The following is a 56563-nucleotide window of genomic DNA, read 5'->3' as shown; positions in this document are numbered from 1 at the left end:
TCCACCGAGGGGATGAACTCCCGGGGGATGCGGCCACCGGTGACGGCGTTCGCGAACTCGTAGGTCGGCGAGTCGTTGTCCAGCGGCAGCGGCTCCAGGCTGATGATGACCCGAGCGTACTGGCCGGAACCACCGGTCTGCTTCTTGTGGGTGTACTCGACCTTCTCCACCGCGCGGCGGATGGTCTCGCGGTAGGCCACCTGCGGCTTACCGATGTTGGCCTCGACGTTGAACTCGCGGCGCATCCGGTCGACCAGGATGTCCAGGTGCAGCTCACCCATGCCGGAGATGACCGTCTGACCGGTCTCCTCGTCCAGCTTGACGCGGAAGGTCGGGTCCTCCTCGGCCAGCCGCTGGATGGCGGTGCTGAGCTTCTCCTGGTCAGCCTTGGTCTTCGGCTCGATGGCGACCTCGATGACCGGCTCCGGGAAGGTCATCGACTCGAGGATGACCGGGTTCGCCGGGTCGCACAGGGTGTCACCGGTGGTGGTCTGCTTCAGACCCTGGACCGCGATAATGTCGCCAGCCTTGGCGGAGCTGCGCTCCTCCCGCTTGTTGGCGTGCATCTGGTAGATCTTGCCGATCCGCTCCTTGCGGTCCTTCGTGGAGTTGACCACCTGAGCGCCGGACTCGACCACACCGGAGTACACCCGGACGTAGGTCAGCTTGCCGAGGTGCTTGTCGGTCTGGATCTTGAACGCCAGCGCGGAGAACGGCTCCGAGGTGGAGGGCTTCCGCTGCATCGGGGTCTCACCGTCGGTCGCGGTGCCCTCGATCGCCGGAACGTCCAGCGGCGACGGCAGGTAGTCGACCACGGCGTCCAGCATCGGCTGGATGCCCTTGTTCTTGAACGCCGAGCCGCAGAGCACCGGGTTGGCCTTGCCGGCGATGGTGGCCCGCCGGATGGCGGCCTTGATCTCCTCGACGGAGATCTCCTCGCCCTCCAGGTACCGCTCCATCACCGCGTCGTCGACGTCGGCCAGGGTCTCCATCAGCTTCTCGCGCCACTCGGCCGCGGCGTCGGCCAGCTCGGCCGGGATCTCCTCGACCGCGTAGTCCTCGCCCTTCTTGGTCTCCCCGCGCCAGGTGAGGGCGCGCATGCCGATCAGGTCGACGACGCCGATGTGCTCGGCCTCGGTCCCGATCGGAATCTGGAGCACCAGCGGGGTGGCGTTCAGCCGGTCGATCATCATCTGCACGCAGCGGAAGAAGTCGGCACCGGTCCGGTCGAGCTTGTTGACGAAGCACATCCGCGGGACGTTGTACTTGTCCGCCTGACGCCAGACGTTCTCCGTCTGCGGCTCCACGCCGGCGACGCCGTCGTACACGGCGACCGCACCGTCCAGCACCCGCAGCGACCGCTCCACCTCGACCGTGAAGTCGACGTGGCCGGGCGTGTCGATGATCTGGATCGTGTGGCCCTTCCACTCCGCCTTGGTGGCGGCGGAAGTGATGGTGATACCGCGCTCCTGCTCCTGCTCCATCCAGTCCATGACGGCAGCGCCCTCGTGGACCTCACCGATCTTGTACGTGATACCGGTGTAGAACAGGATCCGCTCGGTGGTAGTGGTCTTACCGGCATCGATGTGCGCCATGATGCCGATGTTGCGTACGTTGGCGAGCGCGTCTGCGGCGGCCACTTCAATCCCTACTTATCGTCGTCTCGACTCAACTGGTGGCGGTTCCGGCGCCTGGTGGGCGCCGGAACCAGGGTGTTACCAGCGGTAGTGCGCGAAGGCCTTGTTGGACTCGGCCATCTTGTGCGTGTCCTCGCGCCGCTTGACGGCGGCACCGAGGCCGTTGCTCGCGTCCAGCAGCTCGTTCATCAGCCGCTCGACCATGGTCTTCTCACGACGGGCGCGCGAGTAGGTCACCAGCCAGCGCAGACCGAGGGTGGTCGCACGGGCGGGCCGGACCTCGACCGGAACCTGGTAGGTCGCGCCACCGACACGGCGGCTGCGTACCTCGAGGGTCGGCTTCACGTTGTCCATCGCCCGCTTGAGGGTCACGACGGGGTCGGTGCCGGACTTCTCGCGGCAGCCCTCCAGGGCCGCGTACACGATGCTCTCGGCGAGCTGACGCTTACCGCGCAGCAGAATCTTGTTCACCAGCTGGGTGACCAGCGGCGAGTTGTACACCGGGTCAGCGACCAGCGGCCGCCGCGGAGCGGGTCCCTTACGCGGCATGTCAGCTCTTCTCCTTCTTCGCGCCGTAGCGGCTGCGCGCCTGCTTACGGTTACGAACGCCCTGGGTGTCCAGCGAGCCGCGGACGATCTTGTAACGCACGCCCGGCAGGTCCTTCACACGACCGCCACGGACGAGCACGATCGAGTGCTCCTGGAGGTTGTGCCCGACGCCCGGGATGTAGGCGGTCACCTCGATCTGGCTGCTGAGCTTGACACGAGCGACCTTGCGCAGCGCCGAGTTCGGCTTCTTCGGGGTGGTGGTGTACACGCGGGTGCACACGCCGCGCCGCTGGGGGGACCCCTTCAGCGCAGGGGTCTTCGTCTTGGTCGTCTTGGCCTGGCGGCCCTTTCGGACCAACTGCTGAATGGTGGGCACCGGGTTTCTCCGCTCCCTTCGGCCGCTGCGAAGCGACCGCGCCGTCTGCTCGTTAGCCGGCCTGATGGACGGCTCTCCTACCTTCCAACCGGGGCCACCTGGCGGGGTCCCAGCACCCGCGGTCGGGCGTGTCGCCCGGGTCGCGGTCCCGGCGTCCGGCGCTCGCGCGCTACCGGGTCTGTCACCGGCACGCGGGTCGCCCCGAACCGGCTCTTTGGCTTGTTCCGTGCCATCGCTCGATTTCCGGAACACCGGCTCCAGCGCACGCACGAGTTGCCCGGGCTGGCCCGGGCACAAGAGGAAAGGGTACCTACCACAGCCGCCCAGGTCAAAACGGAGTGGTCCGCCGAACCACGCCACCGCGGCCGTCGGGGTCCGTCCCGCCTGCGCACCCCTGATGGGCACCTAACGAACACAAGTGTACCGGCTTCCCAGGCGTACGGCCCGCCAGCCCCGTGAGCCCGCCACCACCCCACGTTCACCGCTCATCCCGAGCCGGACACCGATGCCACTCGCAGCACGATCAGAACATTCGATCGACTTCCCCCGCCGGTCGCCCCGGTGCCGGCGCACGTCCGTCCGGCTCGGAACGGCGCGAGCGGTGACGGGGGTCACCCGTGGCACGCGGCGAGAAGTGTGCCTCGGGTGGGGGTCCGAATCCGCCGCCCTTACCGGCGCCGTTCCCGGCCCCGGCGAGGACCCGAATTCTCGCCGGCGGTCAGCTCAGCGAGAGCAGCAGCGCCAGCCCCAGCCCGATCAGGGAGAGCACCAGTCCGGCCCCGCCACAGCTGATCCCGGACACGGCCAGCCCCCGGCCGGTGAACCGTACGGCCGGCGGCGGCAGCGGCCGGCGGATCTGCCGCAGCGCCAGCATCCCGGCGGCGAAAGCACCGGCCCCGGTGAGTACGCCGAGCAGGGCGAACGCACCGGCCGCCCAGACGCCCGTCCAGCTGCTCCCGGTCACGCCGAAGCAGATGACCAGGACCGACACGAGGATCGAGGCGATGCCCGCCACCAGCGCACCGACCGCCAGCCCGGAGGTGACCGGCGGTACGTCCAGGTGCACCACCCCGAACGGGGTGCCGGCCACCGGCTCCACCCGCTTCGGAGCCAGCGGCTGGGCGTCGGTGGGCGGCGGCACGCGCGGAACCGGCGGAGCACCCCAGCTCGGCGCTCCCGGCGCGGCCCCGCTCGGTCCTCCCGGCGCACCCCACGGGCCGGGCCCGGCATGTGTCGGCGCACCCCAAGCGGCGGGACCGGGCGGGACACCCGGGCCGGGCGAAACCGGCGCACCCCATTGGGGCAGCCCTTGACCGGGCGTCCCCGGAGAACCCCAACCGGGCGCAGGCGCACCCCAACCGGGCGGCCCGGAGGGCCCACCCTGACCTGCCGACGCCGGCGCACCCCAGCCAGGCTGCGCGGGCTGACCTGCCGACGCCGGCGCACCCCAGCCAGGCTGCGCGGGCTGACCTGCCGACGCCGGCGCACCCCAGCCGGGCTGCGCGGCGGGCGGGTCCGAAGCCCAGGGATTCTGCGGCGAGTCGGCCGACGGTGCCCCGGATCCGGCGTGCCCGGACGCATCGGCGTCGTCCGGGAGGTCGGACGACCGCGGATGGTCATCCGACGGGGGCCGCGCCGGTTCCGTCACGAGTGCCTCCTCCTGGACTTCGGCCGCCACCGACGCGACGGACAGGAGCCAGGCTACCGCCGGGGCCGGTGCCGTCCGCGCCCGAGCGCGGACCCCTCCCCCGGATCAGTCGACGTTCGGCGGGTAGTCGTGCCCGATCGGCGCGTGGGCCAGCCGGACCACCGCGATAACCGCCAGTGCCACCACGGCGAACGCTGCGAGCAGCAGCCCGGTCCAGGCCAACCGCTCCCCCCGCCGTAGCCACATGGCGCCGGTGAGGAACCCACCCGAGGCGTACGCCTCACGACGCGCCTGCCGGGAGAGTTGCAGCGCCACGGTGGCCGGCACGATCCCGCCGATGAAGAGGCCGGTCAGCGCGGCGATCAGTCCGAGCGCGAACACCGCCCGGGTCTTCGTGGCGCGGACCGGCTCAGGGTCGAGCGGATGGCGCGGCCCCTGCTGGGCGACGGGCACCCGGTCCGGCGCGGTGGTCATGGTCCCCATCATGCCCCGGTCGGCGCGGCACCGTGACCTCAGCCGCCGGCCCGGTAGTTCCGACCGGCCCGGCCGACGCTCGGTTCCCACCGGCGGGAGCCGCCACCGGGGGCACGGTCAGCCGGTCGGCGCGGACCAGCAGCAGCGCGGCCAGGACCACCACCACCGCCTCGGTGAGCAGCAGCACCCGGTACAGCAACATCACCGCGCAGATCAGCCAGACCTGGTCCGGGCTCCGCACGGCGAGTAGCGGCAACAGGACGACCGCCCCGGCGAGGTTCGTCGCCACCAGCAGCCGACCCCGGCGCAGCCGGTCGGCGAGCAGACCGGCCAGCGGCGCGAGCAGTGCGGGCAGGGCCAGGAACAGGAAGGTCAGGCCGGCCGCCCCGTCGCTGCCGGTCAGATCCTTCACCCAGATGCCGCAGGCCAGCAGCATCGCGCTGTCACCGATAAGGGAGAGGGTCTGCGCGGCCAGGTAGCGCCGGGCCCGCCGGTCAGCGAGGAGTCGTCGGGTCGACATCGGACGCCTCCGGCGGCTGGACGGGGTAGCCGAAGAAGAGCAGTTCCACCGGAAGCGCGTCGGCCGGGCGGCTGCCCGGGTCGGTGCGCCGCGTGTCGAAGCGGGCGGTGAGGTCGGCGACGAGATTTCGGTACGCGGTGACGAACTCGGTCAGTTCCGCCGCGGTGAGATGGAAGAGGTGCTGCTGGCCGGTGCCCGCCGAATACCACTGGGGTGGGTAGGTGGAGGCGTCGTCGACGAATCGACGCAGCCGCTGGAAGTACCTGTCGAGCAGTACCCGGTCGAGCGCCTGGGAGGCCCGGGTCCAGTCCGGGTCCTCCGGCCGGGCGGGGGCGGACCAACCACGCCGGGTCAGCCGCCAGGGCCGGGCCCGGCCGCGCCCCCCACCGGCCTCCTCCACGAAGCCGTAGCGGGCGAGCTGGCGCAGGTGGAAGGAACAGGTCGTCGAGCTCTCCCCGATCAGCTCGCCGGCTTGGGTGGCGGTCAGGGGGCCGGCGTCGAGAGAGTCTTCTTCACATGGTGCACCACCAGAAACGACGAGGCCCCCGGCGGATGCCGGGGGCCTCGTCGTGCGTGCTGTTTAGCGGTACGACCCGAAGTCGAAGTCGTCCAGCGGCACTGCCTGCCCGCTGGCCGGCCCGAAACCGTAGTCGGTCTCCGGGTAGCCGGTCATCGAGTAGACCTTGGCCTTCGCCTCCTCGGTCGGCTCGACCCGGACGTTGCGGTACTTGCTGATGCCCGTACCGGCCGGGATGAGCTTACCGATGATCACGTTCTCCTTGAGGCCGATCAGCGAGTCGCTGCGGGCGTGGATCGCCGCGTCCGTCAGCACCCGGGTGGTCTCCTGGAAGGAGGCCGCCGACAGCCAGGAGTCAGTGGCCAGCGAGGCCTTGGTGATACCCATCAGCACCGGACGACCCGCCGCGGGCTCGCCGCCCTCGGAGACGAGTCGGCGGTTCTCCGACTCGAAGAGCGCCCGGTCGACCAGCACACCCGGCAGGAACTCGGTCGAGCCGGAGTCGATGACCGTCACCCGCTTGAGCATCTGGCGGATGATGATCTCGATGTGCTTGTCGTGGATGAGCACACCCTGCGAGCGGTAGACCTCCTGGACCTCCTGGGTCAGGTGGACCTGGACCGCGCGCGGGCCGAGGATGCGCAGCAGCTCGTGCGGGTCGATGGTGCCCTCGGTCAGCTTCTCGCCGACCTCGACGTGGTCACCGTCGTGGGCCCGCAGCTTCACCCGCTTCGAGATCTTGTCGTAGACGATCTCGTCGCTGCCGTCGTCCGGGATCACGATGATCTTCCGCGACCGCTCGCCGTCCTCGATCCGGATCCGGCCCGGGGTGTCGGCGATGGGCGCCTTACCCTTCGGGACCCGAGCCTCGAAGATCTCCTGGACACGGGGCAGACCCTGGGTGATGTCCTCACCCGCGACACCACCGGTGTGGAAGGTACGCATCGTCAGCTGCGTACCCGGCTCACCGATGGACTGGGCGGCGATGATGCCGACGGCCTCACCGATGTCGACCGACTTGCCGGTCGGCAGCGAACGGCCGTAGCAGGCCGCGCAGACGCCCAGCTTCGACTCGCAGGTGAGCACGCTGCGCACCCGGACGGTCTCCACCCCGGCCGCGACGATCTTGTCGACGCCGATCGAGTTGATGTCCTGACCCCGCTCGGCGACGACGGTGCCGTCCGGCCCCTTGATGTCGTCGGCGAGGGTCCGGGCGTGCACGCTGGTCTCGGCGTGCGTGTGCACGACCAGCTTGCCGTCGATCCGCTCGCCGATCTGCATCGGGATGGCCCGGTCGGTGCCGCAGTCCTCCTCGCGGATGATGACGTCCTGCGACACGTCCACCAGACGACGGGTCAGGTAACCCGAGTCGGCGGTACGCAGCGCGGTGTCGGCGAGACCCTTACGGGCACCGTGCGTGGAGATGAAGTACTCCAGCACGGAGAGACCCTCCCGGTACGACGCCTTGATGGGTCGCGGGATGATCTCACCCTTCGGGTTGGCCACCAGACCACGGATCGCCGCGATCTGCCGGAGCTGGAGCAGGTTACCGCGAGCACCCGAGTTGATCATCTTCCACAGCGGGTTCTCCTGCGGCAGCGCGGTGTCCATCTCCTTGGCGACCTCGTTGGTCGCCTTGGTCCAGATCTCGATGAGCTCGCCGCGACGCTCCTCGGCGGTCATCAGACCACGCTGGTACTGCTTGTCGATCCGGTCGGCTTCCTTCTCGTACCGCTCCAGGATCTCCGCCTTGCGCGGCGGAGCGATGACGTCCTCCATGCCGATCGTCACGCCGGACCAGGTCGCCCAGTGGAAACCGGCCTCCTTGAGCCCGTCGAGGGTGGCCGCGAGGGCCACCTTCGGGAAGCGCTCGGCGAGGTCGTTGACGATCGCGGAGAGCTGGCCCTTGCGGATCTCGTAGTTCACGAAGCGGTAGCCCGGGGGCAGCGTCTCGTTGAACAGGACCCGGCCGAGGGTGGTCTCCACGGTCACGGTCTCGCCCTCGGACCAGCCCTCGGGCGCGACCCACGGCTCGGCGCCGGCGCCGTTGTCGACCCCGACGATGCCCCGCAGCCGGATCTTCACCGGAGCCTGCAGGTGCAGCTCGCCGTTGTCGTACGCCATCCGCGCCTCGGCGTCCGAGCTGAACGCCCGGCCCGCACCCTTCTCATCGGTGGTGAGGTGGGTGAGGTGGTAGAGACCGATGACCATGTCCTGGGTGGGCATGGTGACCGGCTTGCCGTCGGCCGGCTTGAGGATGTTGTTCGACGACAGCATGAGGATCCGCGCCTCGGCCTGGGCCTCGGCGGACAGCGGCACGTGGACCGCCATCTGGTCACCGTCGAAGTCCGCGTTGAACGCGGTGCAGACCAACGGGTGGATCTGGATGGCCTTACCCTCGACCAGCTGCGGCTCGAAGGCCTGGATGCCCAGCCGGTGCAGGGTGGGCGCCCGGTTGAGCAGCACCGGGTGCTCGCCGATGACCTCTTCCAGCACGTCCCACACGACCGGGCGCTGCCGCTCGACCATCCGCTTGGCGGACTTGATGTTCTGCGCGTGGTTGAGGTCCACCAGCCGCTTCATCACGAACGGCTTGAACAGCTCCAGGGCCATCTGCTTGGGCAGACCGCACTGGTGCAGCTTGAGCTTCGGGCCGACCACGATCACCGAACGGCCGGAGTAGTCGACGCGCTTGCCCAGCAGGTTCTGGCGGAACCGGCCCTGCTTGCCCTTGAGCATGTCGGACAGCGACTTCAGCGGACGGTTACCCGGGCCGGTGACCGGCCGGCCGCGGCGACCGTTGTCGAACAGCGCGTCGACGGCCTCCTGCAGCATCCGCTTCTCGTTGTTGACGATGATCTCGGGCGCGCCGAGGTCGATCAGCCGCTTGAGGCGGTTGTTCCGGTTGATCACCCGGCGGTACAGGTCGTTCAGGTCGGAGGTCGCGAAGCGGCCACCGTCCAGCTGCACCATCGGACGCAGGTCCGGCGGGATGACCGGCACGCAGTCCAGCACCATGCCGAGCGGCGAGTTGCGGGTGTTCAGGAACGCCGAAACGACCTTGAGTCGCTTGAGCGCCCGGATCTTCCGCTGGCCCTTGCCGGTACGGATGGTCTCGCGGAGGCTCTCCGCCTCGGCGTCGAGATCCATGTTCTGCACCAGGGCCTTGATCGCCTCGGCGCCCATGGCACCCGTGAAGTACTCGCCGAACCGGTCCCGCAGCTCGCGGTAGAGCAGCTCGTCGGTGACCAGCTGCTTCGGCTCGAGCTTGCGGAAGGTGTCCAGCACCTCGTCGAGGCGGTCGATCTCGCGCTGGGCCCGGTCGCGGATCTGGCGCATCTCGCGCTCTCCGCCCTCCTTGACCTTGCGCCGGACGTCCGCCTTGGCACCCTCGGCCTCCAGCTCGGCCAGGTCGGCCTCGAGCTTGGCGGCCCGCTTCTCGATCTCCGAGTCACGGCTGTTCTCGGACTGCCGCTTCTCGGCCAGGATCTCGTTCTCGATCGTCGAGAGGTCGCGGTGACGCGCCTCGGTGTCCACGCTCGTCACGACGTACGAGGCGAAGTAGATGATCTTCTCGAGGTCCTTGGGGGCGAGGTCCAGCAGGTAGCCCAGCCGGCTCGGCACGCCCTTGAAGTACCAGATGTGGGTGACCGGAGCGGCCAGCTCGATGTGGCCCATCCGCTCACGGCGGACCTTGGACCGGGTCACCTCGACGCCGCAGCGCTCGCAGATGATGCCCTTGAACCGGACCCGCTTGTACTTACCGCAGTAGCACTCCCAGTCCCGCTGCGGACCGAAGATCTTCTCGCAGAAGAGCCCGTCCTTCTCCGGCTTCAGGGTGCGGTAGTTGATCGTCTCCGGCTTCTTGACCTCGCCGTGCGACCACTGACGGATGTCGTCGGCGGTCGCCAGCCCAATTCGCAACTCGTCGAAAAAGTTGACGTCGAGCACGTTATATATCCCTCACACGTCGCTTGTTGCGCCAGCAGCTCACCGGGGTCGGGTCCCGGGGGCGGTCGCCCGCCCCCGGGACCTCGACGTCACACTTCCTCGACCGAGCTCGGCTCGCGCCGGGACAGGTCGATGCCCAGCTCCTCGGCGGCCCGGAACACCTCGTCGTCGGTCTCACGCATCTCCAGGGCCACACCGTCGCTGGAGAGCACCTCGACATTGAGGCAGAGCGACTGCAGCTCCTTGAGCAGCACCTTGAACGACTCCGGGATGCCCGGCTCCGGGATGTTCTCGCCCTTGACGATGGCCTCGTAGACCTTCACCCGGCCGAGAACGTCGTCGGACTTGATCGTCAGCAGCTCCTGCAGGGCGTACGCGGCACCGTAGGCCTGCATCGCCCAGCACTCCATCTCACCGAAGCGCTGGCCACCGAACTGCGCCTTACCACCCAGCGGCTGCTGCGTGATCATCGAGTACGGACCGGTCGACCGAGCGTGGATCTTGTCGTCGACCAGGTGGTTGAGCTTCAGGATGTAGACGTAGCCGACCGCGATCGCGTCCGGGATCGGCTCGCCGGAGCGACCGTCGAACAGCCGCGCCTTGCCGCTGCGGCCGATCAGCTGCTTGCCGTCCCGGTTGGGCAGGGTCGACTCGAGCAGACCGGAGATCTCCTCCTCGCGGGCACCGTCGAAGACCGGGGTGGCCACGTTGGTGTCCGGCTCGGACTCGTCAGCGCCGATCGCCTTGAGCTGCCGCTTCCACTCCTCGTCCTCGCCCTCGACCTTCCAGCCGGTCTTGGCCACCCAGCCGAGGTGCGTCTCCAGCACCTGGCCGATGTTCATCCGGCTCGGCACACCCAGCGGGTTGAGCACGATGTCGACCGGGGTGCCGTCCTCGAGGAACGGCATGTCCTCGATCGGGAGGATCTTGGAGATGACGCCCTTGTTGCCGTGACGGCCGGCGAGCTTGTCGCCGTCCTGGATCTTCCGCTTCTGGGCGACGTAGACCCGGACCAGCTCGTTGACGCCCGGGGGCAGCTCGTCGCCGTCCTCCCGGGAGAAGGTACGCACGCCGATGACCGTGCCGGTCTCACCGTGCGGCACCTTCAGCGAGGTGTCCCGAACCTCACGCGCCTTCTCACCGAAGATCGCGCGGAGCAGCCGCTCCTCCGGGGTCAGCTCGGTCTCACCCTTCGGAGTGACCTTGCCGACCAGGATGTCGCCGGGGACGACCTCGGCGCCGATCCGGATGATGCCGCGCTCGTCGAGGTCGGCGAGCATCTCCTCGCTGACGTTCGGGATGTCGCGGGTGATCTCCTCCGGGCCGAGCTTGGTGTCCCGGGCGTCGACCTCGTGCTCCTCGATGTGGATCGAGGTGAGCACGTCCTGCTGCACGAGGCGCTGCGACAGGATGATCGCGTCCTCGTAGTTGTGGCCCTCCCAGGTCATGAACGCCACGAGCAGGTTGCGCCCGAGCGCCATCTCGCCCTCGTCGGTGCACGGACCGTCGGCGATGACCTGGCCGGCCTCGACGCGGTCGCCCTCGAAGACCACCGGCTTCTGGTTGACGCAGGAGCCGGCATTGGAGCGGCGGAACTTGTGCAGCAGGTACGTCCGGCGGTGGCCGTCGTCCTGGTGCACGGTGATGTAGTCGGCGCAGAGATCCTCGATCACACCACCGACCTCGGCGACCACCACGTCACCGGCGTCGACGGCGGCCCGGTACTCCATGCCCGTACCGACCAGCGGCGACTCGGCCTTGACCAGCGGCACCGCCTGGCGCTGCATGTTCGCGCCCATGAGCGCGCGGTTGGCGTCGTCGTGCTCGAGGAACGGGATCATCGCCGTCGCGACCGAGACCATCTGCCGCGGCGAGACGTCCATGTAGTCCACGGCCCCCGGGGCGACGTCCTCGGTCTCGCCGCCCTTACGGCGGACCAGGACGCGGTCCTCGGCGAAGGAACCGTCGGCCTTCAGCGGCGCGTTGGCCTGCGCCTTGACGTACCGGTCCTCCTCGTCCGCGGTCAGGTAGTCGACCTGGTCGGTGACCCGACCGTCGACGACCTTCCGGTACGGCGTCTCGATGAAGCCGAACGGGTTGACCCGGGCGAAGGTGGAGAGCGCGCCGATCAGACCGATGTTCGGGCCTTCCGGCGTCTCGATCGGGCACATCCGGCCGTAGTGGGACGGGTGCACGTCACGGACCTCGAAGCCGGCCCGCTCCCGGGACAGACCACCCGGGCCGAGCGCGCTCAGCCGGCGCCGGTGGGTCAGGCCCGCCAGCGGGTTGGTCTGGTCCATGAACTGGGACAGCTGCGACGTACCGAAGAACTCCTTGATCGCCGCCACGACCGGACGGATGTTGATCAGGGTCTGCGGCGTGATCGCCTCGACGTCCTGGGTGGTCATCCGCTCGCGGACGACCCGCTCCATGCGGGACAGGCCGACCCGAACCTGGTTCTGGATCAGCTCGCCGACCGTACGCAGGCGCCGGTTGCCGAAGTGGTCGATGTCGTCGGCCTCGTAGCCGTCCTCACCGGCGTGCAGCCGGCAGAGGTACTCCACGGTGGCGACGATGTCGTCCTCGGTCAGCGTGCCGGTGGTGATCGGCACGTCGATCTCGAGCTTCTTGTTGAACTTGTACCGACCGACCTTGGCCAGGTCGTACCGCTTCGGGTTGAAGAAGAGGTTGTCGAGCAGCGTCTGCGCGTTCTCACGCGTCGGCGGCTCGCCAGGGCGGAGCTTGCGGTAGATGTCGAGCAGCGCCTCGTCCTGGCCGGCGATGTGGTCCTTCTCGAGCGTGGTCATCATCAGCTCGGACCAGCCGAACCGCTCACGGATCTGCTCGTTCGACCATCCGATGGCCTTGAGCAGGACCGTGACGGCCTGCCGGCGCTTACGGTCGATGCGGACGCCGACCGTGTCGCGCTTGTCGATGTCGAACTCCAGCCAGGCACCCCGACTCGGGATGACCTTGACACTGGAGAGGTCGCGGTCGGAGGTCTTGTCCGGCTGCTTGTCGAAGTACACGCCCGGGGACCGGACGAGCTGGCTCACCACGACACGCTCGGTGCCGTTGATGATGAAGGTGCCCTTCGGCGTCATCATCGGGAAGTCACCCATGAACACCGTCTGGCTCTTGATCTCGCCAGTGGTGTTGTTGGTGAACTCCGCCGTCACGAAGAGCGGGGCGCAGTAGGTGAGGTCCTTCTCCTTGCACTCCTCGATCGAGGCCTTGACCTCGTCGAAGCGCGGAGCGGAGAAGGAGAGCGACATGGTGCCGGAGAAGTCCTCAATGGGACTGATCTCGTCGAGGATCTCCGCGAGACCCGAGCGTGCGTGCGGGTCGTCCGACGACCGGCCCTGCCAAGCCTCGTTGCCGACCAGCCAGTCGAAGGACTCGGTCTGGATGGCGAGGAGGTTGGGGACCTCGAGGTGTTCGGTGATCCTGCCGAACGAAACTCGGCGGGGAGCGAATGCGCTCGACGTACGACTGGTCTTCGCAGGGCGGGAAGCTGCCAAGATGCGTCCTTCCGAGGACCGGTGCTGCAGAACGGCTGATACGCGTGCACTCCAATGACCCCACCAGAAATATCCGCAAACGGACATTTCCGAGCAGGGGTCAAGTCGGAAGGCAGCGCAAACTAGCAGTGTAGCCGAGAGGCTAACCGCTGTCCAGCCCACTCCGGCAGGTCATTGCGGAACGTGCTCCGGGACCCGTGGAAACCGGGTGAACCGGGCCGCTCGGAACGCAATGTCCCTGCCGAGCCGCTCGGGTGCCGCGGCCGATGATGCTGCCGCTTCGTTACCCGACTGGTGGCCGTCGCAAGCGCGGAAGGTCTTGCTGGTGTCAGCGTGCCTGGCGGCCCATGGTCGCGTCAAGGGGCGGCCCTCCGGCTCGCCGTGTCTTTCCCGCCGGCCCACCGGGCAACCCGCCACCATCGCGCCACGCCGTACTGATGGACGCCCTGCTCAACCCGCTGCTGGCGGAGCGACCAACGCGACGGGCGGCGATCCGCTGTCGGATCGCCGCCCGCCGTAGCGCGATATGTGCCCCGGCTCACGTGAGCCGGACGCGCGAGGTAATGCTCAGGTCACTTGAGGGTGACCTTGGCGCCCTCGCCCTCGAGCTTGGCCTTGGCCTTGTCGGCGGTCTCCTTGTTGACCTTCTCCAGGACCGGCTTCGGCGCGCCCTCGACCAGGTCCTTGGCCTCCTTGAGGCCCAGGCCGGTCAGCTCACGCACGACCTTGATGACCTGGATCTTCTTGCCACCGTCGGCGTCGAGGATGACGTCGAACTCGTCCTTCTCCGGCTCGGCCTCGGCGGCAGCGCCACCGGCACCCGGGGCCGCGGCGGCCATGGCCACCGGAGCGGCGGCGGTGACCTCGAAGGTCTCCTCGAACTGCTTCACGAACTCGGAGAGCTCGATCAGCGTCATCTCCTTGAACGCGTCGAGCAGCTCGTCGGTGCTGAGCTTCGCCATGTCTGGCGTCCTTTCCTGAATGTTTTATCTGAAGACGTGGTGCGCCGGGAGGCCTCAGGCCGCCTCGGCGCCTTCCTTCTCGCGCTTGTCCTGCAGGGCGGCCGCCAGACGCGCGGTCTGGGCGAGCGGGGCCTGGAACAGGGCCGCGGCCTTGCTCAGGTTGCCCTTCATCGCGCCAGCCAGCTTCGCCAGCAGCACCTCACGGGACTCCAGGTCGGCGAGCTTCGTGACCTCGGCCGCGGAAATGGCCTTGCCCTCGAAGACGCCGCCCTTGATGACGAGCTTCGGGTTGGCCTTCGCGAAATCGCGAAGCCCCTTCGCCGCCTCGACGACGTCGCCCGAAACGAAAGTCAGCGCGGTAGGACCGGTGAACAGCTCGTCGAGCCCGGAGATCCCCGCGTCGGCCGCGGCACGCTTGGCCAGCGTGTTCTTCGCGACCGTGTAGCTGGTCTCCTTGCCGAGCGAGCGCCGCAGCTCGGTGAGCTGGGAAACCGTCAGACCGCGGTACTCGGTCAGCACCGTGGCACCCGCGGCGCGGAAGCTCTCGGTCAGCTCGGCGACGGCCGTGGCCTTGTCGGCCCGGATCGGCTTGTCCGCCATGTCCCTCCTCTCTCGTTACTCGAGGCTGGTCGCCGTCGGGAGCAGGTGCTCACGACGGCGGCTCAGGAAGCGCGACAACGAGAAAAGCCCCGGCGCAGGGCGCACGGGGCGAGGGCTGGCGAACGCGGGCACGGTCGGCGGGCCGTGCTGCACTGCCGGTTTTCGCTTGCCGCCCTACGCGGGTCGCCCGTCATCGCGGGACCTTCGACCGTGCCGAGGCACGGTGACCAGCGGTCTCTGGGTGGAACTTCGTCGCAAGGTTACGCGACACATGGCGCGAGCAGCAAATCACCCGGCGCATGTGTGCCAGGTCACGCCCCCGGCCGGTGGGAAACCCGAACGCGCCGGTACCGTCCCGGCCGGGGCCCGGCACGGCCACGGTTCAGGCCCGCGACCGGCGCCACCAGAGGTAGCCGGCCAGGGCCACGGCGCTCCAGGCCACCGCCCAGCAGCTGAGCAGCGTGATCGTCGGCGCCGCGACCGCACCGGTCGTGGCCCGGGCGGTGGCCATGATCGGCGGCATCAGCCAGGGCACCGCCGAGCCGCTCAGGCCGAGCACGACCGTGCCGACCCCACCGAGGGCCAGCACGGCGACGCCGTACCCGGCGCTGCCCGTACAGGCCCGGCTGGCCAGCGCGCCGAGCAGCACCGCCGGTGGCAGGGCCAGCAGGTGTGCCCAGAGCCCCAGGGCGACACCGACACCCACGGACCGGCCACCCGGCTCGACCACGGTGGTGACCCCGCCGACCAGCCACGGGAAGGCCAGGGCGACGACGATCGTGCCGAGCCCCGCCGCAGCGGCGGCGAGCAAACCGGCCAACCGCTCCCGTGGCACCCCGACCACCACCTGCGCGAGGCGGCGCTGCCCGTCCGGCTCCACGTCCAGCAACAGCTTGGTCTGCCACGCCAGCACCGGGAAGAGGACCACCGCCGAGACGCCGTACGCCTCCGCCGGCTGGGCCCGGCCGCCGCCGTAGAGGATGCCGAGGGCCACCAGACCGGCGAGCAGCGGCGCTACCGCCCGCCCGGTACGCAGGAAGCCGGCCAGCCGGAGCCGGATCAGGGCGGTCATCGGCCGACCTGCCCATCCGGGTCGGCCGACCCCGCGGCGGCGGCGATCGACTCTGGCTCGGCAGCGTCCGGCTGCCCGGAGCCTGAGGACGACCCGCCCCCGGTGACCCCGAATTGATCAGTCGCCCCGGGTGGGTGCCCGGAGCCGGAACGAACGTCGGGACGTACGCCGCGCACCTGATGGCCCTCGGCACGCAGCCGGGCGACGGTGCCGGCGACCCGCGCGGCGGGCACCGCGATCTCGACCACCGCGTACGCCTGGTTCCCGGTCGGCGCCTCGTCGCTCACCACCCCGTCGGCGACCGCCCATCGGCGTGCGCCGGGCAGTCGTACGGTCTCCCCGCGGTGGTCGCTGACCAACACCGATCCCCCACCGGCGAGCACCTCGTCGATCAGCTCAGGGACCAGTTCGCGGGAGGCGGCGTCCAGCCCCTCCCAGGGCTCGTCGAGCACGAGCAGCCCCGGCGGGCGGAGCATGGCCTGGGCCAGGCCGACCTTCTGGGCCGTCCCCTTCGACAGCTCGGGCAGCCGGACCTGGCGGAACCGGGTGAGACCGAGACGTTCGATCCACTCGTCCACCGCGCGGCTCGCCTCGGCCTTCGTCAGGCCGGCCATCGCGCCCATCGCGGTCAGATAGTGCTCGACGTTGAACGGCTGGTCGGCGGGGAAGCGTTCCGGAACCCAGCCCACCCGGGCCGGACGTTCGACGACCCGCCCTCGCCCCGGACGCAGGACGCCGGCCGCCACCTGGAGGAGGGTCGACTTGCCGACCCCGTTGCGGCCCTGCACGACCGCCGCCTCCCCCGCACCGACGGCCACGTCCACGCCCCGCAACACCCATGGCCCCCGCCGGTGGTGCCGGAGCCAGACGTTCTCCAGTCGCATGTCGACGAGCCTGCCACATCGGAAACGCGAAGGGGCGCCGCCACAGCCGTGGCGACGCCCCTTACGGTCGGGGACTCAGGCCTCGGCCGAGCCCTCCTGGAGGTTCTTCACCACGTTCGGGTCGACCGGGACACCCGGGCCCATCGTGGTGGTGAGGACGACCTTCTTGAGGTACTTGCCCTTGGCCGCGGACGGCTTGGCCCGCAGCACCTCGTCCAGCACCGCCGCGTAGTTGTCGACCAGCTGCGCCTCGCTGAACGAGGCCTTGCCGATGATCAGGTGCAGGTTCGAGTGCTTGTCCACCCGGAAGGTGATCTTGCCGCCCTTGATGTCCTGGACCGCCTTGGTGACGTCCATCGTCACCGTGCCGGTCTTCGGGTTCGGCATGAGGCCGCGCGGGCCCAGGATCCGCGCGATCCGACCGATCTTGGCCATCTGGTCCGGCGTGGCGATCGCCGCGTCGAAGTCGAGCCAGCCCTCCTGAATCCGGGCGACCAGCTCGTCGGTACCCACCTCGTCGGCACCCGCCGCGGCGGCCTCCTCGGCCTTCGCGCCGGCAGCGAAGACGATCACGCGGGCGGTCTTACCGGTGCCGTGCGGCAGGTTGACCGTGCCGCGGACCATCTGGTCCGCCTTGCGGGGGTCGACGCCGAGGCGCATGGCGACCTCGACCGTGGCGTCGAACTTGACGTTGGTGGTGTCCTTGGCCAGCTTCACGGCCTCGGCGGGGGTGTAGAGCTTGGACCGGTCGATGACCTCGGCGGCCTTGCGGTAGCTCTTGCTGCGCTGCATGTTCTGGTTACTCCTGTGGTCTCTGGCGGGCCGCTTCCGCGTGCCCTCCCACGATCCGTACGGGTCGGTGCTGGCGAAATCAGTCGCTGACGGTGATGCCCATGGAGCGGGCGGTACCGGCGATGATCCGCTCGGCGTGGTCGAGGTCGTTCGCGTTGAGGTCGGCCATCTTCCGCTCGGCGATCTCGCGCACCTGGGCGCGGCTGACCGAGCCGACCTTCTGCGTGTGCGGGACGCCCGAGCCCTTCTGCACACCGGCGGCCTTGATCAGCAGCCGGGCGGCGGGCGGGGTCTTCAGCACGAAGGTGAAGGACCGGTCCTCGTACACGCTGATCTCGGCGGGGACGATGTCGCCCCGCTGCGACTCGGTCTGCGCGTTGTAGGACTTGCAGAACTCCATGATGTTCACGCCGTGCTGACCGAGCGCGGGGCCGACCGGCGGCGCCGGGGTGGCCTGGCCCGCCGGCAGCTGAAGCGTGAACGTCTTGACGAGCTTCTTCTTCGGAGGCATGTCTCTTCCTGGGGCTTGAACCGGATTGGTGCTCATCGGCACCGCCCTGCGGGCGCGCACGGTCAGCGCGGCGCGAGGCAGCGACGTTCAAGGGTAGCGCAGGCCCTGCTCCGCCCGTACGGCGAGGTCGAGCAGGAACGACCGCGCCGGCGGCGGGACGCTCCCCACCGCCGGCAACCGGACTCAGATCTTGGCGACCTGGTTGAAGTTCAGCTCGACCGGCGTCTCCCGGCCGAAGATCGACACCAGCACCTTGAGCTTCTGCTGGTCGGCGTTGATCTCACTGATCGTCGCCGGCAGCGACGCGAAGGCACCATCGGTGACGGTGACGGAGTCACCGACCTCGAAGTCGAGAACCTTGATCTCGGGCTTCGCCTTCTTCTGCTCGGTCTCGACCGCCGGAGCCAGCCACTTGAGCACCTCGTCGAGGGAGAGCGGCGCCGGCCGGTCGGCCCGGTCGGTGGCACCGACGAAACCGGTCACCCCGGGCGTGTTGCGCACGCATGAGTACGACTCGGCCGTCAGCTCCATCCGAACCAGGATGTAGCCCGGGAAGACCTTCGCCTGGACCTGGGACCGCTTGCCGTTCTTGACCTCGACCTCTTCCCGGGTCGGCACCTCGACCTGGTAGATGAAGTCCTCCATGTCGAGGCTGGTGATCCGGGTCTCGAGGTTCGTCTTGACCTTGTTCTCGTAGCCGGCGTAGGAGTGCACCACGTACCAGTCGCCCGGTGCGTAACGCAGCTTCTGGCGCAGCTCGGCGACCGGGTCGAACTCCTCGTCCGACGGGGCCTCGGTGGTCGGGATTTCCGGCTCGCTGGCGGCCTCGACCGACTCGTCGTTCGCCGCCGTCGCCACCGTGGACTGCTCGTCCGCGGGGCCGGCGGTCTCGTCGTACTCAGGCACGCTCGCTCACTTCCGTCACTATCGGCTGGTACAGCCGGTCAGCTGGGGTTGCCGAAGACCCACAGCACGCCCTTGGCGAAGCCGTAGTCCAGGACACCCACGATCGTCAACATCACCGCGACGAAGGTGACAACGACTGCCGTGTAGGTCAGCAACTCCTTGCGGGTCGGCCAGATGACCTTACGCAGTTCGGCCACGACCTCGCGGAAGAACCGGCCGATGCGGCCGAACAGGCCCACCCGGTCGGTCTCGGTCCGGGTCTTGGGCCGGCTGTCGGCCGACTCAGCCTTCGCGCGGGACCGCGTCGCGGTGCCGCCGCGGGAAACCGGCTCGTCCGCGTCGGTGGCGTCGTCGCCGGCAACGTCGTCGACGGTCTCGTCGTTCAGACGATCGTCGCCGGCATCCTCGCCGCGCCGCTTGCTCTCGGCCACTTCGCCCTCCGCGGGATCTCGGGTTCGCACGCCGGGCGGCGTGCGCGGCGCTGGTCACGCCGGCCGGGCCCAACCGTCCCGCGACGGGCCGCGGCCGGCGGATCGACCGGTGGCCCGATGCCTCCGAACCACCCCGCCGATGCCACCACCACGGGCCGGACGCCGCCTTACACGGCGGCGCGACCCACGGGAACGGTCAGGCCTGAGGCGCAGGGGTGACAGGACTTGAACCTGCAGCCTGCGGTTTTGGAGACCGCTGCTCTGCCAATTGAGCTACACCCCTGTGCGGCAACGCTCACCCCACTCGGCCCAGGACGGGTCGAGCAGGGGTCACTTGCCCCACGGCGGACCAGTGTACGGGTAGGCGGCCCACTTTCCCAACCGGTCCACCCATCGCGCGTCCGCGCCCCAGGTCGGCGCCCTACGAACGTCGGGTCAGCGCGACGTCCGGACGGTCGCCCGGGCCTGGGAGAGCACCTTGTCGCCGAGACAGGTGGCCGTGATGTCGAGCCGGGTGAGCCCGTCCTCGGTGACCTCGCGAACCACGGCCGTCACCTCGATCTCGGTGCCCTCGTCGTCGTCAGGCACCACGACGGGCCGGGTGAACCGGACCCCGTAGTCGACCACCGCGTCCGGCGCGCCGGCCCACTCCGCCAAGGCCCGGCCGACCAGGGCCATGGTGAACATGCCGTGCGCGATGACGCCGGGCAGCCCGACCTTGGTGGCGATCCGGTCGCTCCAGTGGATCGGGTTGAAGTCGCCCGAGGCGCCGGCGTAGCGGACCAGGTCCGCGCGGGTCACCCGGAACGTCCTGGCTGGCAGCTCCATGTCAGGCCTCCCCACGTACGACGAGCTTGGACCAGACCGCGACGACCGGCTCGCCGGCGACGGTGGCGATGTCGGTGCGGGTGGTCAGAAAGCCGTGCCCGCCGCGGTTGGTGATGTCCTCGATGGTGCTGACACAGACCAGTTCGTCTCCGGCCACCACCGGCCGGGTGTACGCGAACCGCTGATCGCCGTGCACGACGCGGCTGTAGTCGACGCCCACCGCCGGATCCTCGACGATCTGCTGGGTCGCGGCCATCGTCACCACGAAGGGAAAGGTGGGCGGGGCCACCACATCGGGGTGGCCGAGGGCACGAGCGGCCTCGGGGTCGTGATGGGCCGGGTCGGTGGCGCCGATGGCCGTGGCGAACTCGCGGATCTTCTCTCGGCCCACCTGGTAGGGGGCGGTCGGCGGGTACGTGCGGCCGACGTAGGACGGGTCCAGGGACATGCCGCGAACCTACACGTAAAGCACGAACGCCGACCCGAGCGGTCAGCCACGGCAGATGCCGCGCCGGCCGGTCAGATCGGCGATCGGATGGAGCTTGGAGCGGCCGGACAGAGCCGGCCGTGGGTCAGCGGGTCTCGCGGTGGACCGTGTGCCGACCGTCCCGGGGGCAGAACTTCTTCAGCTCGATGCGGTCCGGGTCGTTACGACGGTTCTTGCGCGTGATGTAGTTGCGCTCCTTGCACTCCACACACGCCAAAGTGATCTTCGGCCGGACATCGGTCGCCTTCGCCACGACGGAGTGCCTTCCTCGCTACGGTTACAACTACGACGCAACAGCGTACGCGCTGCTGACGCGGACATGCAAAGCGGGCGCCTGTGGCGCCCTTCTCACTGACCACCGGGAACACGCCCGGAGGACGAGAGTAGCGGTGGCCGGACTTGAACCGGCGACACAGCGATTATGAGCCGCTTGCTCTGCCATCTGAGCTACACCGCCGCGGTGGGTCAAGCGACCCCAGAGCCCCCTTACGGAATCGAACCGTAGACCTTCTCCTTACCATGGAGACGCTCTGCCGACTGAGCTAAGGGGGCCTGCGCGATCTCCCCGTGGGGCCGCGCAGAGGTAAGACTACACGGCCCGACCCGACACGGGAAATCGGATCCCCGCGGGCGAAGTTTCCGCAGGTCAGGGCACGACACGCAGCCGGGGAAGCTCACCACTGGTGATCGTCGCCGGGTCGACCTGCGCCCCGAACCACGCCTCCAGCCGCTCGTACGGCAGCGGGCGGCTGAAGAGGAAGCCCTGCCCGATCTCGCACCCGATGTCCTGAAGCAGCTCCAAGGTCAACTCGCTCTCCACCCCCTCGGCCACCACGGCCAGGCCGAACTGCTGCGAGAGGGTGACCACCGCGTTGACGATCGCCAGGTCCCCCGGGTCGGTCGCCATGCCCTGCACGAACGAGCGGTCGACCTTCACCTCGTGCACCGGCAGCCGGCGAAGATGCGCCAGGGACGAGTCGCCCGTACCGAAGTCGTCCACCGACAGCCGTACGCCCAGATCGCGGAGCCGGCGGAGGGTGGGGATGGGCCGCGCAGTGCCGTCGAGCACCCCGGCCTCGGTGACCTCCAGGGTGAGCCGCTGCGGCGGTACCCCGTACTCGTCGAGCAGCTCCCTGACCCGGTCGGGGAAGTGCTGGTCGTTGAGCGTACGCGGGGAGATGTTGACTGCCACGGAGAGCGGCTGGTCGGCCTGGGCCCAGTCCCGGCTACGCCGCAACCCCTCCCGGAGCACCAGCTCGGTGAGGCGGCCGAGCTGGCCGGTGTGCTCCGCCACGGCGACGAAGTCCTCCGGAGCGACCGTGCCGTGCGTCGGATGCTCCCACCGAGCCAGGCACTCGACGCCGACCAGACGCCGGCCCCGGAGGGTGACCTTGGGCTGGAAGTAGACCTCCAGCTTCCCCTCGTCCAGCGCCCGGCGCAGGTCACCGGCGAGGCCCAGCCGGCGCAGCGACCGAGACTCCAGCGCCGGGTTGAACAGCTGGACGCTGCCCGGGACCGCCTTCGCCGCGGTGGCGGCCAGGTCCACCCGTTGCAGCAGCGTCGCCGCGTCGCTGCCGTGATCCGGGTGCACGGCGACCCCGACCGCGGTGTCCACGTCCAGGGTGAGCGTGTCGAAGATCATCTCGTCCCGGATCTGCTCACGTAGCTGGGCGGCGAGCGCCAGTGCCTCGTCCGCGCTCTCCAGCCGCATGGTCACCAGGAACTCGTCGCCACCCGCCCGGCCGACCAGGGCCGACGACGGCGCGGACGCACGCAGCCGGGCGGCCACTTCGGCGAGGACCTTGTCGCCGGCCGCGTGCCCGAGGGACTCGTTCACCTGGCGCAGCCCGTCCACGTCGAAGAGGAGCAGCGCCACCACCTCGCCCGGCGCCCGGATCTTCACCGACTCCCCCAGGGCGTTGGTGATCCGCCGCCGGTTCGGCAGCTTGGTCAGCGCGTCGTGGTACGCGTCGTGCCGCAGCCGGTCGACCAGCCGGGAGTTCTCCAGCGCCACTGCGGCGTGCGCGGCCACCGTCTCGAAGATCGGGATGTCGCCCGGGGCGAAGTGGCCCACGTCGCTGAGTCGGTTCACCACCTCGATGGTGCCGATCACTGCCTGCCCGGAGCGCAGCGGCACGGCGATGACGTCCTTGACCTTGGAGTCACCGAGCGCCCGGCGGAGTTCAGGATCGCCCCGCAGCGCGCGGCCGAGGGCGATGGTCTGGCCGGTCTCGCGAGTGCGCTCCCGCAGCATCGCCGGCGTCTGCGCCACGTCCAGCAGGCCGCGGTCGTCGAGGCGGGCCGTCAGGAGGACCTCCGGGTGGCGGCCCTGGGCGGGCAGCCAGAGGGTCGCGTACTCGGCCTGCATGAGGGCGCGGATGCGGCCGAGCAGGGCGTCCGCGAGATTGCCTTCCTGCCCAGCCTCGGTCATGGCCCGGGTCAGGTCGTACATGTCGCCGAGCGTGCGGTGCTGCCGCAGGAACTGCGCGTACGACCGGTAGAGCAGGACGCCGGCAACGGCGAGCGCGAGCAGGAGAAGGGCCGACCACAGCGTGTTCACCAACGCAATGAGGATGAGCATCCCGATCGCGACGTTCAGCGCGGTCGTCAGGAAGACCTGCACGCCCATGCTCGCGGTCTCACGGGTGCCCTGCCAGCCCTGAAGGAGGCTGATCACGCCCACCACGGCAACCAGGCTGATGACCGAGTTGGCCGTGACTGCGGCAAAGAGGACCGTCCAGGTGCCCGGACCTACCCCTCCGAACGGCCGGGCGGGGGTCACCACCAGTCCGGCGACCGAGACCCCGGCGGCCACGCGCGCGACGTTGAACCAGAACTTCGGCGGCGCGTAGCCCCGGTGGATCTGCGTGGCGACCGCGGCCGCGGTCGCCACCAGCACCACGAGCACCGGCGGCAGCCGGTAGAGCGCCAGGACGAGTGGGATCTCGGTGAGGGTCACCACCACGGCCTGGCGGCGGAGCACGAAGCTGAGCGTCGGAATGCCTGCCGCGATCATGACCACGAACAGCACCACGGCTATCGGCCAGTGGGAGAGCTCGATGTTCGCGGACAGCGCGAGGATCAGACAGCCGACCAGCGCGACCCCGGCAAGCGGGGCCGTGATCAGCCAGGCGTGCTCCGTGGTCCGCCGCGGGACCTGCTTAGTCGACACCGCCTTGCTCCCTTGTCACCGGAGCTGCGGCGTCACCGGCCGAGGGCCGGCCGCAGTCATCTCGAAACGGAAACGCTGTGGCTCGCCGGAGCGCCCCACTCGATGTCGGCGGTCTGCACCTCCGCACCAATGGTGCCAAGAGCGACCGCGGCGAGGGCAGCGACTGCCAGCGACACGGCCCACAGCCGGCCAAATTTACGACCAGACATCTGAAACTCCTGTCGGCATGGGTGGTCAAGGGGGGGTGAAGGTTCCACGATCGTGCCACACACTCCGTGTACAGGAAAGCGGCGAGCCGCCCCGTCGGGCCAGTGGTTCCGTTCGTACCGCCCGGCCCGGGCGCGGCGCGCCAGATCAGAGCCCTGAGACACGTCCGAAGCTGATTCGGTTGACGTCGGTTACGACCTTCAACACATTTCGCCTAGACCGTTCGGAGCAGCCCGACGCATCCGGCCCGGCCACTGTCCGTCATGGTCACGAGCCCAGATGCCGCCTCCGCCACAACGACTCGGACATCGACCACCATAATCGGACGGGGCAACGGCGCGTCACGGACAATCCCGTCACTCCACGGAACCGATCGTCGACCCGGGCGCTGACCTGATTTCTACGACTATTCTCACGACAACGCCGACTGTCGCCAGGGATTGCCGCCAGCCCGACACAGACTCTTTCCGCTCACCTTGTTCGCGCTGGGCGTGGTGCTCGGCTGGACCCGCGCCGAGCTGCCAGCGTCGGCGTACTGCTCTGCCTGGGCGCGATTGCCGTCCCGACGAGCCGGTTCACCCGCAGGTCTGCTTGGGCGCAATCGCCTCCCCGATGAGCCGGATCAACCGCGAGGTGTCGATCGCGCATGTCGCCGACGTACTGCTGTTGCTGCCGTTCCTCTACCTGGGTGCGCGCGAGTGGGGACTGTGGGGTCGGTCGCGGAAGTCCGCGCCGTCGGCTCCCGGGGACTTGCCTGCGGTGACGGGCCGGACGCCGGACAGCCGCGCGTCGACCACGCCACGTGTGCGGTGACGGAGACGACGGCGAGGCTGCCCGGCGACACCAGGCATTACGTCAGATCGGTTCGATGGGCAGCCACAGCTCGCAGGTCGCGGTGCTGAAGTCGTCCGCTCGCTCGAGGATCGCGACGATCGAGGGCCCCGGCCGCAGACGCCACGGGTTGGCGGGGAACCACGCGGTCGCGGTCGCGGCCCAGGCCGTCTGGAGTGCCTGCGGGTGGGGCCCGGTGGTACGGAAGACCGCCCACATGCCGGCCGGCACCTCGATGGCGTCGAGGTCGTCGGGCATCGGCGTGTCCCGGGACACGGCGACCCCGTGCAGGTAGGTCAGTTCGCTGCCCTCGGTGCTGTCGGGGTCGACGTCGTCGGAGATTTGCAGCAGGCCACCCGGCTCGGTGTTGCTGAGGGCCTTCAGCCGGAGATGCTCCTCCTGCGGCAGTGCGGTGATGTGCTGCTGGATGTACGGGTTGACGCCGTGGTGGATCAGCGGAACCCGGGCGGCGTGTCCGACGAGCCGGAATGCGGGGCGGTCGACGATGCGGGTGTCCATGGGGATGTTCCCTTCGACGGTCAGGCGGAACCTGAGCTGCGGCTGAGTGCGAAGGGGGCCTCCGTCGCGGCGAACGTCACCGGGGCCGGCACCGTGGACCGCCCGGAACGCCCGTCCGAACGCCTCGGTCGAGCCGTACCCGTGCCGGACGGCGATGCTCAGCAGGTCGTCCTCGCCGCGGACGACGTCGGCGGCCGCGACGGTCATGCGCCGCCGGCGCACGTACTCCGACAGCGGCATGCCGGCCAACGACGAGAACATCCGGCGCAGGTGGTACTCGGTCGTGCCGAGCGTCCTGGCCAGTCCGTTGACGTCGAACTCCTCGGTGAGATGCTCCTCGACGAGGTCGACGAGCCGGTTGAGTGCCGAGATCACGAGGCCTCCTTTCGACGTCAAGCCTGGCCGAGGAACCCCCGGCCGCACCCGACCGCTGCGGTCCGATCCGATCATGTACGGACCGTTGCGGCGCCGGCCCATCCTCGTGCCGCTGCCCCGCTGCGCTCGTTGCCGGTGCTGTGCCACAGCTGTCCCGCTGTCCCAGACAAGTGTCGGCCGGGTGATGCCTCAGCCCGAGCTGGACCGCCTCGGCCTCGGGGACGTGTCGCCGCACGGACGTCGGGCCGATCAGTCCTGCCATTGCGAGCGAAGCTCGGCCAGCCAGGGGCCGGTGGCATGCTGTGCGGTGACGGTGACCGTGACCTCGTCGCCGTCTCGCACCGACTGCAGTTCCGACAGGCAGAACCCTTGATCGTTCCGCTTGACCTGGCAGCTCGCGTTCGGGCCGCTGCCGGAGTAGTCGTAGACCTCGCCAGTGAGCACGGTGACACCGTTCACGGAGACGCCATAGATGCCGGGCGTCTGCGGGACAACGGTGAAGTCGTAACCCCGATGCCAGGGCATGGTGATGCTGACGGCCTTGTTGGGATCGGCCCGATCGCTGTGCACGACCCTGGTACCGGGCTCGCTCGCCATGCCGTCCGGATTCGGCGGCTCCAGTCTGGCCGGCCGGGTCGGCAGGGGGTACTGGGTGAACGGCACCTTCTCGGCCACGGCGAAGTGCAGGGTGCCCTGTGCCGGGATCGTCGGAAGCCGACGGCCGGCCCCCGTCATGTCCTGCGCGCCAGTGACCGTGTACGTCACCGTCACCGTGTCACCGACACTCACTCCCAGGCGCGACTCGGAACCCGTCGGGTCCTGATGCAGCTCGGAAAGACAGTTCATCGAGGTGGCGGCCGGCTCGCCGTTGATCGCTATCTCGGCGTCGAGCGAGATGTGCTTGCTCGCAAGGCCCGGGCAGTAGCTGAAGAAGCGGACGTCCGTCGAGGTGACCTCCCAGGTGAGCGTCACCTTCCTGGCGCTCACCGGCGCCCTGCCGACGGCGACCACCCGGTAGCCACGGGAGTATTCGGCGAAGGGAGCGATCTTGCGGCCCGCCACCGGCTTCGCGGTGGCCGACGCGCTGACGGTCGGCTCCCCGGCCCGCGGGCTGACGGTCGACTCCCCGGCCGGTGGGGTCGCCGAACCAGGAGCGAACTGAGTCGGCTTCCCGCTGAGGGCGACGGTCGAGGCACCCGCCACCGCGAGCGCCGCCACCATGGCCGCAGCTCCCGCCACGGCCCGCCTGCGCCGCCGTACCGCGATCGCCCGCTGGACCTGCTCCAGACGTCCACGCACCGGCACCCCGTGAGCCGACCGCTCATCCATGAGCTCCCTGAGATCGATCATCGGTGCGCCGCCTCCAACGTCAGCGACTCGTCCAGTCGCAGCTTCTCCAATGCCTTCCTGGCCTGACTCTTGACCGTGCCCACCGAGATGCTCATCGCGTCCGCGATCTGCGCCTCGGTCATGTCTTCGAAGTAGCGCAGCACCAACACCGCCCGCTGCCGCCGGGGCAGCCTGCCCAACGCCTGCCACACCTCGTCCCGGCGGTCCACCAGGGAGATGTGGTCGATCGCGGGAGGCTCCGGCAACCGCGACATCGACTGCTCGACGTGACGCCACCTACGCCGCCACCACGAGGCGTAGACGTTCACCAGGACCTTGCGCACGTACGGCTCCGGGTCCCCGTCGATCCGCCCCCACGCGCTCCATGCGCGCACCAGAGCCATCTGCAGCAGGTCCTCAGCCTGCGCCCAGTCATGGGTGAGCAGATAGGCGGTGCGTTGCAGACGGGGTGATCGTGTCGCCACGAACTCAGCGAACGTATCGCTCGATGCCACCGGCTCTCCTTAGAAGACGAGTCACCGGCTACTACCCGACCGACACCCAGGAAGGTTGCCCGACAAGCGAACTTGCGCCGGGTGCACGCCCCGGCCAGAAAATCCTCACCTGGCGATCTTGCTGATAGGGCCTTCTGTGCACCTACTGGCAGGCTGCGCGCCCGCTCGCAGGCGGGCGGCCGCGTACATCACCTGACGCGCGTCGACCTTCTCCAAGCCCTCGACCCGGACCATGCCGAGGGCATCCAAGAGGCGAACCGATTTCAGATGCCGGCTTCCGGTCGTATCACCCGTTGGTGCGCCGGACGTAGTGGCGCACTGGGTGGCCGGTGGTGAAGCCCTCCGACTCGTACAGGGTCTGTGCGGAGGTGTTGCTTTCGTCCGTGCTGAGAATGACGCGAGCGGCGCCGGCCGATCGAGCCAGGTCGACAACCATCCTGACCAGCGCCCGCCCGACCCCCAGACGACGGGCCTCCGGGCTCACAAAGAGATCGTTGAGAATCCACACCGAAGTCATGGAAACGGAGGAGAACGACCGGTAGACCTGAGCAAAACCAAGCGGTGCCGGCTCGCCCGCCGTCCTCGCGACGAGGATGACCGACTCATCTCGCTTGAGCCGCTCCGTCAGGAACGCCCTTGCCACTTCCGGCTCGCTCGGGCGCTTGTAGAACTCGAGGTATCCGAGGAAGAGCTCGGTAACCTGATCGACCTCATCGAGTCCGATTCGCTTGATGTCAACAGGCCTGGTTGGAAGTTCTGCCCTCACCGTCGTCCTCCATCCCCGCTCGGCACTTTGTCGCGATCAACTGTCGGTTGCCCATCGAAGTGCAGGTCACCCCGGCTGTGACAGCTATCGGGCCGGCGCTCTTCACGAACATGATCGTCGAGCGGGGAAGCTAGCAGACATCGATGCCGACACCGGGACAGGCCCAGGGGAAGCAGGGTCGCGGCGCTTCCACGGGCAGCACCGTCCCGCAGTCCCGAAGCCGCTCCACGACCTCCCGCAGCCCGATCGTCCGTTGGCTGTCCTCCGGGTGTGTCGCTCGCGGCGCCGATGGATCGGCTCCAGGCACGATGCCGGCATACCGGGCGACGAGCTCAGCGCCTTGGAGCAGCGCCAACTGACCCGCGCGATGTGCCGGTAGGTCATCAAAGAGTGCGCCAGGAAATTCGTCTCGCGTCACCAACCGGTTCCCGTCCGGGCAGTGCCGCAGCTCCAGGACGTACCTGCTACGTGCCCGATCGGTCGGAGGATGAGGAACAGCAGCGGTCAACCGCGCGGGAAACGACGAAGGCCTCTGAACCACGTTCTCACAGTTCAGAGGCCTTGCCGTTGCCTGGTGGCGGGTAGAGGATTCGAACCTCTGTAGCTTTCGCGACGGATTTACAGTGCGACACAGCCGACGCTCTGACCAGCACGAACGCCGCTCCTACCAGCCCTCACGACACGCATGGGACACAGCACGGGTGCCCGGGCACCGCTCGCGAGTCGTACTGTGCGGTCGTGGCTTTATCCGACGTAACTCGCGCGAACGTGCTCACAGCCATACGGGAGTTCGAACGCCTTGGGCGCCACCAGTTCCTCAAGTCCACCGGGTTCGGTCGCTCTAAGGCGTACTACCTGGACTTTCAGGGACAGCTCTACGACTCCAGGCCCATCATCGGCTACGCGCATGGCGTCAGCACCGGCACCGCCTGGAGGCCCACGGACTTCAATGGTGGCGACAGGATCGTGGCGCAACGCCTCGAAACCCTGGGCTTCACGGTCGAGTTCCTGCCGAACCCCGACTGGACCCGAGACGAGATCATCTTGGCGTGCGAGCTGGTCGAGGCCAACAGCTGGCGACAGCTAGATGCAAATGACCACCGGGTCAAGTCCCTCTCGGAGCTGCTGCAGAGCACCGCAATCCACCGCGGCCGTCGGAACCCTGACTTTCGCAACCCAGCCGGCGTCGCCTTGAAGACTTACAACATCGTCTCGGACCGAAGCAACGGCAACCAACTCGACAAGGTGGTCCGTGAGGAGTTTCGCTCCAGCCCTGAGGAGATGCGAGCCATGGCGGCCCGCATCCGTGAGCTTCTACGCGGGGGCAGTGTCGAGCCGACCGTAGATCTTCCCGAGCCCGACGTTGACGAGGTGTCAGCCAGGGAGGGAGGCCTAGCCTTGCGTGCGCACCTCCGCCGGGAGCGCGATCCCAAGCTACGCCGCCGGAAGCTTGCGGACGCAAAGCGCCGCGGCGTGCCGATCGCGTGCGAAGCCTGCGGCTTCGACTTTGAGCGCTTTTACGGAGGGCGGGGACGCGACTACATCGAATGCCACCACCGCACGCCCCTCCACGTGACCGGTGAAACCAACACCAAGCTCACCGACTTGGCCCTCATCTGCTCCAACTGCCACCGCATGATCCACCGCATGCGCCCCTGGCTAACCGTCGAGGCGCTAGCGGAACTCGTGGCTTCGCAATCTCACGACGACTGAGTCATCGCGTGCCCGTCGATGGCCAGTCAACGACGGCGGCGCTCTAAGCGGGGGCCGGGGGCCGGGGCGTTGCCGTAGCGTGTCCGCAGCGTTGAGCCAGTATCAAGAGTCGGAGTTGCCAAAATAGGATCAAACGCCATAGATGACCCATAAAGCATTTGAGGAGACCAATTGATTTCGTCGAACCCTTATCGTACACTTGTTCTATGACGCGCCGGCAAAGCAAGATTGAGTGGACCGAGGTTACCTGGAATCCGGTAACGGGATGCGACCGAATCTCGCCGGGCTGCGATAACTGCTACGCGCTAACCCTTGCCAAGAGATTGAAGGCAATGGGCGTTTCCAAATACAACGAGGACGGCGATCCGAGAACCTCCGGGCCCGGCTTTGGGGTCACGCTGCACGAGCGCGTTCTAGCTTCTCCGCTAACCTGGCGCAGCCCTCGCTTGGTCTTCGTAAATTCGATGAGCGACTTGTTTCACGCAAAAGTTCCTCTCGACTACATCAAGCGAGTGCTGAAGGTATGCGCCGAGACACCGCAACACACTTACCAGATTCTCACAAAGCGGTCCCTGCGCCTCGCGCGTCTCGCTCCTGATCTCGACTGGCCGTCCAACGTCTGGATGGGAGTAAGTGTCGAGAGCTCGAAGTACTACTTCCGAGTCGACCACCTGCGTCGAGTACCGGCAGCAGTTCGGTTCATCTCAGCCGAGCCATTGCTTGGCCCTCTCGACGACGTCGGCCTTTCTGAGATTGATTGGGTCATCGCGGGTGGGGAGAGCGGACAAGATGCGCGGGTGATGGCACCGGAGTGGGCGACTGGCCTTCGCGACGCTTGCGTCGCGGCGGACGTGCCTTTCTTTTTCAAGCAATGGGGCGGTGTTACCTCGAAGTCCGGCGGCCGGATGCTTGAAGGAAGGCTTTGGAGCGGAATGCCAAATGGTTACCGGCTAGAGGAACCGGACGACGGTTCCCGGCGGAAAGGTGAAGCGCTTTTTGCGCGTGCTTGAAATCACCTCGATCTTCCCCGCTTTTTCTAGAGGGTTGAGCACCAGCCGGTTCCAGTGACTTGCCGAATATGGCGTGTTGATCAGCGTGTACTCTTCGATCTCGGCCACCGACACCGCGCGGCCGGCGAAGTGTCGCGACAAGTCCACCTTCAACGGTTCAGGGTCCACCGTCTCGCCGAACAAGACGTCAACTCCTGCGAACCTATCGTGGAAGCAGTTGCCGCCGCCGGGATCAACCTTCCACATCGCATCCTTCATAACACGCAGCCCGGCGAGGTTCCTTGTACCGAAGAAGAGCGTATAGACGATGTGCCCATCCGTTCGGTACATGTGAAAGCGCTGCACGTAAGGGAAGCCACAGATGTCCCGCAGCTGGTCATCATAGAGCTGATGCAGGAATTCGATCCGGTCAGCAGGCTTCAAGCCCTTGACATTCCGATAGTCGGCAGAGCCAAACAGTTCCTCAAGGTGGTGGTCAACGTTCCCGGCGGTAGCGAACCGGTTGATGTTGTCGTACATGAAGTTGAAGAAGATTTCACACTTATCGAAGGCTAGCAGTTGACTGATTAACTCGATCGGCACCCCAGAGAAGCCGAACGGGTCAATAAATCCGAAGGTGGGCGCAAGCTTCTTTTTCTGCTCCGCGAGCAGATCTACAATCTCCTGCGCCTTATCCGTGAAAGTGGTGTTGAACACGGCGCACTTAATGTTCTTGGGGAAACCGCCGTATTCCCGCTCTAGATCAGAGATGGCGTCCCGTAGACTTTCAGCGCGATCTTTCTCAGGCTCGACGAACATGAAGATGAACTCGCACTCCAAGCGCGTTCGGTACGGGTGATCAAGTAGCGTCTTCAACGCGACTACCGGCGACCCCTCGTCCCCTGTGTTATAGACACCAGGTCCCGCGAAGCCATCGAAGAAGACGACACGGCCGTTGTACTTGCCGAGAATCGGATACCAGCCGCCGAGGTAGCGCTGCATGATCAGGTGCTTTGCCTTGGTGTGAGGCTCCATTGGCCAGGTCGTCGCCTTCGGGCCACGGCTACGCGTCGTCACGAACACTCCCCTCGTATGTGATCAGCACACCACGTAACGAGGTCCGACGGAAGCCCTGCAAGAGCCGATGTCTCATAAGCCTGAAACATTCGCTAAACGCTATAGGTGCACCTGCGCCGCGTTTCGCCTAATTTCCCACTTTGGACAGAGCAATGGCGAGATGCTGTCGCCGCTACTCAGGGGCGATGAGCGCTTGAGCAATCTCGCCCATGCTGGTCACCACCGCATCAGCTCGGGCGGCCAAAAACTTTTGAAGTTTTTCCTGCCTGTTCGCATAACCAATTGCTCGCACTCCTGCGGCGTGCGCCCCCTCAATGTCCGACAATGAATCCCCCACAAGGACACAGCGGTCTGGCTCTTCACCAAGGACTCGCACCGCTTGAAGGACTGGTGCGGGGTTGGGTTTCATGCGGGCGGGTTGGGCGTACGCCCGCCCGACTATCGGCGACACATGCCCGGCGAGCCGATGCACAACAAGGTATTCAGTCACCGCTCCGGCGGAGTTGTTGCTAACAACAGCCACCGGCCGTCCTGCCTGCCGGGCCGCCACGATCACTTCCCGTCCATAGGGCGTCGGCTCGGCGGTCGTCGCGGCGCGACGCTCTGCCGCGCACAACGCATCCTCAACCGCTCGCGTGGCCTCCGGATCCTCGGTAGACCCCGTCCACCTCAACACCTCAAGTGGGTCTGACCCGCTGGCGACGTCTGGCGGAACATCAACGCCTTGACGCCAGAGCACGTCAACCAGTTCGGTCGCAATCTGCGGCGCCGGATAGCCGGCAAAGATGCTGCACACCGGCCCGTCGAAGTCGAGCAGGACTGCGCCGACCTCGCCGAGCAGTCGACGGAGGTCGGCGTTCATCCGTCGTACCGGTAGGCGATGGTCGACCACACTGAGTCGAACCACTGGCGGGATGCCTCCACGAACTGAGTGCCGTGGGAGGTGTCGTCGTCGGTAACGGCGTAGTGGAAAAGCGGCACATCCTTGCCCATCAGGTCGTAGATGGCCATCGGTTCTCCCTTGATGGAGACGGTTCGCTCAACGACGGGGTAGAAGCCGTAGAAGACCTCTTCGCCATTCAGGATGTAAAGCTTGAACAGCGGGGACGCCCGGTGCATCCGTACCTCGACGGTGGTCGACCGGATGAGGCCGAGGTCGCCCAACTCGGTCACCTGATCGATGATGCCGTCCGCCGCACGGCGGGTGATCCGCTCTGCCCGTTCGCGTACGGCCGGGTCGTCGGCTTGCGTCTCGGCGCGTGAGGGCAGCGCCATCGGCACGGTCATGTCGGAGATCAGGACTCGCACGGCGATCGTCTCTGGCGCGAGCCGGCCGACTCGCACCTTGTCGAGCGCTTCAGCGAGCGCGTCGCGCAGCGTCTCGCCGGAGAAGCCGGCGAAGTCGATGGTGACGTGGGGCCGCTCGAACGCGGCTTCGATGTGCGGCCGCAGCTCTACGGCCCGCTGTGTCTGCGCGCGAACGAACGCGCCGCTCCCCTGCCGGGTCACGATCAGCCGCTCTGTTCGGAGCAGGTCTAGGGCTCGCTTGACGGTCTCGCGCGCCACGCCGTAGCGGGTGGCTAGCTCGGGCTGTGACGGCAGCTTGTCGCCAGGGGCGAGTCGACGCGTGAGGATGGCCGCGCGCAGCTTGTTCGCGATCTGCTGCGACGCCTGTTTCGGGTCGTCGGGATCCAGCTGGCCGAGGAAGTCGAGGTTCTCGCTCACCTGCTCACGGTAGCGCTGACTAGCCAAGTTAGGAAAGTTCGCCGCGTCATCTTGACCTGACTAGCCAAGCCGCCCTACGGTCATCTCGTCGCACCTGACTAGCCAGGTACGACAAGCCGGGCGGAAGTCGGGGAAGGTGGCGCGTTGCGCTGCGCATGCCCACGGGCCGGTCGTGTGGTCGTTCATTGAGAACTTCACAGCAGAAGCGCCGCGTAGATCCGTCCGCGGCATCCCCGCCTTGAGCCACATGGTGGTCGACCCCGGTAGGTCCCGGGCGAGCCGGGCGAGCGGACCGGAACCGGCGCGCGGTTTGGGCTTCTGCCTCTTGTTCTGTTCGTCCCGGGGTGAGGCCGTCTGGTCGCACCCCGGGGCTTCCCCGATCACATCGACTCCCCCGGAGGTTTCCTGTGAGGAAGCGCCTTGCCCCCGTGACCGCCGAGCCGACCGCCGCCGACCTGGCCGCGATCGAGGCGGAATGGCCGCTGATCGCGGCCGACCTGGACCTGCTCGACGCTGAGATCACGATGCTCTACGCCGAGGATCGCGGCAGCCCGTCGCCCTTGGACTGGCGGCGGTTGCGCCGCGCCGAGGCCAGCGTCACCCGCGCCGCCGCCGAGCTGGCCACCCGCACCACCAACCCGCGCCGCACAGCCTGATGTCCCGCATCCGCGCCGCCTACTACGACCCCGAGGGCGCGCGGTACGGCATCCCCACCTACTGGTGGAAAGGTGCCCCGCCCGGCTACGCCACCCGCCGCCAACTGACCGCCGCCGGCCTACGCCCCGGCGGACAACCGATCGCCGCACAGATCCTCTGGCGCGGTGTCGGCGGCACCCGCGCTGCCTACCTGTACCGGGTCGACCTGGCCCGACCCAAGCGCACCGCCACTCCCGCACAACTCCGCGCTATCCGGGCCGCGCTAGCGGCCCGGCGTACCTGCCGCGTCTGCGGCGTGGTGCGGCCCTACTACATCCCGCGCTCGCTGGGCGAATGCCTCGCTTGCGCCTTCCCCCAGGAGGACGCCGCATGACTGCCCCCACCATCAACGGCACCAAGTACCCCCAGCCGATCGAGGAACTGTTGCCGGCCGCCCGGAAGCTCACCGACAAACTCGGCGCGGTCCCGTCGCGGAACCGGCTGATGACCGAGTTCCGCATCGGCGCGCCGAAGGCGACCGAACTGCGGGCGCTGCTGCTGCCGGAGCCCCCGGCCGAGCCGCCCGCACCCCGACTGGACTACACCGAGCCGATCGGCCCGGACCCGCTGCCGACCCCGGCCGCGCCCGATTCCGCGGCGCCTGTCTCGCCGGTTCCCGCCCCCGCGCCGGAGATCACGCCGGCCGACCCGGTCGCCGAGGTCACGCCGGTCAGTCACCCGGACACGCCCACCCCGCCTGCACCGGCCAAGCCGCCCCGTCCGGCGGTGGTGTGGCCGGTGGTGCTGCTGGCGCTGCCGGCGTTCGTCGCGATCTGGTCCGGGTGGGTCGGACTCGGCGGACTCACCGGATTCGGCGTGGTCCACCCGCTGCCGGGCATCTGGGACGGCTTCTCCATCAACTCCGCCATCACGCTGCCGATCGGCGTCGAGACGTACGGCGCGTACGCGCTCTACGTCTGGCTGTCCGGCCGGGTACCCGAGCGGGCACGCCGGTTCGCCAAGTGGTCCGCCATCGCCTCACTGCTCGTCGGCGCGCTCGGCCAGGTCGCCTACCACCTGTTGGAAGCGGCCGGCGTCACCTCGGCCCCGTGGTGGATCACCACCGCCGTGGCCTGCCTCCCGGTGGCGGTGCTCGGCATGGGCGCCGCACTCGCGCACCTCGTTCGCTCGCACGACTAGCCCCGCCCGGCGGCACGGCCCCTGGCCTGGAAACCGATGCCGTACCGCCGGCCCTCCACCCCTCAGCCATCAGACCTCGGGAGAGACCACCCATGTTCGCAGACCCCACCGGCGCGCACGCCGCCGCGTTCGCCGCCGTGTTCGCCACCCTCTACGCCGCCCACCAGGTTGCCGACCACTGGATCCAGACCCAACACCAAGCCGACTGCAAGAGCGAGCCCGGATGGCCGGGCCGCCTCGCCTGCGCCGCGCACGTCGCCACCTACACCCTCACCGCCCTGGTAGCCCTGGCCACCCTGATCCTCGCGACCGGCCTGCGGCTGGACCCGTGGGGCGTGGGCGTCGGACTGACCGTCTCGGCGGTGTCGCACTACATCGCCGACCGGCGCACCCCGCTCAAGCGTCTGGCCGACCTGCTCGGCAAGGACCCGTTCTGGCTGACCCGAGGCGGCGGCATGTACGCGCTCGATCAGTCGTGGCACTTCGGCTTCCTGTTCGTCGCTGCGCTGTTCTGCGCGGCCTGACCTGAGAGGAACCCCTGTGAGCAAGTTTTCGTTCGGTGCCGTCTTCGGTGACGGCGGAGTGCGACGCGGTGGTCAGGAGCTGGTTTGCCCGTGCGGCAACCGGACTGACTGGCTGCGGATGACCAGCGACGCGGAGAAGACCGCCGCCATGTGCGGTGAGTGCGGCCGGACCGTCACCGTCCGGGACCGCTGACACGGCACGACCCGGCGGCGCGGCCACCTGGCTACCAACCTGCGCCGCGCCGCCGGCCCCCATCCGATCCGACAGACCGTTGGAGGAACCCCCATCATGACGTCCCCGCGAGACGACGACCGTTTCGACTGGCAGGCCGCCGAAGCCGACCTGACCGACACCACCGACGGCGCGGGCGCCGAGGTGGTCGACTTGGACGACGCCCGCGCCCGCCGGGCGCCCCGGCAGCGCCCGCCGGCCGAGGACGACGACACCGGCGACGACGACGCCGAGAGCATCGAGGACGGGCCGGAACGCCGCGGCGGACCGGTCGACATGGCCGAGGACATCCCGCGTGACGTGCTGTCCCGGCAGCGTGAGCGGCGGCCGATCCTGGCCGACTGGGCGCGCTCCGGTCGGGCGTTGCGGGCCGCCGTGAAGCATCAGAGCAAGGACGCCGGTTACGTGGCCGCCTACCACGGTGTCCGGTTGCCGAAGTATGCGGTGAAGGCCCTCGCGTGGGCACCGATCGGCGCGGTGCGTGGGATTGGTCAGGCGCTGCGGTGGGCGACCGCCGAGGAGGGCAACTGGCACCTACGGCAAGCCGCGGCGACGCGTGGTGACGCCGACACCTGGTTGAAGCTGGACGCCCGCCGGCAGCGGCAGAGCGTGTGGCGGTGGTGGGTCCTCGCCGCTGGCACGGCCGGCACCGGAACCGGCGTGATCGTCCTCGCCGCCGGGCCGGAGTGGTGGCGGTGGGTGGCCGGTGCGGTCGTGGTGCCGCTACTGGCGACCCGAGGCCGCCCGGCCGACAAGCCGCTCACCGACCGGGTGTCCGAGGGCACCCGCTACCGCAAACTGACCGCCGACCTCGTACGCCGCGCGCTCACCTCGTTGCAGATGCCCGCCATCAACAGCGCGGTTGCCAAGGACCCGAAGGCCATCACGTTCCCGGTCGACATCCACCGCGACGGCCCCGGCCACCTCGCCGTGGTCGACCTCCCGTACGGCGTGGAGGCCGCCGAGGTGGTCGCCCGCCGCGGCAAGCTGGCCTCGGCGATGCGCCTGCCGCTCGATCAGGTGTGGCCCGAACCGGCACCCGGTCACACCGGCCGCCTCGCCCTGTGGGTCGGCTATGAGCCGGCGTCACAGATGAAGCAACCCGCGTGGCCGCTGCTGTCCGCCACCGCGCGGGTGGACGTGTTCAAGCCGTTTCCGTTCGCCACCACGCCCCGCCTCGACCCAGTGAGCGTCGATCTGATGTTTCGCAACTTCCTGTTCGGCGGTCAGCCCGGCAGCGGGAAGACGTTCGCGCTGCGCGATCTCATCCTCGCCGCCGCCCTGGACCCGCGCGCCGAGATTCGCGGGTACGAACTCAAGGGCGTCGGGGACTTCGCCGTGTTGGAACCGGTCATGTCCGAGTACGGCAACGGCTTCGATGACGACACCCTCGCCCGCTGCTTCGCCTTCATCGAGTGGCTGTACGAGGAGTGCCGCCGCCGCTCCAAGCGCATCGAGCACTACGCCCGACTCGGGAAGGCAGCCGAGAACAAGGTCACCCCGGAACTCGCCAGCCTCAAGGGATCTGGCCTTCACCCGCTCGTCGCGTGGTTCGACGAGTTGCAGGAGTTGATGACCAGCAAGTACGGCAAGGAAGCCGGCGAAATCCTGGAGAAGGTCATCAAGCTCGGCCGCGCGCTCGGGGTGATCATCCTGATCGGCACGCAGATCCCCGACAAGGACAGTCTGCCGACCGGCATCACCCGCAACGTCAACTCCCGCTTCTGCCTCTCCGTCGCGGACCAGACGGCGAACGACATGATCCTCGGGACGTCGGCGTACAAGAACGGCTACCGGGCGACCGTGTTCCAGCCGGTCAGCGAGGCCGGCTGGGGCATCCTGCGCGGCTTCGGCCCCAAGGCCGCATCCGTGCGGTCGTTCTACGTCGACACCACCGCGGCCGGCCGCATCGTCACCCGGGCCGTCGCGCTGCGGCAGACGGCCGGCACCCTGCCCAAGCCCGACGAGCAGACCCGCGACATTGCCCCGGTGGCGGACATGCTCGGCGACCTCGCGCGGGTGTGGCCGGGCGACGACAAGGCTGCGTGGAACGAGACGCTGTGCGGGCTGCTCGCCGAGCTTCGGCCCGACGTCTATGGCGGCTGGGAGGCCGCGCAGCTCACCACGGCCCTCAAGCCGCACGCGGCGATCAAGGTCGCCGACGTGGGGCGGCGCATCGACGGCAAGCCCGTCACCCGGCGCGGCATCAAGCACGCCGACTTGCTCGCCGCGATCGCGGAGCGTGACCGCAAGCGGTCCGCCGGCTGACAACTCCGGAGGGTGCTAGCGCTAGCGGCCTGACCTGCTAGCGCTAGCACCACCGCTAGCACCCGAACCGAATCATGAGCTGCGGCTTAGCGGATAGCAGCTCGTGGCCTCGTGCACCCGAAAACGGCCCTGGGAGGCACTTGTGAACCCCCACCTGACCGCCGCTATCGTCCTTGCCGCGATCCCCATCGTCGTCACGCTCGGTTACGCCGGGCTGTGCGCGGTGAACCCCTTCAAACGCTGTGACCGCTGCTCCGGAACCGGCCACACCACCACCCGCGTCCTGCGCCGCCCCCGTGCCTGCCGCCGCTGCGACCGTGGGCTGCGGCTGCGCACCGGCCGGCGCGTCTTCAACTACTTCCGCCGGCTGCGCACCGAGGCGCACCGATGAACCGCCGCACCGGCCGCGACGCGCACACCGACTGGTGCGGGCGCGACCACCGCTGCGGCCTCGGTGAGCACCGCTCGCCGGAAATCGTGGTCGACGCCGGCCACGCCCGCGCCGTGCTGGTGCGCGTCCGAACCGTCGCCGGGCGGGAGCACGCCGAGGTACGCGTCCGCGTCGCGCTCGCGCCGACCGAGGTGGCCGCTCGCCGTCAGTTGGTCGGGCTGCTCGGCGACGTGCGGCAGGCCGCCACCCGCGCCGCGATCGCCGCCCGGCCCCGTCCGGGGCGGGCGGCGCGGTGACCGGCGGGCGGTGCGGCCATTGGATCGGCACCGCTGGCCGCTACTGCCACACCACCGAACGCGTCCGCCCCTACCTGCAAGGGCCGCGCTGCCCCGCTCACACGCCCGCCGCCGTGGCGGGGCAGCCCGAGCCCCCGTCGACATCTCTGCACCCGTTCACACAGGAAGGGAGGCACCTCGTGCCTACCGCCGACCTGCTCGCCGCCGCGCTCGCTCACGCCGAACGCGGCTGGCACGTCTTCCCGCTGCGTCCTAACGACAAGCGACCGGCGTTCCCCGATCACGCGGCCGACGACTGCACCGGCCGCGACCCGCGCTGCCGCGCCGGACACGTCGGGTGGGAGCCACGCGCCACCACCGACCCCGACCGCATCCGCCGCGCGTGGTCGACGCGTCCCTACGGCATTGGCATCGCATGCGGCCCGTCCCGCCTCGTGGTGGTCGACCTGGACGTTCCCAAGGACGACATCACCAACCGGACCGGGCTGGACACGCTCGCCGAGCTGGCCGCCGCACACGGCGCGGTCATCGCCCCGACCTACACCGTGACCACCGGCCGGGGCGGCGCGCATCTCTACTACCGCCACCCCGACCACGGGCCGACGTTGCGGAACACCGCCGGCACCGTCGGGCCGATGGTCGACACTCGCGCGCGAGGTGGCTACGTGGTCGCCGCTGGCAGCACGGTGGCCGGACGCCCGTACATCGTCGATCTGGACACAGACCCCGCCCCGTTGCCCGGGTGGCTTGCCGGGTTGCTAGGACCCGCACCGTTGCCGCCGCAGCGGCTGGTCATGGTCGCGCTGCCCGGTGACCGGGAGCGCGCCTACGTGCGGGCCGCTGTCGAGCGGGAGTGCGCGCGGGTGGTTGACGCGCCGGACCATCACAACGACAACCTGTACCGCGCGGCGGTGGCCCTCGGTCAGCTTGTCGCGGGCGGCGCGCTGTCCGCCGACGAGGCGTCCACTGCGCTGGAACACGCGGGGATCACGGCCGGGCTACGGCACCGCGCGGTGCTGCGGACCATCGCGTCAGGCTTCCGGGCCGGCGTCGCACGTCCCCGGCGGGTGGCCGCATGAGCGGGGAGCCGCTGAACGTCTTGGAGCTGTTCGCCGGCATCGGCGGTCTGTCCCTCGGCCTGCAACGCGCCGGAATGCGGATCGTCGGCCACGTCGAGATCAACCCGTTCTGCCGAGCCGTCCTGCAGAAGCACTGGCCGGAGGTGCCTTGCCATGACGACGTACGCACCGCCACCGGCTGGTGGCGCCGCAACCCCCGCCCCCGGGTCGATGTCATCGCCGGCGGCTTCCCCTGTCAGCCATTCAGCGCCGCCGGCCTGCGGCGGGGAACCGCTGACGACCGATGGGGATGGCCGTGGATGGCCGACGTCATTCGCGCGATTCGACCGCGCTACGTCCTCGTGGAGAACGTCCCAGGACTCATTCGCGATGCCGCTGCCTTCGAGTGCCTCCTTAGTGACCTGGCCCAGCTCGGGTTCGATGCGCGGTGGGGCGTGCTATCCGCATGCGCCGTGGGTGCGCCACACACACGCGAGCGCCTGTTCGTTCTGGCCTACACCGCGGGCGAACGGATCGAGCAGCTGCGGGGGATCGAGCGGGCGCCCCAAAGCGATCCGCAATGGCACCTACATCACTGGGCGACGCAACCCGAACCACACCGAGTGGCTGATGGGGTTCCCCGGCGGGTGGACCGAAACAGGGCCCTCGGGAACGCCGTCGTCCCCGCCGTCGCCGAACACCTCGGCCGCATCATCCTCGACCATCACGAAAGCAGGTGACGACATGACACCGGCACCACGCCTCCACCTCGTCACCGACCCGGCCGGTGCCAGCGGCGAGCAATCCGCAGGCGGCCCGCTGTGGGATGTTCCAGTGCCGTTGACCGGCCCGAACACCGCGCCGCCGCCGTTCCCGGTCGACGTGTTCCCGCGTTGGCTGGCCGACATGGTGGCCGGCATCGCTCGGTTCACTCAGACCGACCCGGCGATGGCCGGCACTCTCGCCGTCGCGGTGCTGTCCGCGTGCGCGGGCGGCAGGCTGGAGGTAGAGCCAGTCGCGGGGTGGCGGGAGCCGGTGAACTTGTTCGCCGCCGTCATCGCCGGCCCCGGCGAACGCAAGAGCCCGGTTCACCGGGCCATGACTGCGCCGCTGTTCGCGGCACAGTCGACGCTCGCCGAGGCGATGCGGCCGAGGATCGCCGAGGCGGCAGCGCTCCGAGATATCGCCGACCGGCAAGCCGAGCAAGCCAAAGCCGCAGCGGCCAAGGCCACCGACCCGGGCAAGCGCGATGAGGCCGCCGCCGAGGCGGTCGCAGCCGCCATCGCCGCCGAGGCGATCACCGTGCCGACCCTGCCCAAACTGATCGTGGACGACGCCACGCCGGAAGCTCTCATCGGGTTGATGGCCGGCAACGGCGGACGGATGGCGATCATCAGCGATGAGGGAGGCATCTTCGACACCCTCGCCGGCCGCTACTCGGGTGCCCCGAACCTTGACCCGTACTTGAAGGGTCACGCGGGGCAGCCGATGAGCAACGAGAGGCAGACCCGCGAGGGTGCCTCGGTTGACAAGCCGGCGCTGACGGTGTGCGTGATGGCGCAACCGACCGTGCTGCGCAAGTTCGGCGGGAATGCCGACCTCGCGGGGCGCGGCCTGCCGGCCCGTTTCCTGTTCGCGCTGCCCCGGTCCCTCGCCGGGTACCGGGCGGTCGACAGCGAACCGGTGGCCGAGGCGGTGACCGTCGGCTACGCCCACCGGGTTCACGACCTGGCCGCCACCCTCGCCGAATGGGAAGACCCCGCCGTCGTGGTCCTCACTCCCGAGGCCGGGCAGGTGCGGCGTGCTGCCGCCGAGCAGGTCGAGATGGAGCTACGGCCCGGCGGCAGCCTGTACGACATGCGGGAATGGGGCAACAAGCTTTCCGGCGCGACGCTGCGGTTGGCCGGGTTGCTGCATGTGGCCCATCATCCCGCCGATGCGTGGCGCCGGCCGATCGACGCTGACCGGATGGCCGACGCCGTGAGGCTGGCCGAGTTCTTCGCCGCGCACTACCGGGCCGCGCTGACCACCATCGGCACCGACACCGCGATGGAGCACGCCCGCTACGTGCTCGGCGTGCTCACCGCTAAGGGCATGACCACCTTCACCCGCCGCGAACTGCACCGCCGTGTCTCACGCCGGCTACCCAAGTCCGACGAGGTGTCGGCGGTGCTGGCCGAACTGGCCGCCCTCGGTTGGGTCCGCAACGGCGCGGACGGCCGGTACGAACTGCACCCCCGCGCCGTCGCCGAGGATCCCGGAAGCGTTGACACGCTGACACCCGCCCCCGACAGCGACGTTTCCGCTGGTCAAGACATCCGCGAGGGTGTCAACGGGGCGCGTTGACAGCCGTTGACAGGCGTTGACAGCCCAATCACTCATTCCGCCTTGGCTTCCCGCCCGTGAGCGCCTTCCGCATGATGAAGCCACCGGCAACCGCGAGCGGGAAGCCAGGGACATACGCTTCGGCCTCGCCGAGCCAGAGAGCCGCGATCGCCACCGCCGCGCCGACTGCGAATAACCCCCAGCGCTTCGTCACATGGTGAGTGAATCAAGCCCTCGTTTGGTAGGCAATCGCCCGCCCGGTGTCAACAGGTGTCAACGGCTGTCAACGCGGTCCGTTGACACCTCGGCACTTGCGTTCACCTGCGTAAACGCCCGCGCATCGGCCGATTGTCAACGTGTCAACGCTTCCCGGCCCCTCCCAGCCGCGTTCGGCCCACCGACCGGACCACCGGCGCCCACGAAACGGCCCGCTGAGAACGCCTGGGACGGATCGGCCCTACGCCTTATACCGGGCCGTCCCAGATCTTGGCTCTACAGCGCTCTCAACGGGCCGCTCTAAGCCCTTCTGTGCCGATGCCTCCCCGTCTCTCCACAAGTGACCCGCCCACACCGAAAGGCCCTCACCGTGCGAATCAGGCTGCACGGCGCACGCGCTGAAACAGCCGCGGCACTGCCCGCCATCGCCCGAGTGCTGTACATCCGCACCGCCAGCCAGCCCTACCCCCAATCGCCAATGTTCCAGCGCATCTACCTCGACGCCAACGCGAGGGAGGACACCCGCCGATGACCGCCCGACCTCAGCGCACCACCCCCACCGGCAACCTACTCACCCTCGCCGAAGTCCTGGACGAACTGCGCGTACCCCGGTCGACCTTCTTCCGCTGGAAGGCCACCGGCCGAGCACCCAAAACCATCAAGTACCCCAACGGCAGCCTGTACGTCCGCCGCCGCGACCTGGACGCCTGGCTCAACGATCACGAAGAGGCAGCATGAGCACCTACGACGTACGCGTACACGGCATCCTGAAAAACCAACTCGCCAAGGGCTACTCGTACGTGGTCCGGTGGAAGGTTGCCGGCCGGGCGTTCCGCAAGACGTTCGCGACCCGCGCTCTGGCCGAAAGCTTCCGCTCCAAGCTCGTCGTAGCCCAGCGGGAAGGCGTCGCGTTCGATGAGGCCAGCGGCCTGCCCGAACCGATGGCGCGGGCGCTCAACACCCGATCCTGGTACGAGCACGCCGTGGCCTACGTCGACATGAAGTGGCCGCGCGCGTCGGCGAAGCACCGCAAGGGCATCGCCGAAACACTGGCCACCGTCACCCCGGCCCTGCTCTCGAAGTACCGGGGAATACCCAGCGACAAGACGCTACGAGCCGCGCTCTACGGCTGGGTGTTCAACAAGGCCCGTCGTGACGCCGGAGAGCCGCCCGCCGACCTCGCCGCCGCCGTGCGCTGGCTGAAGGCCAACACCGTCGACCTGGCCGCGCTCACCGACGCCGCGCTGGTCCGGAAGGCTCTCGACACGCTTGCCCTCCGGATGGATGGCGCTCCCGCGTCGCCTAGCACGATCGCCCGGAAGCGGGCCGTCTTCTCCGGCGCCCTCAAGTACGCGGTTGAGCTTCGGCTACTCGACGCGCACCCGATGTCGCTGGTGAGCTGGACCGCGCCGAAGACGGCCGATGAGGTGGACCGCCGAGCGGTGGTCAACCCCGATCAGGCGCGGGCGCTGCTCGCCGAGGTGGGCCGCACCGTGCCCGAGTTGGAAGCGTTCTTCGGATGCATGTACTACGCCGCCCTACGGCCGGAGGAAGTGCTCCACCTGCGGGAAGACGAGTACGAGCGGCCCACACGGCGTGGGGGGTGGGCCGTGCTGCACCTAACCGGCTCGACGGTGGCCGTTGGCCGGGACTGGGGCGATGGAGACGACACCGCCGAGGACCGAGGGCTCAAGCACCGGGCAACGGCAGCAACCCGGGACGTACCCGTGCCGCCGCCGCTTGTGCGGCTACTCGATCAACACATTAAGGAGTACCCGCCGGGATCGAACGGCAAGCTGTTCGTCACCCGACGCGGTCCCGGCGGGCGGTACGTGCCGACGGCCGGCCAACCGATCCCGAACAACACCTACGGCAAGGCGTGGCGCGACGCGCGGGCGAAGGTCCTCACTTCGGCTCAGCAGCGCTCACCGCTAGCCCGCCGTCCGTACGACCTACGGCACGCCGCTGTGTCGCTCTGGCTCAACGCCGGGGTGCCGGCTACCCAAGTCGCCGAGTGGGCCGGGCACAGCGTGCACGTCCTCATGCGGGTCTACGCGAAGTGCGTCTACGGGCAAGAGGAAGCGTCGCGGCGGAGGATCGAGGCGGCCCTACACGATTAGAGCGCCTAGCTTGGCCCACCGCCAACCTCGCGCTTGTCAGCACGCAGCGCGTCAGCCTTCGCCAGCAGCGACTGCACTTTCTTTTCCGAAAAGCCATTCATGATGATGTTCTCGTCACCTAGCGTGATTTCGACGCGTTTGTTGTCGTGACGGCTCAGGAAGGCCTTAAGGGCAGGGGTCAACGACCTCCAAAGGGGCGCGGAGGCAGCGGCGGAAAGCCCGATGCAGGCCAAGGTCTCAGCTGCGCTCATCTTCAGGACCTGAGAGTTGGGCACGCCGGCTGCGTCGAGCGCCGCTCGGAGTTCGTCGTGGTACGCCGGTGAGACTTGCAGCTCACCCCACGTCGAGTCCCACACGGGCTGAAGAAGACGAAGAATCAACGTGTCTGCCATCTACTGCTCCCGCTCCCAAGACTGCCGCCATGACCAACACAGGCTAGGCCGACTGACATCCTGCCCCACGCTTCGGCATGCGGGGTCCAAGCCGCGGCGACACATATGCGACACGGCCAGCGAGATCGAACGGGTCGGAGTGGGACTGAGCGGGACTCACAAAAGAGGCCCCTGACCGGCGTTATCGCTGGTCAGGGGCCTCTTTGTGCACCTGGTGGCGGGTAGAGGATTCGAACCTCTGTAGCTTTCGCGACGGATTTACAGTCCGCTCCCATTGGCCGCTCGGGCAACCCGCCAGGGCGCGTCACCACGTCGGGACGCGGCGACGGAAGCAAGGATAGCGGCTCCCCCCGGCGCGGGCGCAACCGGGTACCGTCAGAGGGTCGTACCGCTGGTCAGCGGTACGACCGCCAGTGGACCGCCGGACAGCAGGAGCAGAAGCATGGCAGCGAACCCGTCGTTCGACATCGTGAGCAAGGTCGACCGCCAGGAGGTCGACAACGCTCTCCGCCAGGCGGAGAAGGAGCTCGCGACTCGGTTCGACTTCCGGGGGACGGGCGCCGAGATCTCCTGGTCGGGCGAGGAGGCGATCTCCTTGCAGGCCGAGACCGAGGAGCGCGTCCGGGCGGCGTTGGACGTCTTCAGGGAGAAGCTGGTCAAGCGGAACATCTCGCTGAAGTCGCTGGACGCCGGCGACCCGCGGCCGTCCGGCAAGGTGTTCAAGATCGACGGCAAGATCATCCAGGGCATCGACTCGGAGAAGGCCAAGGCGATCAGCAAGAAGATCCGCGACGAGGGTCCGAAGGGCATCCAGGCCCAGATCCAGGGCGACCAGCTCCGGGTCACCGGCAAGAAGAAGGACGACCTCCAGGCCGTCATCTCGATGCTCAAGGGCGAGGACTTCGGCGTCGCGCTCCAGTTCACGAACTACAGGTGAGGTTGCTCGGGCCGGCCCGGTGATCGGGCCGGCCACACCTCGTCCGCTGGGCAACATCACGGATGGTCGTGCGTGCCCCGCCGAAAGCGGTCGGCGGGGCACGATGGGCCCGATCGGAGACGGGCCGGAACGGTACGAGCGGCTCAGCCCCGCTCCCGGCCCGGCAGTGGCGCGCCACGGAGGAATGCCTCGTACACGTCACGCACGTCGTCGTCGATTTGCGGGCGGAGGTTGCTGTAGCGGGTGTCGGCGCGGTCGCGGTGCGGCCCCGACAGCCAGTACTCCTCGTGGGTCTCGTCGTCGTAGAAGTTGGCGTCGACCATTCCCGGCCAGCGGCGGAGGGTCTTGCCGTGCCAGTAGGCGGTCTTCCAACTTCGATTGAAGCGGACCCAACTGATCCAGGCCGGCCCCTTGTCGGTGTCGTGCCCGGACTTCAACTGCACGAACATGACTCGTTCCGCCATGCGGTGAATGGTGACGGGGCTACCCGCCCGGCGCAATGCCTGTAGCTGCCGAGCAGGTCTCCTCGATTCGGTGGGACCGGCCGGGAAGGCGGCCGAGTGCCAGGACGATGCGCAGCGCCATCCCGCCGCGTCAGTTCAGGGCGGGTAGCCGAGTCGGACGTGCTGCGTCAACGGTTGAAGATCAGCAGCAGCACCACCGTCAGGACGGCGCTGATCACCAACGAGCCCAGGCACCCGATCCGGTTCGCGAAGAAGAGGAACACACCCCCGGGTACCCGGGCCGAACCGGGCCACGCCACACCTCAGGCGGGAACCGGCTCCTCGACGCGTACCGAATGGATCTCCGCACGGCGGATCGGCCCGGCGGGCAGGGCGGCGACCCCGGCCCCGACGGCGACCGCGGCCCCCGCGAACAGGAACGCCCAGGGCACCCCGCCGGCGTGGTCGACGATCAGTCCGGCCACCGCGCCGCCGGCCGCGCTCGCCGCGACCGACATGGTGACCACCCAGGTGTACGCCTCGTTCAGCATGCCTGCCGGGGCGATCCGGCCGACCAGGGTGTTCTCCAGGGTCAACGCGGGCGCGATGGTGGCTCCACCGACGACCAGGGCGATGCCCAGCGCCAGCGGGTTGGGCATCATCGCGAAGATCACGAAACTGCCGGCCAGCGCGCCGAGCAGCCCGGCGAACTGGCGGGTCATGTTCAACGCCGGTCTGCGTACCCCGAACCAGAACCCGCCGACCGCGCTGCCGACGCCCCAGACCGCGAGCAGTATGCCGGCCAGGCTCTCCGCGTCGCCGGCGCTGTAGTTGCCAGCGAAGGCCGGCACGATCACCCCGGCGGCGCCGAACGCGATGCCGAGGCTGGCCACGCAGAGCAGCAGGGCCGGGAAGCCGGCGACCCGCAGCGGGCCGAGCCCGCGAGCTTGGTGTTCCTGCGGGTGTGGCTGCCAGCCACGCATCACCCGGCCGAGGGCCACCGCGGTGGTGCCGACGAGGGTGACCACCGCGGCACCGACCAGCGCGGCCGTGGCGTCGGCGACCAGCACGAAGCCGGCCACCAGCAGCGGGCCGAGCACGAAGACGATCTCGAACAGCGAGGTTTCCGCGGCCAGCGCCGTGTTGCGGAGGTGGTACCGCCCGGAGGCCGGCGAGGTGAGGTCGTTCCAGGCGCCCCGGATAGCCGCGGTCAGCGGCGGGTACGTGGCACCGGCCACCCCGGCGGTCACATAGATCGCGACGAGCCCGTCAGCCCCGGACCGGCTCGCCACCAGCAGACCGATGAGGGCCAGCGGATGAGCGACAGCGGTGGCGATCAGCACCGGGCTGGGCCCGATCCGGTCGGCGATCCGGCCGGCGACGGGGCTCAACGCGGCACCTGCCACGGCGTAGATCCCGCCGGCGACGGCCGCCAGGGAGTACCGGCCGGTCACCTGCTCGACGACCAGCAGCAGCGCCAGCGGTGTCATACCGATGCCGAGCCTGCCGATGATGCCGGTGAGCAGCAGCATCGGCGCGCCGGGGATCCGCCAGACACCCAGATACTGGCGCAGAGCAGCCACGCGAACCTCCAGGGATGTAATGGGTGGGAAACCTTCCGACCCTAACGCCGTGGGTCGACCGGATGAAGCGGATATCGCCGCGCACACAGCATCGCGCCCGCACCGGCGGTTGCCGGGTGCGGGCGCGATGCGGGTGCTACGGGTCAGCGCAGGTACTGCACCGGGCCGGCGCTGCGGGCCATCTGCTCCAGCCGTGCGACGCGCTCCTCCATCTTGGGGTGGGTGGAGAAGAGCGCCGCGATGCCGCCGCCCCGGAACGGGTTGGCGATCATCAGGTGGGCGGCGCTGGTCAGGTTGCCCTGAGCCGGCAGCGGCCGCCGTTGGGCCACCGCGTCGATCTTGCGCAGTGCGTTGGCCAGGGCCAGCGGGTCGTTGGTCAGCCGGGCACCGGAGGCGTCCGCCTGGAACTCACGGCTACGGCTGATCGCCAGCTGGATGATCGTCGCGGCGATCGGGCCCAGGATGATGGTGAGCAGCAGTACGGCCGGGTTCGGCGCGTCGTCGTCGTCACCGCTGGTCAGCGGGATGAACCAGGCGATGTTCGCCAACGTGGTGATGATGCCGGCCAGACCGGCGGCCACGCTGGAGATCAGAATGTCCCGGTTGTAGACGTGGGACAACTCGTGCCCGATCACGCCGCGCAGCTCGCGGTAGTCGAGGATCTCGGTGATGCCCTGCGTCACGCAGACCGCGGCGTGCTGCGGGTTGCGGCCCGTGGCGAAGGCGTTGGGCTGTGCGGTCGGGCTGACGTACAGGCGCGGCATCGGCTGGCCTGCGCTGGTGGCCAGTTCACGCACCATCCGGTACAGCTCGGGGAATTGTGCCTCGCTGACCGGTTGCGCCCCCATCGCCCGCAGGGCGAGCTTGTCGGAGTAGAAGTAGCTGATGCCGTTCATCAGCAACGAGATGATGACGGCGATGACCAGACCACCACTGCCGCCGAACCAGTAACCCACCCCAAGGATCAGCGCGGTGAGCAGGCCGAGCAGCGCGGCGGTCTTGAGACGGTTGTGGTGCACACTCACTCCTTCGGTGTACGGATCGCCGGGACCCGTCGACCGGTTCAACACTGCGATACCCGTCAACCATCCGCGATATGGCTGTGAGTTGGCTGGGAGCGTGTCCAGCGATTCAGATCCCGGGTCGGGACCTGAACCTCAGCCGCCGGCGAGATCGAGCACGAGCTGCGGGGCGAAGCCGACGACCACGGCAGCCACCGTCGCCACCGCCAGCACCACGGCCACCGGCCGGGCCGCGCCGGCGGCGGGCGCCGGAGTGCCCGGAGCCGGAACTGCGTAGAGGCTCGCGGCCAGCCGCAGGTAGTAGGCCAGGCCGATCACCGCGTTGATTGCCACCACGAGCGCGAGCCAGCCGCTGCCCCCGCCCAGCAGTGAACGGACCACCGTCACCTTGGCGAAGAGACCGGCCAGGCCCGGCGGCAGCCCGGCGAGGCCGATCAGGGCCAGCCCGAGACCCGCGCCGAGCCAGGGGTGCCGGCGGGCCGCGCCGCGCAGTTCGTCCAGGGCGCCGCCGTCGGCGTCCGCCGGGCGCAGGGCGGTCACCCCGGCGAACGCCGCGAGCTCCAGCAGCACGAAGAAGACGGCGTACGCGAGGGCGGCAGCGTACGCGCCGGCCCGTGCCTCGCCGGTGCGTCCCGCCGCCAGCGCGCCGAGCGGGGCCAGGATGTAGCCGGCCTGGGCCACCGACGACCAGGCGAGCAGCCGGACCGTGCGCCACTGGCGCAGCGCCACCAGGTTGCCGACGGTCATCGTGAGCACCGCGAGCAGGGCGAGCACCGGGCCGGTCAGGTCCGCCGGGATCGCCGCGGACACCACCGCGAGCAGCGCCACCACACCACCGAGCTTCGACGCCGTAGAGAGGTACGCGGCCACCGGCAGCGGCGCGCCGTCGTAGGTGGCGGGCGCCCAGGCGTGGAACGGCACGGCGGCGACCTTGAACGCCAGCCCGAGCAGCAGCAGCGCACCCGCCGCCGCGGTCAACGGCAGGTCGTGGAGCTCCTGCCGCTCGGCTAGCAGCGCGCCGAGCCGTCCCAGGTGCAGCTCGCCGGTCACCGCGTACAGCAGCGCCGCGCCGAGCAGGCTCACCGTGGTGGCCACCACGCTGACCACGAAGAACGTGACCGCCGCCTCGGCGCTGGCAAGGCTGCCCCGGCGCAGGCCGACCAGCACGTAGAGCGGCAGGGTGAGCGTCTCCAGGGCCACGATCAGGGTGATCAGGTCGCCCGCGGCACCGAGCACCACACCACCGGTCATCGAGCAGGCGAGCAGGAAGCAGTACTCCCCCACCGGTGCCCGGCCGGCCCGCAGGTGCCCGCCGGAGAGGCCGAGCACCCCGAGGGTGAGCAGGGCGAAGAGTGCCCCGACCAGGGCCGCCCGGCCGCCGAAGACGTACGAGCAGTCGGCGGCGGCGCAGAACGTACGTCGCTCGTCGCCCGCGCCGACCAGGGCCGCGCCGACGGCGGTGGCGACCGCGCCCAGCGCCGCCACGGCGAGGGTGGCCCGCGACCGGGCCAGCACCAGGTCGGTGACCAGCACCAGCACGGCGGTGCCGGCGGCCAGGTACGCCGGCAGCAGCGCCACGTGGTCGACGCTCTGCACCACGTTCTGGGTCACCGGCGCCTCCTCGCGCTCATGGGAGGACCTCCACCAGGGCGTTCACGGGGGCCTCGGCGATGCCGAGCACCAGCGCCGGGGCCAGCCCGATGGCCAGCGCGAGCAGCACCAGCGGCGCCCAGGCGGTCAGCTCCCCACCGGCCAGCGTCGGGGCGAGCCGGCCCACCGCCGGGCTGGGCCGGCCATGGGTGACCTGACGCAGCAGACGCAGGAAGTAGGCAGCGGTGAGTGCCCCGCCGACCGCGGCCAGGACGCCGAGGGTGGTCCAGAGTGGCCCGCCCACCTCGATCGCGGCGATCACGGCGAACGCCTCACCCCAGAACCCGGCCAGCCCGGGCAGGCCGAGCGAGGCGATCGCGGCGAAGCCGAGCAGGCCGGCGAGCCGCGGCGCGGTCTCCCGCAGCCCGGACAGCTCGGCGAGCGCCCCGGTGTGGGTACGGTCCTTGACCGCCCCGGCGAGGAAGAACAACAAGCCGGTGATCACGCCGTGGGCGACGTTGCCGATCAGCGCGGCCTGGATGCCGGTGCTGGTGAGCGTGGCGACGCCGAGCAGCACGAAGCCCATGTGTCCGACGCTGGAGTACGCGATCAGCCGCTTCAGCTCGGTCTGGGCCAGGCAGACGAGCGCCCCGACCAGGATCGCTGCGACGGCGAGTACGCCGAGCACCGGCGCGGCCCAGCGGGCCCCCTCCGGGGCCACCCCGACCGCCACCCGGATCAGCCCGTACGTGCCCATCTTCAGCAGCACCCCGGCGAGCACCACGCTGCCCACGGTGGGCGCCTGGGTGTGTGCGTCCGGCAGCCAGGAGTGCAGCGGCCAGAGCGGGCTCTTCACCGCGAAGGCCAGGGCGAGCAGCGTGAACGCGAAGAGTTGGGTGCCCCGGGAGAGTCCGCCGCCGCCGGTGAGCGCCACGATGTCGGCGGTGCCCGCGGCGGACACCACCACGTACACGCCGACCAGCAGGAGCACCGAGCCGAAGAGCGTGTAGAGGACAAACTTGCGGGCCGCCCGGCGCCGGTCCTCGCCGCCCCAGCCGGCGATGACCGCGTACATGGGCAGCAGGACGACCTCGAAGAAGAGGAAGAACAGGACCAGGTCCAGGGCGAGGAACGTGCCCAGGATGCCGACCTCGATCACCAGCAGCAGGGCGACCAGCGTCCGGCCGCTGCCGCCGGCCGGTACCCGGTAGAGGCTGTAGGCGCAGCAGAGCAGGGTCAGCAGCGCGGTCAGCACCACCAGCGGGTAGGAGATGCCGTCCACGCCGAGGTGGAAGCGCAGTTCCAGCCCGGGCACCCACGGCAGGTCGAGTTGATGCCACGGGCGTACCGCGGGTGCCGTCCCGGACCAGGCGAACCAGCCCCGGTCGCCGGCGGCGAGCGGCAGCGCGGCGAGCAGGGTGAGCCCGGCGGCCACCGTGCCGACCAGCCGGGCCGCCCGGTCCGCCGGGGTGGCGACCACCGCGACCGCGCCGAGCGCCGGCACCGCCAGGACGGCGACCAGCAGGAACTGCCCGAAGGTCATGCGTTCGCTCCGATCAGCGCGGCGGCCAGACCGATCAGCAGCGCACCGGCGAGCACCCCGGCGGCGGCCCGGGGCAGCGCGGCGCGGTGCAGCGCGGCCAGCCCGGCGCCGAGGCCGGACACGGCCCGCCCGCTACCCTCCACCGCGCCGTCCACCACCCGCTCGTCACCGGCGCGCACCATCCGGGCGAGCGTCCGGTAGGGACGTACCACCAGGGCGTGCTGGACGTCGTCGAGCCGGAACGCCGCCGCGAAGACCGGCCGCAGCGGACCCAGCGCGGCCGCCGGGTCGGCAGCCGGGTCGCGGCGCCAGCGGACCCAGGCCAGGCCGGCGCCGAGCAGCAGCAGCACCAGCGGCAGCAGTACCGACGGCGCGAGGTGCACCAGCGGCTCCGGCGGCAGAAGATCCGACGGGCGTTCCGCGGTGGCCGGCGCCGACGGCTGGAGCCGGTCGGCGAACGGGCCGGCGAACCCGGCGAACCCGAGCAGCGCCGCCGGTACGGCGAGCAGCAGCACCGGCCAGCGCAGCGTGCCCGGCGGATCGTGCGGGTGGGCGAGCGGGGCCCGGGTCTCGCCGAGGAAGGCGCGCAGCAGGAGCCGGGTGGCGTACCAGGCGGTGATCGCGACGCCGGCCAGCCCGGAGAGCCAGACCAGCCAGCCCACCCAGGACGGTGTCGGTCCCGTGCCGTCCAACGCGGCCTCCTGCGCCACGGCGAGCACGCCGTCCTTGCTCCAGAAGCCGGCGAGCGGCGGCAGCCCGGCCAGCGCGCCCAGCCCGACCACCGTGCACCAGAACGTGACAGGCATGCTGTGGCGCAGCCCGCCCATCTTCGACATCAGGGTGGTGCCGACGGCGTGGATCACCGCGCCGGCCGCCAGGAAGAGCAGCGCCTTGAACGCGGCGTGGGTGAGCAGGTGGAACAGCGCCGCGCACGGTGCGCCGACGGCGAGGGCGCCGGTCATGTAGCCGATCTGGGAGACCGTCGACCAGGCGAGCACCCGTTTGATGTCGTCCTGGGCGGTCGCCGCGAGCGCGCCGAGCAGCAGGGTGACCGAGGCGAGCACCCCGAGCACGGTCAGCGCGACCGGCGCGGCCTCGAAGAGAGGGTAGAGCCGGGTGACGGCGTAGACGCCGGCCGCGACCATCGTGGCGGCGTGGATGAGCGCGCTGATCGGCGTCGGGCCGGCCATCGCGTCGGGCAGCCAGGTGTGCAGCGGAAACTGCGCGCTCTTGCCGGCCACCCCGGCGAGCAGCAGCAGGCAGGCGGCGGTGAGCGTACCGGCGGAGTGGTCGGCGGCCAGCACGTCGGCGATCCGGAAGCTGCCCGCGGACACGCCGAGCAGCGCGATGCCCAGCAGGAAGCCGACGTCGCCAACCCGGGTGACCAGGAACGCCTTCACCGCGGCGGCGGGCGCCTCGGGCAGCCGGCGGTCGTGCGCGATGAGCAGGTACGAGCAGACGCCCATCACCTCCCAGCCGACCAGCAGGAGCAGCAGGTCTCCCGACACCACCACCAGCAGCATCGCCGCCGTGAAGAGGCTGATCTGGGCGGCGTACGGCGGGTAGCGGTGGTCGACGTCGACGTTGTCGTGCGGACCGCGTTTCAGGTAGCCGATCGAGTAGACCTGCACGGCCAGCGCGACCGCACCGACCGCCACCGCGACCAGCGCGGCGGCGCCGTCCAGCCGGACGCCGAGGCTGACGTCCAGGCCGCCCAGATCGACCCAGGTGGTGCTCGCCTCGGCCGGGGAGTCCAACGTGGCCAGCAGGGCGACCGCGAGCGCCAACGCGCCGGCCGCACCGGTCACCCCGAGGGTGATCGCCGCCCGCCGGGCCCACGCCTCGCCGACCGCCGCGTCCCGGCCGTGCGCGGTCAGGCCGCGCGGCGAGGGCGGCAGGAGCAGCCCGAGCAGTCCGGCCACCAGCGGTACGACCGGCAGCAGCACACCGAGCACCGTGGTGCCGTTCACCGCGCCTCCCGTGCGTCCGCGTCCACCGTCGCCGACGACTCGGTCAGCGGAACCTCGTCGACGGCCACGGTGGCCCGCAACCGGTAGAGCTGGAGCACGATCGCCAGACCCACCCCGATCTCGGCGGCGGCCAGCACGATGACGAAGAGCGCGAAGACCTGACCGCTGTGCGGCAGCGCCGCCCGCACCGTCGTGTCGGCGGTGACGAGGATCAGGTTGACCGCGTTGAGCATCAGCTCGACCGCCATCAGGACCAGCACCGCGTTGCGGCGGCGCAGCACGCCGTACGTCCCGAGCCCGAACAGCAGCGCCGCGGTGACGTACGGGATGACCGGCCTCACCGGCCCACCTCCGTACGCCCCGGCTGCTCCGCGGCCGGCCGCCCGATGTCCGGCCGGGAGAGCACCACCGCGCCGACCAGGGCGGAGAGCAGCAGCACCGAGAGCACCTCGAAGGGGAGCACCCAGCTGCGGAAGATCTCCCCGCCGATCCGCTCGGCCGTGCCCGCGTCGGGCAGCCGCACGGTCGTCCACCGGTACGCGTCGACGAGCAGCGCGGTCAGTCCCAGCCCGACGCCGCCGCCGATCAACGCGGCCGGCCAGCCGGGCCGGTCCAGGTCGTCGGAGGCGCCGATCGGCGCCCGGGTGAGCATCACCGCGAAGAGAAGCAGCACCACCACGGCGCCCACGTAGATGAGCACCTGGACCCAGGCCACCAGCTCGGCGGTGAGCACCAGGTAGTCGCCGGCCAGCGCGCCCAGGCAGACGACCAGGTAGAGACCCGCCCGGACCAGGTGCTTCGTGGTGACCACCAGCACGCCGGAGCCGACCGCCACCGCGCCGAGCGCGAGCAGCAGCACGTCCGCAACGGTCATGTCGTCGCCTCGCCGGACGAGCCCGGCTCGGGGCGTACGGCCGGGGTGGTGGGCCGGGCGGCGGGGACCGCCGCCTTGCGGGCGGCGCTGGTCTCCTCCTTGGCGGGCTCGCCGTTCGGGTCGTGCGCCGGTGGCGGCGGGACGGTGTCCATCCACTCCCCGAGGTGGTCCTTGTCGTGCAGCAGGTCCTTGATGTCGTACTCGGCGTACTCGAACTCCGGGGACCAGTAGAGCGCGTCGAACGGGCAGACCTCGACGCAGATACCGCAGTACATGCAGAGCGAGAAGTCGATGTCGAACCGGTCGAGCACGTTGCGCTGCCGGGGGCGGGCGGCGCCGGGCACCGCCACCTCCTCCTTGTGCGAGTCGATGTAGATGCACCAGTCCGGACACTCGCGGGCGCAGAGCATGCAGACCGTGCAGTTCTCCTCGAGCAGCGCGATCACCCCGCGCGAGCGGGGCGGCAGCTCGGGGGCCACGTCCGGGTACTGCTGGGTGGTGGAGCGCCGGGTCATCGTCTTCAGCGTGACCGCCAGCCCCTTGACCAGACCCGCACCGGGCAGGCCGCGGTCACCGGCGACGTCGTCCGGCGTGCGCTCGCTGCGGTCGCTCATGCGGACCATCCTGCCCTGTGGCCCCGGCGTGCGCGAGCGCCCCCCGAGCCTGGCCGGCGGTACGGTGTCGATGGGGAGAACGACGTACCGGAAAGGGCTCGCGAATGACCGCCGCGCTGCACGACGACCAGCCGCCGCCGGGCGAGTGGACGACGGACGATCTCGACCGCCTGCCCGACGACGGCCGCCGTTACGAACTCCTGGACGGAAACCTCATGATGTCGCCCTCCCCCACGCGACTCCACCAGTCCATCGCCGGCCGACTCATGGCCGCGCTCGACGAGAGCTGCCCCGCCGACCTCGACGTCACACAGGGCGTGGAGGTGCGCCTCTCCCGGACCCGGGCGTTCATCCCCGACGTGCTGGTCACCGAGCTCGACGCGGCAGCACGCAACCCGTCGCACTACCGGCCGCACGAGGTGATGCTGGTGGTCGAGATCGTCTC

General features: G+C 69.5%; 56 protein-coding genes, 4 tRNA genes and 1 pseudogene (2 of these 61 only partly in view). 18 read left to right on the top strand and 43 right to left on the bottom strand.

Going from position 1 to position 56563, the window contains the following annotated elements; translation table 11 throughout:
• The 25 genes and pseudogenes from fusA to AB0F98_RS06040 form a co-directional block, all read right to left on the bottom strand.
• Positions 1-1640, bottom strand: partial view of an elongation factor G gene (gene fusA, locus AB0F98_RS06160; protein ID WP_357729520.1) — the 5' portion only. The gene continues 457 nt to the left of window position 1, outside the view; only the first 1640 of its 2097 coding nucleotides appear in the window; it begins with the start codon at positions 1638-1640; its stop codon lies off the left edge, out of view.
• Between the two features lie 75 nt (positions 1641-1715).
• Positions 1716-2186: a 30S ribosomal protein S7 gene (gene rpsG / locus AB0F98_RS06155; protein WP_076466673.1), complete on the bottom strand. Its 471-nt coding sequence runs from the start codon at positions 2184-2186 to the stop codon at positions 1716-1718.
• Position 2187: 1 nt separating this feature from the next.
• On the bottom strand, positions 2188-2562 hold the full coding sequence (rpsL, locus tag AB0F98_RS06150; protein WP_007465318.1) for a 30S ribosomal protein S12: 375 nt from the start codon (positions 2560-2562) through the stop codon (positions 2188-2190).
• A 718-nt stretch (positions 2563-3280) separates the two neighbouring features.
• On the bottom strand, positions 3281-3661 hold the full coding sequence (locus tag AB0F98_RS06145) for a hypothetical protein (RefSeq protein WP_357730854.1): 381 nt from the start codon (positions 3659-3661) through the stop codon (positions 3281-3283).
• Positions 3662-4315: 654 nt separating this feature from the next.
• Entirely contained in the window at positions 4316-4684 is a 369-nt protein-coding gene (locus AB0F98_RS06140; protein ID WP_357729515.1) for a hypothetical protein, read from the bottom strand.
• Complete coding sequence (locus AB0F98_RS06135; protein WP_357729512.1) at positions 4620-5204, bottom strand: hypothetical protein; 585 nt, start codon at positions 5202-5204, stop codon at positions 4620-4622. The genes AB0F98_RS06140 and AB0F98_RS06135 overlap by 65 nt, the downstream gene beginning before the upstream one ends.
• Positions 5179-5604: a hypothetical protein gene (locus AB0F98_RS06130; RefSeq protein WP_357729509.1), complete on the bottom strand. Its 426-nt coding sequence runs from the start codon at positions 5602-5604 to the stop codon at positions 5179-5181. Before AB0F98_RS06130 ends, AB0F98_RS06135 begins: the two co-directional genes overlap by 26 nt.
• A 3-nt stretch (positions 5605-5607) precedes the next feature.
• Positions 5608-5691 (bottom strand): annotated as a pseudogene (locus tag AB0F98_RS06125) (ArsR family transcriptional regulator); the annotation flags it as partial.
• Positions 5692-5784: 93 nt separating this feature from the next.
• Positions 5785-9672 carry a DNA-directed RNA polymerase subunit beta' gene (locus AB0F98_RS06120; protein WP_357729506.1) on the bottom strand — a complete coding sequence of 1296 codons (3888 nt, stop codon included), beginning with the start codon at positions 9670-9672 and terminating at the stop codon, positions 5785-5787.
• 89 nt (positions 9673-9761) lie between these two features.
• A complete protein-coding gene (locus tag AB0F98_RS06115; protein WP_357729503.1) occupies positions 9762-13193 on the bottom strand; it encodes a DNA-directed RNA polymerase subunit beta in 3432 nt (1143 codons plus the stop codon).
• 572 nt (positions 13194-13765) lie between these two features.
• Positions 13766-14155: a 50S ribosomal protein L7/L12 gene (gene rplL, locus AB0F98_RS06110; RefSeq protein ID WP_357729499.1), complete on the bottom strand. Its 390-nt coding sequence runs from the start codon at positions 14153-14155 to the stop codon at positions 13766-13768.
• Positions 14156-14209: 54 nt separating this feature from the next.
• The gene (rplJ, locus tag AB0F98_RS06105; RefSeq protein WP_357729496.1) at positions 14210-14755 is read right to left on the bottom strand and encodes a 50S ribosomal protein L10; all 546 of its coding nucleotides are present in this window, start codon (positions 14753-14755) and stop codon (positions 14210-14212) included.
• Positions 14756-15137: 382 nt separating this feature from the next.
• A complete protein-coding gene (locus AB0F98_RS06100; RefSeq protein ID WP_357729493.1) occupies positions 15138-15827 on the bottom strand; it encodes a hypothetical protein in 690 nt (229 codons plus the stop codon).
• The gene (locus AB0F98_RS06095; RefSeq protein ID WP_357729490.1) at positions 15824-16711 is read right to left on the bottom strand and encodes an ATP-binding cassette domain-containing protein; all 888 of its coding nucleotides are present in this window, start codon (positions 16709-16711) and stop codon (positions 15824-15826) included. The genes AB0F98_RS06100 and AB0F98_RS06095 overlap by 4 nt, the downstream gene beginning before the upstream one ends.
• A 75-nt stretch (positions 16712-16786) precedes the next feature.
• Positions 16787-17503 carry a 50S ribosomal protein L1 gene (gene rplA / locus AB0F98_RS06090; protein WP_076466680.1) on the bottom strand — a complete coding sequence of 239 codons (717 nt, stop codon included), beginning with the start codon at positions 17501-17503 and terminating at the stop codon, positions 16787-16789.
• A 79-nt stretch (positions 17504-17582) separates the two neighbouring features.
• Positions 17583-18014 carry a 50S ribosomal protein L11 gene (gene rplK, locus AB0F98_RS06085; RefSeq protein WP_076466681.1) on the bottom strand — a complete coding sequence of 144 codons (432 nt, stop codon included), beginning with the start codon at positions 18012-18014 and terminating at the stop codon, positions 17583-17585.
• A gap of 183 nt (positions 18015-18197) precedes the next feature.
• The gene (gene nusG / locus AB0F98_RS06080) at positions 18198-18920 is read right to left on the bottom strand and encodes a transcription termination/antitermination protein NusG (protein ID WP_076466682.1); all 723 of its coding nucleotides are present in this window, start codon (positions 18918-18920) and stop codon (positions 18198-18200) included.
• A 38-nt stretch (positions 18921-18958) separates the two neighbouring features.
• Positions 18959-19351 (bottom strand): preprotein translocase subunit SecE, encoded by a 393-nt coding sequence (gene secE / locus AB0F98_RS06075; RefSeq protein ID WP_357729484.1) that lies wholly within the window; start codon positions 19349-19351, stop codon positions 18959-18961.
• Positions 19352-19561: 210 nt separating this feature from the next.
• Positions 19562-19634, bottom strand: a tRNA-Trp gene (locus tag AB0F98_RS06070).
• Positions 19635-19786: 152 nt separating this feature from the next.
• Entirely contained in the window at positions 19787-20179 is a 393-nt protein-coding gene (locus AB0F98_RS06065) for a MaoC family dehydratase (RefSeq protein ID WP_357729481.1), read from the bottom strand.
• A 1-nt stretch (position 20180) separates the two neighbouring features.
• Entirely contained in the window at positions 20181-20627 is a 447-nt protein-coding gene (locus AB0F98_RS06060) for a MaoC family dehydratase N-terminal domain-containing protein (RefSeq protein WP_357729478.1), read from the bottom strand.
• Positions 20628-20751: 124 nt separating this feature from the next.
• Positions 20752-20919: a 50S ribosomal protein L33 gene (rpmG, locus tag AB0F98_RS06055; RefSeq protein WP_007073056.1), complete on the bottom strand. Its 168-nt coding sequence runs from the start codon at positions 20917-20919 to the stop codon at positions 20752-20754.
• 131 nt (positions 20920-21050) lie between these two features.
• Positions 21051-21123: transfer RNA gene (locus AB0F98_RS06050), tRNA-Met, on the bottom strand.
• 22 nt (positions 21124-21145) lie between these two features.
• Positions 21146-21218 (bottom strand) — tRNA-Thr (locus AB0F98_RS06045).
• A gap of 94 nt (positions 21219-21312) precedes the next feature.
• Complete coding sequence (locus AB0F98_RS06040; protein WP_357729475.1) at positions 21313-23838, bottom strand: bifunctional diguanylate cyclase/phosphodiesterase; 2526 nt, start codon at positions 23836-23838, stop codon at positions 21313-21315.
• An 819-nt stretch (positions 23839-24657) separates the two neighbouring features.
• Here AB0F98_RS06040 and AB0F98_RS06035 point away from each other — a divergent pair.
• Positions 24658-24858 (top strand): hypothetical protein, encoded by a 201-nt coding sequence (locus AB0F98_RS06035; RefSeq protein WP_357729472.1) that lies wholly within the window; start codon positions 24658-24660, stop codon positions 24856-24858.
• A gap of 42 nt (positions 24859-24900) precedes the next feature.
• Here the strand turns inward: AB0F98_RS06035 and AB0F98_RS06030 are convergent, their stop codons facing one another.
• From AB0F98_RS06030 to AB0F98_RS06015, 4 genes are all read right to left on the bottom strand, one after another.
• Complete coding sequence (locus AB0F98_RS06030; RefSeq protein WP_357729469.1) at positions 24901-25770, bottom strand: AraC family transcriptional regulator; 870 nt, start codon at positions 25768-25770, stop codon at positions 24901-24903.
• Between the two features lie 249 nt (positions 25771-26019).
• Positions 26020-27120, bottom strand: coding sequence for a hypothetical protein (locus tag AB0F98_RS06025; protein ID WP_357729466.1), 1101 nt, complete (start codon positions 27118-27120; stop codon positions 26020-26022).
• Complete coding sequence (locus AB0F98_RS06020; protein ID WP_357729463.1) at positions 27117-27614, bottom strand: SigE family RNA polymerase sigma factor; 498 nt, start codon at positions 27612-27614, stop codon at positions 27117-27119. Before AB0F98_RS06020 ends, AB0F98_RS06025 begins: the two co-directional genes overlap by 4 nt.
• Positions 27615-27900: 286 nt before the next feature.
• Positions 27901-28380, bottom strand: a complete 480-nt coding sequence (locus AB0F98_RS06015) for a GNAT family N-acetyltransferase (protein ID WP_357729460.1) — start codon at positions 28378-28380, stop codon at positions 27901-27903.
• Positions 28381-29118: 738 nt separating this feature from the next.
• On the opposite strand from AB0F98_RS06015, the gene AB0F98_RS06010 reads away from it, so the two are divergent.
• Together AB0F98_RS06010 and AB0F98_RS06005 are read left to right on the top strand one after the other, a co-directional pair.
• Positions 29119-30093: an HNH endonuclease gene (locus AB0F98_RS06010; RefSeq protein WP_357729457.1), complete on the top strand. Its 975-nt coding sequence runs from the start codon at positions 29119-29121 to the stop codon at positions 30091-30093.
• 206 nt (positions 30094-30299) lie between these two features.
• Positions 30300-31103, top strand: a complete 804-nt coding sequence (locus tag AB0F98_RS06005) for a phage Gp37/Gp68 family protein (protein ID WP_357729454.1) — start codon at positions 30300-30302, stop codon at positions 31101-31103.
• Here AB0F98_RS06005 and AB0F98_RS06000 read toward each other — a convergent pair.
• From AB0F98_RS06000 to AB0F98_RS05990, 3 genes are all read right to left on the bottom strand, one after another.
• A complete protein-coding gene (locus AB0F98_RS06000) occupies positions 31044-32159 on the bottom strand; it encodes a three-Cys-motif partner protein TcmP (RefSeq protein WP_357729452.1) in 1116 nt (371 codons plus the stop codon). The two genes, AB0F98_RS06005 and AB0F98_RS06000, sit on opposite strands and share 60 nt — an antisense overlap.
• 172 nt (positions 32160-32331) lie before the next feature.
• The gene (locus tag AB0F98_RS05995) at positions 32332-33021 is read right to left on the bottom strand and encodes an HAD family phosphatase (protein WP_357729449.1); all 690 of its coding nucleotides are present in this window, start codon (positions 33019-33021) and stop codon (positions 32332-32334) included.
• Positions 33018-33884 (bottom strand): GntR family transcriptional regulator, encoded by an 867-nt coding sequence (locus tag AB0F98_RS05990; RefSeq protein ID WP_357729445.1) that lies wholly within the window; start codon positions 33882-33884, stop codon positions 33018-33020. The genes AB0F98_RS05995 and AB0F98_RS05990 overlap by 4 nt, the downstream gene beginning before the upstream one ends.
• Positions 33885-34291: 407 nt before the next feature.
• Here AB0F98_RS05990 and AB0F98_RS05985 point away from each other — a divergent pair, with 407 nt between their 5' ends.
• From AB0F98_RS05985 to AB0F98_RS05925, 13 genes are all read left to right on the top strand, one after another.
• Positions 34292-34540, top strand: a complete 249-nt coding sequence (locus AB0F98_RS05985) for a DUF6284 family protein (protein ID WP_357729442.1) — start codon at positions 34292-34294, stop codon at positions 34538-34540.
• The gene (locus AB0F98_RS05980; RefSeq protein ID WP_357729439.1) at positions 34540-34914 is read left to right on the top strand and encodes an RRQRL motif-containing zinc-binding protein; all 375 of its coding nucleotides are present in this window, start codon (positions 34540-34542) and stop codon (positions 34912-34914) included. Before AB0F98_RS05985 ends, AB0F98_RS05980 begins: the two co-directional genes overlap by 1 nt.
• On the top strand, positions 34911-35720 hold the full coding sequence (locus AB0F98_RS05975) for an ABC transporter permease (protein WP_357729436.1): 810 nt from the start codon (positions 34911-34913) through the stop codon (positions 35718-35720). Before AB0F98_RS05980 ends, AB0F98_RS05975 begins: the two co-directional genes overlap by 4 nt.
• Before the next feature lie 92 nt (positions 35721-35812).
• Positions 35813-36244 carry a DUF3307 domain-containing protein gene (locus AB0F98_RS05970; RefSeq protein ID WP_357729433.1) on the top strand — a complete coding sequence of 144 codons (432 nt, stop codon included), beginning with the start codon at positions 35813-35815 and terminating at the stop codon, positions 36242-36244.
• A gap of 16 nt (positions 36245-36260) precedes the next feature.
• Positions 36261-36437 carry a hypothetical protein gene (locus AB0F98_RS05965; protein ID WP_357729428.1) on the top strand — a complete coding sequence of 59 codons (177 nt, stop codon included), beginning with the start codon at positions 36261-36263 and terminating at the stop codon, positions 36435-36437.
• 96 nt (positions 36438-36533) lie between these two features.
• Positions 36534-38744 (top strand): cell division protein FtsK, encoded by a 2211-nt coding sequence (locus tag AB0F98_RS05960; RefSeq protein WP_357729425.1) that lies wholly within the window; start codon positions 36534-36536, stop codon positions 38742-38744.
• Between the two features lie 142 nt (positions 38745-38886).
• Positions 38887-39135 (top strand): hypothetical protein, encoded by a 249-nt coding sequence (locus AB0F98_RS05955; protein WP_357729422.1) that lies wholly within the window; start codon positions 38887-38889, stop codon positions 39133-39135.
• Positions 39132-39431, top strand: coding sequence for a hypothetical protein (locus AB0F98_RS05950; RefSeq protein WP_357729419.1), 300 nt, complete (start codon positions 39132-39134; stop codon positions 39429-39431). The genes AB0F98_RS05955 and AB0F98_RS05950 overlap by 4 nt, the downstream gene beginning before the upstream one ends.
• A 179-nt stretch (positions 39432-39610) precedes the next feature.
• Entirely contained in the window at positions 39611-40510 is a 900-nt protein-coding gene (locus AB0F98_RS05945; protein ID WP_357729416.1) for a bifunctional DNA primase/polymerase, read from the top strand.
• On the top strand, positions 40507-41229 hold the full coding sequence (dcm, locus tag AB0F98_RS05940; RefSeq protein ID WP_357729413.1) for a DNA (cytosine-5-)-methyltransferase: 723 nt from the start codon (positions 40507-40509) through the stop codon (positions 41227-41229). The genes AB0F98_RS05945 and dcm overlap by 4 nt, the downstream gene beginning before the upstream one ends.
• Before the next feature lie 4 nt (positions 41230-41233).
• Positions 41234-42835 (top strand): YfjI family protein, encoded by a 1602-nt coding sequence (locus AB0F98_RS05935; protein WP_357729410.1) that lies wholly within the window; start codon positions 41234-41236, stop codon positions 42833-42835.
• Positions 42836-43558: 723 nt separating this feature from the next.
• Entirely contained in the window at positions 43559-43768 is a 210-nt protein-coding gene (locus tag AB0F98_RS05930; RefSeq protein ID WP_357729407.1) for a helix-turn-helix domain-containing protein, read from the top strand.
• Positions 43765-45150 (top strand): integrase, encoded by a 1386-nt coding sequence (locus tag AB0F98_RS05925; protein WP_357729404.1) that lies wholly within the window; start codon positions 43765-43767, stop codon positions 45148-45150. The genes AB0F98_RS05930 and AB0F98_RS05925 overlap by 4 nt, the downstream gene beginning before the upstream one ends.
• A 5-nt stretch (positions 45151-45155) precedes the next feature.
• Here the strand turns inward: AB0F98_RS05925 and AB0F98_RS05920 are convergent, their stop codons facing one another.
• On the bottom strand, positions 45156-45542 hold the full coding sequence (locus AB0F98_RS05920) for a hypothetical protein (protein ID WP_357729401.1): 387 nt from the start codon (positions 45540-45542) through the stop codon (positions 45156-45158).
• A gap of 212 nt (positions 45543-45754) precedes the next feature.
• Positions 45755-45838 (bottom strand) — tRNA-Tyr (locus AB0F98_RS05915).
• 146 nt (positions 45839-45984) lie between these two features.
• Here AB0F98_RS05915 and AB0F98_RS05910 point away from each other — a divergent pair.
• Complete coding sequence (locus tag AB0F98_RS05910) at positions 45985-46479, top strand: YajQ family cyclic di-GMP-binding protein (protein ID WP_357729398.1); 495 nt, start codon at positions 45985-45987, stop codon at positions 46477-46479.
• Between the two features lie 143 nt (positions 46480-46622).
• Here the strand turns inward: AB0F98_RS05910 and AB0F98_RS05905 are convergent, their stop codons facing one another.
• The 9 genes from AB0F98_RS05905 to AB0F98_RS05865 all read right to left on the bottom strand — a co-directional run bounded on the left by AB0F98_RS05905 (position 46623) and on the right by AB0F98_RS05865 (position 56127).
• Entirely contained in the window at positions 46623-46943 is a 321-nt protein-coding gene (locus tag AB0F98_RS05905) for a hypothetical protein (RefSeq protein WP_357729395.1), read from the bottom strand.
• 302 nt (positions 46944-47245) lie between these two features.
• On the bottom strand, positions 47246-48505 hold the full coding sequence (locus AB0F98_RS05900) for an MFS transporter (RefSeq protein ID WP_357729392.1): 1260 nt from the start codon (positions 48503-48505) through the stop codon (positions 47246-47248).
• Positions 48506-48648: 143 nt separating this feature from the next.
• Positions 48649-49524 (bottom strand): zinc metalloprotease HtpX, encoded by an 876-nt coding sequence (htpX, locus tag AB0F98_RS05895; RefSeq protein ID WP_357729389.1) that lies wholly within the window; start codon positions 49522-49524, stop codon positions 48649-48651.
• Between the two features lie 138 nt (positions 49525-49662).
• Positions 49663-51138, bottom strand: coding sequence for a proton-conducting transporter membrane subunit (locus tag AB0F98_RS05890; protein ID WP_357729386.1), 1476 nt, complete (start codon positions 51136-51138; stop codon positions 49663-49665).
• 16 nt (positions 51139-51154) lie between these two features.
• A complete protein-coding gene (locus AB0F98_RS05885; protein WP_357729383.1) occupies positions 51155-52660 on the bottom strand; it encodes an NADH-quinone oxidoreductase subunit M in 1506 nt (501 codons plus the stop codon).
• On the bottom strand, positions 52657-54630 hold the full coding sequence (locus tag AB0F98_RS05880; protein WP_357729380.1) for an NADH-quinone oxidoreductase subunit L: 1974 nt from the start codon (positions 54628-54630) through the stop codon (positions 52657-52659). The genes AB0F98_RS05885 and AB0F98_RS05880 overlap by 4 nt, the downstream gene beginning before the upstream one ends.
• Positions 54627-54971: an NADH-quinone oxidoreductase subunit NuoK gene (gene nuoK, locus AB0F98_RS05875; protein WP_357729377.1), complete on the bottom strand. Its 345-nt coding sequence runs from the start codon at positions 54969-54971 to the stop codon at positions 54627-54629. The genes AB0F98_RS05880 and nuoK overlap by 4 nt, the downstream gene beginning before the upstream one ends.
• Entirely contained in the window at positions 54968-55504 is a 537-nt protein-coding gene (locus tag AB0F98_RS05870) for an NADH-quinone oxidoreductase subunit J (RefSeq protein ID WP_357729374.1), read from the bottom strand. The genes nuoK and AB0F98_RS05870 overlap by 4 nt, the downstream gene beginning before the upstream one ends.
• Complete coding sequence (locus tag AB0F98_RS05865; protein WP_357729371.1) at positions 55501-56127, bottom strand: NADH-quinone oxidoreductase subunit I; 627 nt, start codon at positions 56125-56127, stop codon at positions 55501-55503. Before AB0F98_RS05865 ends, AB0F98_RS05870 begins: the two co-directional genes overlap by 4 nt.
• 95 nt (positions 56128-56222) lie before the next feature.
• Between AB0F98_RS05865 and AB0F98_RS05860 the strand changes: the two genes are divergently transcribed.
• Positions 56223-56563: the 5' portion of a Uma2 family endonuclease gene (locus AB0F98_RS05860; RefSeq protein WP_357729368.1), read on the top strand. Its footprint extends 232 nt past the window's final position; the window shows 341 of its 573 coding nt (coding positions 1-341); the start codon lies at positions 56223-56225; the stop codon falls past the right edge of the window.

This window comes from Micromonospora sp. NPDC023737 (assembly GCF_040639715.1).
Lineage (GTDB): Bacteria > Actinomycetota > Actinomycetes > Mycobacteriales > Micromonosporaceae > Micromonospora.
Note: the sequence above shows the minus strand (reverse complement) of the source record. Positions and strands in the feature narration are given on the sequence as shown.

What these genes read in the sequence shown, in the direction of transcription:
- rpsG (WP_076466673.1), bottom strand. Translation starts at nt 2,186, where the DNA reads ATGCCGCGTAAGGGACCCGCTCCGCGGCGGCCGCTGGTCGCTGACCCG.
- AB0F98_RS06140 (WP_357729515.1), bottom strand. Translation starts at nt 4,684, where the DNA reads ATGACCACCGCGCCGGACCGGGTGCCCGTCGCCCAGCAGGGGCCGCGC.
- AB0F98_RS06135 (WP_357729512.1), bottom strand. Translation starts at nt 5,204, where the DNA reads ATGTCGACCCGACGACTCCTCGCTGACCGGCGGGCCCGGCGCTACCTG.
- rplL (WP_357729499.1), bottom strand. Translation starts at nt 14,155, where the DNA reads ATGGCGAAGCTCAGCACCGACGAGCTGCTCGACGCGTTCAAGGAGATG.
- rplJ (WP_357729496.1), bottom strand. Translation starts at nt 14,755, where the DNA reads ATGGCGGACAAGCCGATCCGGGCCGACAAGGCCACGGCCGTCGCCGAG.
- AB0F98_RS06100 (WP_357729493.1), bottom strand. Translation starts at nt 15,827, where the DNA reads ATGACCGCCCTGATCCGGCTCCGGCTGGCCGGCTTCCTGCGTACCGGG.
- AB0F98_RS06095 (WP_357729490.1), bottom strand. Translation starts at nt 16,711, where the DNA reads ATGCGACTGGAGAACGTCTGGCTCCGGCACCACCGGCGGGGGCCATGG.
- rplA (WP_076466680.1), bottom strand. Translation starts at nt 17,503, where the DNA reads ATGCAGCGCAGCAAGAGCTACCGCAAGGCCGCCGAGGTCATCGACCGG.
- rplK (WP_076466681.1), bottom strand. Translation starts at nt 18,014, where the DNA reads ATGCCTCCGAAGAAGAAGCTCGTCAAGACGTTCACGCTTCAGCTGCCG.
- AB0F98_RS06065 (WP_357729481.1), bottom strand. Translation starts at nt 20,179, where the DNA reads ATGGAGCTGCCAGCCAGGACGTTCCGGGTGACCCGCGCGGACCTGGTC.
- AB0F98_RS06060 (WP_357729478.1), bottom strand. Translation starts at nt 20,627, where the DNA reads ATGTCCCTGGACCCGTCCTACGTCGGCCGCACGTACCCGCCGACCGCC.
- AB0F98_RS06035 (WP_357729472.1), top strand. Translation starts at nt 24,658, where the DNA reads ATGAGCCGGATCAACCGCGAGGTGTCGATCGCGCATGTCGCCGACGTA.
- AB0F98_RS06025 (WP_357729466.1), bottom strand. Translation starts at nt 27,120, where the DNA reads ATGATCGATCTCAGGGAGCTCATGGATGAGCGGTCGGCTCACGGGGTG.
- AB0F98_RS06005 (WP_357729454.1), top strand. Translation starts at nt 30,300, where the DNA reads ATGACGCGCCGGCAAAGCAAGATTGAGTGGACCGAGGTTACCTGGAAT.
- AB0F98_RS05995 (WP_357729449.1), bottom strand. Translation starts at nt 33,021, where the DNA reads ATGAACGCCGACCTCCGTCGACTGCTCGGCGAGGTCGGCGCAGTCCTG.
- AB0F98_RS05980 (WP_357729439.1), top strand. Translation starts at nt 34,540, where the DNA reads ATGTCCCGCATCCGCGCCGCCTACTACGACCCCGAGGGCGCGCGGTAC.
- AB0F98_RS05975 (WP_357729436.1), top strand. Translation starts at nt 34,911, where the DNA reads ATGACTGCCCCCACCATCAACGGCACCAAGTACCCCCAGCCGATCGAG.
- AB0F98_RS05970 (WP_357729433.1), top strand. Translation starts at nt 35,813, where the DNA reads ATGTTCGCAGACCCCACCGGCGCGCACGCCGCCGCGTTCGCCGCCGTG.
- AB0F98_RS05960 (WP_357729425.1), top strand. Translation starts at nt 36,534, where the DNA reads ATGACGTCCCCGCGAGACGACGACCGTTTCGACTGGCAGGCCGCCGAA.
- AB0F98_RS05950 (WP_357729419.1), top strand. Translation starts at nt 39,132, where the DNA reads ATGAACCGCCGCACCGGCCGCGACGCGCACACCGACTGGTGCGGGCGC.
- dcm (WP_357729413.1), top strand. Translation starts at nt 40,507, where the DNA reads ATGAGCGGGGAGCCGCTGAACGTCTTGGAGCTGTTCGCCGGCATCGGC.
- AB0F98_RS05935 (WP_357729410.1), top strand. Translation starts at nt 41,234, where the DNA reads ATGACACCGGCACCACGCCTCCACCTCGTCACCGACCCGGCCGGTGCC.
- AB0F98_RS05930 (WP_357729407.1), top strand. Translation starts at nt 43,559, where the DNA reads ATGACCGCCCGACCTCAGCGCACCACCCCCACCGGCAACCTACTCACC.
- AB0F98_RS05925 (WP_357729404.1), top strand. Translation starts at nt 43,765, where the DNA reads ATGAGCACCTACGACGTACGCGTACACGGCATCCTGAAAAACCAACTC.
- AB0F98_RS05920 (WP_357729401.1), bottom strand. Translation starts at nt 45,542, where the DNA reads ATGGCAGACACGTTGATTCTTCGTCTTCTTCAGCCCGTGTGGGACTCG.
- AB0F98_RS05910 (WP_357729398.1), top strand. Translation starts at nt 45,985, where the DNA reads ATGGCAGCGAACCCGTCGTTCGACATCGTGAGCAAGGTCGACCGCCAG.
- AB0F98_RS05905 (WP_357729395.1), bottom strand. Translation starts at nt 46,943, where the DNA reads ATGGCGGAACGAGTCATGTTCGTGCAGTTGAAGTCCGGGCACGACACC.
- AB0F98_RS05885 (WP_357729383.1), bottom strand. Translation starts at nt 52,660, where the DNA reads ATGACCTTCGGGCAGTTCCTGCTGGTCGCCGTCCTGGCGGTGCCGGCG.
- AB0F98_RS05870 (WP_357729374.1), bottom strand. Translation starts at nt 55,504, where the DNA reads ATGACCGTTGCGGACGTGCTGCTGCTCGCGCTCGGCGCGGTGGCGGTC.
- AB0F98_RS05865 (WP_357729371.1), bottom strand. Translation starts at nt 56,127, where the DNA reads ATGGTCCGCATGAGCGACCGCAGCGAGCGCACGCCGGACGACGTCGCC.